This is a genomic window from Streptomyces sp. NPDC046881 (assembly GCF_040645015.1).
Lineage (GTDB): Bacteria > Actinomycetota > Actinomycetes > Streptomycetales > Streptomycetaceae > Streptomyces.
This window is the reverse complement of sequence record NZ_JBEYXJ010000054.1, coordinates 12,953-53,430: the sequence shown is the minus strand read 5'-3', so window position 1 is coordinate 53,430 and position 40,478 is coordinate 12,953. Positions and strand designations below refer to the sequence as shown.

General features: G+C 74.0%; 40 protein-coding genes. 27 read left to right on the top strand and 13 right to left on the bottom strand.

The window, feature by feature from the left end; genetic code table 11:
- Positions 1 to 416: 416 nt before the first annotated feature.
- The gene (locus ABZ923_RS24375) at positions 417 to 902 is read right to left on the bottom strand and encodes a MarR family transcriptional regulator (protein ID WP_361475360.1); all 486 of its coding nucleotides are present in this window, start codon (positions 900 to 902) and stop codon (positions 417 to 419) included.
- 148 nt (positions 903 to 1,050) lie between these two features.
- Here ABZ923_RS24375 and ABZ923_RS24370 point away from each other — a divergent pair, with 148 nt between their 5' ends.
- The 4 genes from ABZ923_RS24370 (at position 1,051) to ABZ923_RS24355 (ending at position 5,124) form a co-directional block, all read left to right on the top strand.
- A complete protein-coding gene (locus ABZ923_RS24370; protein ID WP_361475358.1) occupies positions 1,051 to 2,205 on the top strand; it encodes a PP2C family protein-serine/threonine phosphatase in 1,155 nt (384 codons plus the stop codon).
- A gap of 145 nt (positions 2,206 to 2,350) precedes the next feature.
- Positions 2,351 to 3,238: an STAS domain-containing protein gene (locus ABZ923_RS24365; protein WP_361475356.1), complete on the top strand. Its 888-nt coding sequence runs from the start codon at positions 2,351 to 2,353 to the stop codon at positions 3,236 to 3,238.
- Positions 3,239 to 3,338: 100 nt separating this feature from the next.
- Positions 3,339 to 3,827 carry an anti-sigma regulatory factor gene (locus ABZ923_RS24360; protein WP_361475354.1) on the top strand — a complete coding sequence of 163 codons (489 nt, stop codon included), beginning with the start codon at positions 3,339 to 3,341 and terminating at the stop codon, positions 3,825 to 3,827.
- A 109-nt stretch (positions 3,828 to 3,936) separates the two neighbouring features.
- Entirely contained in the window at positions 3,937 to 5,124 is a 1,188-nt protein-coding gene (locus ABZ923_RS24355) for a PP2C family protein-serine/threonine phosphatase (protein ID WP_361475352.1), read from the top strand.
- Positions 5,125 to 5,147: 23 nt separating this feature from the next.
- Here the strand turns inward: ABZ923_RS24355 and ABZ923_RS24350 are convergent, their stop codons facing one another.
- Together ABZ923_RS24350 and ABZ923_RS24345 are read right to left on the bottom strand one after the other, a co-directional pair.
- Positions 5,148 to 5,645 (bottom strand): MarR family transcriptional regulator, encoded by a 498-nt coding sequence (locus tag ABZ923_RS24350; protein WP_361475364.1) that lies wholly within the window; start codon positions 5,643 to 5,645, stop codon positions 5,148 to 5,150.
- A gap of 167 nt (positions 5,646 to 5,812) precedes the next feature.
- On the bottom strand, positions 5,813 to 6,691 hold the full coding sequence (locus ABZ923_RS24345) for a YihY/virulence factor BrkB family protein (RefSeq protein ID WP_361475350.1): 879 nt from the start codon (positions 6,689 to 6,691) through the stop codon (positions 5,813 to 5,815).
- 247 nt (positions 6,692 to 6,938) lie between these two features.
- Between ABZ923_RS24345 and ABZ923_RS24340 the strand changes: the two genes are divergently transcribed.
- The 3 genes from ABZ923_RS24340 to ABZ923_RS24330 are packed head-to-tail and all read left to right on the top strand — an operon-like array spanning position 6,939 to position 10,083.
- Positions 6,939 to 8,612 carry a PP2C family protein-serine/threonine phosphatase gene (locus ABZ923_RS24340; protein ID WP_361475348.1) on the top strand — a complete coding sequence of 558 codons (1,674 nt, stop codon included), beginning with the start codon at positions 6,939 to 6,941 and terminating at the stop codon, positions 8,610 to 8,612.
- On the top strand, positions 8,609 to 9,697 hold the full coding sequence (locus ABZ923_RS24335; protein ID WP_361475346.1) for a cobalamin-dependent protein: 1,089 nt from the start codon (positions 8,609 to 8,611) through the stop codon (positions 9,695 to 9,697). Before ABZ923_RS24340 ends, ABZ923_RS24335 begins: the two co-directional genes overlap by 4 nt.
- The gene (locus ABZ923_RS24330) at positions 9,694 to 10,083 is read left to right on the top strand and encodes an STAS domain-containing protein (protein ID WP_361475344.1); all 390 of its coding nucleotides are present in this window, start codon (positions 9,694 to 9,696) and stop codon (positions 10,081 to 10,083) included. The genes ABZ923_RS24335 and ABZ923_RS24330 overlap by 4 nt, the downstream gene beginning before the upstream one ends.
- 52 nt (positions 10,084 to 10,135) lie before the next feature.
- Here the strand turns inward: ABZ923_RS24330 and ABZ923_RS24325 are convergent, their stop codons facing one another.
- Genes ABZ923_RS24325 through ABZ923_RS24310 form a run of 4 tightly spaced genes read right to left on the bottom strand, consistent with a single transcriptional unit; the run spans position 10,136 to position 12,428 of the window.
- On the bottom strand, positions 10,136 to 10,408 hold the full coding sequence (locus ABZ923_RS24325; RefSeq protein WP_361475342.1) for a hypothetical protein: 273 nt from the start codon (positions 10,406 to 10,408) through the stop codon (positions 10,136 to 10,138).
- Positions 10,409 to 10,426: 18 nt separating this feature from the next.
- Positions 10,427 to 10,876 (bottom strand): hypothetical protein, encoded by a 450-nt coding sequence (locus ABZ923_RS24320; protein ID WP_361475340.1) that lies wholly within the window; start codon positions 10,874 to 10,876, stop codon positions 10,427 to 10,429.
- On the bottom strand, positions 10,873 to 11,871 hold the full coding sequence (locus ABZ923_RS24315; RefSeq protein ID WP_361475338.1) for a metallophosphoesterase: 999 nt from the start codon (positions 11,869 to 11,871) through the stop codon (positions 10,873 to 10,875). The genes ABZ923_RS24320 and ABZ923_RS24315 overlap by 4 nt, the downstream gene beginning before the upstream one ends.
- Positions 11,868 to 12,428 (bottom strand): cupredoxin family copper-binding protein, encoded by a 561-nt coding sequence (locus tag ABZ923_RS24310; protein ID WP_361475336.1) that lies wholly within the window; start codon positions 12,426 to 12,428, stop codon positions 11,868 to 11,870. Before ABZ923_RS24310 ends, ABZ923_RS24315 begins: the two co-directional genes overlap by 4 nt.
- Before the next feature lie 536 nt (positions 12,429 to 12,964).
- Here ABZ923_RS24310 and ABZ923_RS24305 point away from each other — a divergent pair.
- The 14 genes from ABZ923_RS24305 to ABZ923_RS24240 all read left to right on the top strand — a co-directional run bounded on the left by ABZ923_RS24305 (position 12,965) and on the right by ABZ923_RS24240 (position 27,404).
- A complete protein-coding gene (locus tag ABZ923_RS24305; protein WP_361475334.1) occupies positions 12,965 to 13,582 on the top strand; it encodes a sigma-70 family RNA polymerase sigma factor in 618 nt (205 codons plus the stop codon).
- 25 nt (positions 13,583 to 13,607) lie between these two features.
- Entirely contained in the window at positions 13,608 to 14,414 is an 807-nt protein-coding gene (locus ABZ923_RS24300; RefSeq protein ID WP_361475331.1) for an anti-sigma factor, read from the top strand.
- Positions 14,415 to 15,073: 659 nt separating this feature from the next.
- On the top strand, positions 15,074 to 15,496 hold the full coding sequence (locus ABZ923_RS24295) for an ATP-binding protein (protein WP_361475329.1): 423 nt from the start codon (positions 15,074 to 15,076) through the stop codon (positions 15,494 to 15,496).
- Positions 15,497 to 15,512: 16 nt separating this feature from the next.
- Positions 15,513 to 15,929: a hypothetical protein gene (locus ABZ923_RS24290; protein ID WP_361475327.1), complete on the top strand. Its 417-nt coding sequence runs from the start codon at positions 15,513 to 15,515 to the stop codon at positions 15,927 to 15,929.
- 88 nt (positions 15,930 to 16,017) lie between these two features.
- Positions 16,018 to 16,230, top strand: a complete 213-nt coding sequence (tatA, locus tag ABZ923_RS24285; RefSeq protein ID WP_361475325.1) for a Sec-independent protein translocase subunit TatA — start codon at positions 16,018 to 16,020, stop codon at positions 16,228 to 16,230.
- Positions 16,231 to 16,239: 9 nt separating this feature from the next.
- Complete coding sequence (tatC, locus tag ABZ923_RS24280; protein ID WP_361475323.1) at positions 16,240 to 17,058, top strand: twin-arginine translocase subunit TatC; 819 nt, start codon at positions 16,240 to 16,242, stop codon at positions 17,056 to 17,058.
- Between the two features lie 158 nt (positions 17,059 to 17,216).
- A complete protein-coding gene (locus tag ABZ923_RS24275; RefSeq protein WP_361475321.1) occupies positions 17,217 to 18,728 on the top strand; it encodes an SDR family oxidoreductase in 1,512 nt (503 codons plus the stop codon).
- Between the two features lie 5 nt (positions 18,729 to 18,733).
- Entirely contained in the window at positions 18,734 to 20,110 is a 1,377-nt protein-coding gene (locus ABZ923_RS24270; protein WP_361475319.1) for a deoxyribodipyrimidine photo-lyase, read from the top strand.
- A 717-nt stretch (positions 20,111 to 20,827) separates the two neighbouring features.
- Positions 20,828 to 21,775 carry a 2,3-diaminopropionate biosynthesis protein SbnA gene (gene sbnA / locus ABZ923_RS24265; RefSeq protein WP_361475317.1) on the top strand — a complete coding sequence of 316 codons (948 nt, stop codon included), beginning with the start codon at positions 20,828 to 20,830 and terminating at the stop codon, positions 21,773 to 21,775.
- A 62-nt stretch (positions 21,776 to 21,837) separates the two neighbouring features.
- Complete coding sequence (gene sbnB, locus ABZ923_RS24260; RefSeq protein WP_361475315.1) at positions 21,838 to 22,845, top strand: 2,3-diaminopropionate biosynthesis protein SbnB; 1,008 nt, start codon at positions 21,838 to 21,840, stop codon at positions 22,843 to 22,845.
- Positions 22,842 to 24,755: an FAD/NAD(P)-binding protein gene (locus ABZ923_RS24255; RefSeq protein ID WP_361475313.1), complete on the top strand. Its 1,914-nt coding sequence runs from the start codon at positions 22,842 to 22,844 to the stop codon at positions 24,753 to 24,755. Before sbnB ends, ABZ923_RS24255 begins: the two co-directional genes overlap by 4 nt.
- A complete protein-coding gene (locus ABZ923_RS24250) occupies positions 24,752 to 25,681 on the top strand; it encodes a homoserine O-succinyltransferase (protein ID WP_361475311.1) in 930 nt (309 codons plus the stop codon). The genes ABZ923_RS24255 and ABZ923_RS24250 overlap by 4 nt, the downstream gene beginning before the upstream one ends.
- Before the next feature lie 2 nt (positions 25,682 to 25,683).
- On the top strand, positions 25,684 to 26,319 hold the full coding sequence (locus ABZ923_RS24245) for a LysE family translocator (RefSeq protein WP_358647881.1): 636 nt from the start codon (positions 25,684 to 25,686) through the stop codon (positions 26,317 to 26,319).
- Between the two features lie 113 nt (positions 26,320 to 26,432).
- Positions 26,433 to 27,404 carry a hydroxyacid dehydrogenase gene (locus ABZ923_RS24240; RefSeq protein WP_361475309.1) on the top strand — a complete coding sequence of 324 codons (972 nt, stop codon included), beginning with the start codon at positions 26,433 to 26,435 and terminating at the stop codon, positions 27,402 to 27,404.
- Here the strand turns inward: ABZ923_RS24240 and meaB are convergent.
- From meaB to ABZ923_RS24220, 4 genes are all read right to left on the bottom strand, one after another.
- Entirely contained in the window at positions 27,379 to 28,383 is a 1,005-nt protein-coding gene (meaB, locus tag ABZ923_RS24235) for a methylmalonyl Co-A mutase-associated GTPase MeaB (protein ID WP_361475307.1), read from the bottom strand. The two genes, ABZ923_RS24240 and meaB, sit on opposite strands and share 26 nt — an antisense overlap.
- A 7-nt stretch (positions 28,384 to 28,390) precedes the next feature.
- The gene (gene scpA, locus ABZ923_RS24230) at positions 28,391 to 30,565 is read right to left on the bottom strand and encodes a methylmalonyl-CoA mutase (protein ID WP_361475305.1); all 2,175 of its coding nucleotides are present in this window, start codon (positions 30,563 to 30,565) and stop codon (positions 28,391 to 28,393) included.
- Positions 30,565 to 32,379, bottom strand: a complete 1,815-nt coding sequence (locus tag ABZ923_RS24225) for a methylmalonyl-CoA mutase family protein (RefSeq protein ID WP_361475303.1) — start codon at positions 32,377 to 32,379, stop codon at positions 30,565 to 30,567. Before ABZ923_RS24225 ends, scpA begins: the two co-directional genes overlap by 1 nt.
- 114 nt (positions 32,380 to 32,493) lie before the next feature.
- Positions 32,494 to 32,991, bottom strand: a complete 498-nt coding sequence (locus ABZ923_RS24220) for a MarR family transcriptional regulator (protein ID WP_361475301.1) — start codon at positions 32,989 to 32,991, stop codon at positions 32,494 to 32,496.
- A gap of 90 nt (positions 32,992 to 33,081) precedes the next feature.
- Here ABZ923_RS24220 and ABZ923_RS24215 point away from each other — a divergent pair, with 90 nt between their 5' ends.
- Positions 33,082 to 33,597 carry a YceI family protein gene (locus ABZ923_RS24215; protein ID WP_361475299.1) on the top strand — a complete coding sequence of 172 codons (516 nt, stop codon included), beginning with the start codon at positions 33,082 to 33,084 and terminating at the stop codon, positions 33,595 to 33,597.
- On the opposite strand, the gene ABZ923_RS24210 is transcribed toward ABZ923_RS24215, so the two are convergent.
- A complete protein-coding gene (locus tag ABZ923_RS24210) occupies positions 33,578 to 35,308 on the bottom strand; it encodes a hypothetical protein (protein ID WP_361475362.1) in 1,731 nt (576 codons plus the stop codon). The two genes, ABZ923_RS24215 and ABZ923_RS24210, sit on opposite strands and share 20 nt — an antisense overlap.
- A 267-nt stretch (positions 35,309 to 35,575) precedes the next feature.
- Between ABZ923_RS24210 and ABZ923_RS24205 the strand changes: the two genes are divergently transcribed.
- From ABZ923_RS24205 to ABZ923_RS24190, 4 genes are all read left to right on the top strand, one after another.
- On the top strand, positions 35,576 to 35,965 hold the full coding sequence (locus ABZ923_RS24205) for a cell division protein SepF (protein WP_059253147.1): 390 nt from the start codon (positions 35,576 to 35,578) through the stop codon (positions 35,963 to 35,965).
- Between the two features lie 124 nt (positions 35,966 to 36,089).
- On the top strand, positions 36,090 to 37,286 hold the full coding sequence (locus ABZ923_RS24200; RefSeq protein ID WP_361475296.1) for an ATP-binding protein: 1,197 nt from the start codon (positions 36,090 to 36,092) through the stop codon (positions 37,284 to 37,286).
- Positions 37,283 to 37,636 carry a nucleotide pyrophosphohydrolase gene (locus ABZ923_RS24195; protein WP_361475294.1) on the top strand — a complete coding sequence of 118 codons (354 nt, stop codon included), beginning with the start codon at positions 37,283 to 37,285 and terminating at the stop codon, positions 37,634 to 37,636. The genes ABZ923_RS24200 and ABZ923_RS24195 overlap by 4 nt, the downstream gene beginning before the upstream one ends.
- A gap of 167 nt (positions 37,637 to 37,803) precedes the next feature.
- Positions 37,804 to 38,289, top strand: a complete 486-nt coding sequence (locus ABZ923_RS24190) for a DUF6099 family protein (protein WP_361475292.1) — start codon at positions 37,804 to 37,806, stop codon at positions 38,287 to 38,289.
- A gap of 77 nt (positions 38,290 to 38,366) precedes the next feature.
- On the opposite strand, the gene ABZ923_RS24185 is transcribed toward ABZ923_RS24190, so the two are convergent.
- On the bottom strand, positions 38,367 to 38,531 hold the full coding sequence (locus ABZ923_RS24185) for a hypothetical protein (protein WP_361475290.1): 165 nt from the start codon (positions 38,529 to 38,531) through the stop codon (positions 38,367 to 38,369).
- Positions 38,532 to 38,768: 237 nt separating this feature from the next.
- Between ABZ923_RS24185 and ABZ923_RS24180 the strand changes: the two genes are divergently transcribed.
- The gene (locus ABZ923_RS24180; protein WP_361475288.1) at positions 38,769 to 39,692 is read left to right on the top strand and encodes an LLM class F420-dependent oxidoreductase; all 924 of its coding nucleotides are present in this window, start codon (positions 38,769 to 38,771) and stop codon (positions 39,690 to 39,692) included.
- The last annotated feature ends 786 nt before the right edge of the window (positions 39,693 to 40,478 follow it).

The following is a 40,478-nucleotide window of genomic DNA, read 5'->3' as shown; positions in this document are numbered from 1 at the left end:
AGCGGCTCGGCGTCTCCCAGATGCACGTCTCCCGGCTGATCACGCGTCTGCTGGCCCGGCTGCGCGAGGGCATGCTCAGCACCACCTGATCCGCCACACCGCCCGAGCCACGGGCCCGGCGCAGGGTGCCGGGCCCGCCGAGCCATGCCCGCGGTGAGGCGCGGCCGCATTCGGAGAACGCGCCGGACCGCCGTCGAGACGCTGCTCACAGCGGGTCCCGGGCCCGGCGGGGTATCCGAAGCGGGAGGCTTCCGGTCCAACAGTTGCCGTTTGACAACAATGGCCGTGAGGCAACAAAGTGTCGGAGTCGTGACGCCCGGGGAAGGATCCGCAATGTTCCGGTGGACGGAGGCCGCTCCGTGCGCCGGCCATCCGAGCCCTGAAGTGCAGGGGCGACCGGTGGCCCGGCCCGGGGCTCAGGCCGTCCGGTCTCCGGCGTGCGGCGCGTTGTCGTGTATCTGCAGCGCCGCCGTGGCGCAGAACGCCTCCAGCCCCTCCAGGAGCGCGGTCCGCTTGGCGGCGGGCATCAGCTCCAGCACCGCCTGCAACTCCTGCTCCCGGCGGGCCCGCAGGTCGTCCAGGAACGCGCGGCCGCGGCCGCTCAGGTGCAGCCGCACCTCGCGGCGGTCGGCCGGGCTGACCGCTCGCTCGACGAAGCCGGCGGCGACCAGGCGGTCGCAGAGCCGGCTGGTGGACGGAGGCGTGGAGGCCAGGGAGTCGGCAAGGGTGCGCAGGTTGATGCCGTCCTGGTGCTCCAGCATGAGCAGGACGCGCATCTGGGACGGAGAGGCGGGCGCGGTCGAGGCCCGCCCCCACAGGACTTCCAGCAACTCCACGGCCGTCAAGGTCACGCGTGCGACCTCGGCGGGCTCGGGGCGGGCGCGGAAGACAGTCACCGTCACACTCTCGCAGGCACTGGGACGGCCGCCAGCGTACTAGGTGCCGGGAGCGGCAAGAGATGGTTCGGACGATCGGCGTGACCGGCTCCGGGTGGCCTCGTCGCCCGGGCGCGGCCCGGGTGTCCGTCGAAAGATAGGTGTATTTACCGTCGTGAACAGATTTGTGACCGCCGAGCGCGCCCTGCGCACGGCGGCGCCGCACGAGTTGTTCGACGCTGTGCGCCGGGCGCTGACCGAGGAGTACGCCGCGCGCTCCGTCGAGTTGTACCTGGCCGACTACGGCCTCACCGTCCTGCAGCCGCTGTCGGTGCCGACGGCGGAGCCGGTGTCGGCGCACGGCAGCGCGGCCGGCCGTGCCTTCGGCTCCCAGGAGCCGTTCGTGGAGGCGGTCCACGAGGAGTGCGCACGCGTCCATCTGCCGGTCACCGTGCGCGGGGACCGGCTGGGTGTCCTGTCGGTCACCCTGCCGGACGGGGACGGCGGTTCCGGTCTGCTGGGCGAGCTCGCGGACATCGCCGAGGTGCTCGGGCACGAGATCGTGGTCGCCGAGCGGGACACGGACGTGTACCTGCGGGCGAGGCGCAAGGACCGGCTGACCCTGGCCGCCGAGATGCAGTGGCAGCTCCTGCCCGGCCGCGCCTGCGCCCGCCCCGAGTACGAACTCGGCGCGCAGCTGGAGCCGGCGTACGCCATCTACGGTGACAACTTCGACTGGTCGGCCACGGCGGACCACCTCATGCTCTACGTCACCAACGGCATGGGGGAGGGCATAGAGGCCTCCCTGTTGACCAACCTGGCCATCAACGCCCTGCGCAACGCCCGGCGGGCCGGGATCGCCATCGACGACCAGGCGGCCCTGGCCGATCAGGCGGTGTACGCGCACTACCAGGGGCGCTGCTATCTCTCCGTGCTGATGTTCGAGTTCGAGCTCGCCACGGGCCGGGCGAAGGTCGTGGACGCCGGTTCGCCGCAGCTGCTGCGGCTGCGCGACGGAGCGGTCGAGCGTGTCGCCTTCGAGGCGCAGCTCCCGCTGGGCATGTTCGAGGAGACGGACTACGTCTGCCAGGAGTTCCAGGTCGAGCCGGGCGACCGGCTGGTCTTCGTCAGCGACGGGGTGCACGCGGTGGCCTCGCCCAAGGGGGAGGCGTACGGGGACGCCGCCCTGGCCCGGGCGATCACGGCCACGCGGCTGCTGCCGGCCGCGGAGGTGCCGCGTGCCATCCTGCGCGAGCTGACCGGCCATCGCGGCCGGTCCGTCCCGGACGACGACGCCCTGGTGGTGTGCCTGGACTGGCACGGGCGCTGAGCCCGCGCCCCGCCGTCGCGTGCCCGCGCCGGATGTGTCGATGCTGTGTCGTTTCACCGCGCTCGCAGTGCTCATACTTGTCATGAGGCAATAATCGTCGCGGTTGTGTCCGTCTCGGCGCAGCGGCCTGTCGCGGAAGGAAACGATGCAGGTGTCTGAGCAGGCCGCGGAGGAGGCGGCGGCGCGGGAGCTGGAAGCCTTCCTGGAGCGCCGTCGCGAGCAGATCGCCCAGCGGTGGGCGGACGCGCCGCTCTTCCGCACGGTCTTCACCGTCTCGCGCGACGAGGCCGTGGAGGCGTGCAAGGTCGTCGTCGACGCGCTGGGTGACGTGGCGTCGAGCGGCCGGCTGGAGGACGTCGCGGCCCCCGGGTTCGACTCGGCGCGCGAGCAGCTGGGCCGCATGGCCGCCTCGCGGGCCCGCAGCGGCATCAACCCTGCCCAGGTCGCGAACGAGGCAGCCCGGCTGCGGGTGGTGACCACCGGGCTGCTGCACGGCGAGGACCTGCCCGAGCCCACGGCGCGGGACACCCTGCAGGCGCTGACCCTGCTGATGGGCACGCTACGGCTGGTGATCATGGAGACGACGGTGCTGGCCGGCGAGGACCTGATAGCCCGACAGCGGCAGCAACTGCTCGAAGTGGCCACCCCCGTGATCAACCTGTGGGAAGGCGTCGTCGCGGTGCCCCTCATCGGCACCCTGGACAGCGCCCGCAGCCAGGTGGTCATGGAGTCGCTGCTGCAGGCCGTCGTGGAGCAGCGGGCCCGTTACGCGATCCTCGACATCACCGGCGTCCCGACGGTCGACTCCCTGGTCGCGCAGCACCTGATGAAGACGGTCGCCGCGGCCCGGCTGATGGGCGCCGAGTGCATCGTCTCCGGCATCCGCCCGGCCATCGCGCAGACGATCGTGCACCTGGGCATCGACCTGAGCCCGGTCCTCACCCGCAGCTCGCTGGCCGACGCCCTGTCGTACGCCCTCGCCCGGCAGGGCATCGAGGTCTCCCGGCGCGCGGGCGGTGCGGCCCCGCGATGACCACCTCCCTCCCGGGTGGCTCGGCCCCGGTGCCGCTCCCGGCACCGGGGGACCGCCTCCCGGGCTCCCGGGGCCGCCGGTCCGCTCCGGGGGGTCCGTGATGACGGCCTCCGATCCCACCGCCCCGGCCAGCCTGCCCATCGGCTCCGACGCGGATCTCGCGTGGGTCCGTCAGCGGGTGCGGCAGTTCGCGGCCGGGCTCGGCTTCGGGCTGGTCCAGCAGACGAAACTCGTCACCGCGGCGAGCGAACTGGCCCGGAACACCCTCGTGCACGGCGGCGGGGGGCAGGTCGAGATCAGCGCGCTCGCCGACGGCCCGCGGCGGGGGATCCGACTGGTCTTCAGCGACACCGGACCCGGCATCGGCGACGTCGAACGGGCCATGACCGACGGCTACAGCAGTACGTGCGGTCTCGGTCTGGGCCTCGGCGGGGCCAGGCGGCTGGTGGACGAGTTTGCCCTGGACAGCAGGCCCGGCCGGGGCTCCGTCGTCACCGTCGTCGCCTGGGTGGCCGGCGTACCCGGCGCCCGGTCGGGGTCCGGACGACGCGCGGATGAGACGTCCCCGGGCCCGGGCGCCGGGGAGTGACGACCCGTCCGCCGCCCACCCCTCCACGGTCCCGAACGCGACGGACCGCCCGAACCCGCCCCCCGACCGCGATAGCGTGGAGGTCACAAGGGGAGAGGATGGAGACACCGTGAACGTTTCTGAACCGGTTCCGTCCGTGGAAGCCCAGCTGCGCGCGGCCCCGCCCCACGCCCTGGTGGCCACGGCCGGCCGGCTGCTGGCCCAGCGCTTCGGCGCCCAGGACGTGACGCTCCTCCTCGCCGACTACGGCCTGACGGTCCTGCAGCCCGTCACCCACCTGCCGCACACCGGCGATCCGGTCTCCGCGCAGGACGGTCCCGCGGGTACCGCCTTCACCACGCAGAAACCGGTGGTCGAGGTCACCACCGACCCGGCCACCGAGCTGGTCCACCTGCCCATCACCGTCCGCGGCGACCGTCTCGGCGTGCTCTGCGTGCGCGTCCCCGACACCGCCACCGACCCGGGCACCGTCCTGCGGCTGGGCGACTTCGCCACCGCGCTGGCCCACGAGCTGGCCACGGCCGGCCGGGACACCGACCTGTACCTCCAGGCCCGCCGCACCCGTCGCCTCACCCTCGCCGCCGAGATGCAGTGGCAGCTGCTGCCGGGCCGGGGCTGCGTACGCGACGAGTACGTCATCGGCGCCCACCTGGAGCCGGCCTACGCCATCGGCGGCGACAACTTCGACTGGTCCACCAGTGCCGACCACCTCACCCTCACCGTCACCGACGGCATGGGCCAGGGCATCGACGCCTCCCTGCTCACCAGCCTCGCCGTCGGCGCCCTGCGCAACGCCCGCCGTGCCGGCATCGGCCTCGCGGACCAGGCGTGCCTCGCCGACCAGGCCGTCTACTCCCAGTACGGAGGCAAGTCGTACGCCTCCACCCTCCTGCTGCACTTCGACCTGGCCACCGGCCGGGTGCGCGCCGTGGACGCCGGATCGCCCCAGCTCTACCGGCTGCGCGGCACCGCGATCGAACACATCGCACTCGAGGCCCAGCTGCCTCTGGGCATGTTCGAGGAGACCCTCTACGAGGAGCAGACGTTCCAGGTCGAACCGGGCGACCGCCTGGTCGCCATCAGCACCGGTGTCCACGGCACCCGCTCGGCGACCGGGGAGGTGTTCGGCGAGAGCGTGCTGCGCCAGATCCTGAGCGCGACCCGGCGGACACCCCCGCACGAGACGGCACGGTCGGTCGTCGCCGGGCTGCTCGAACACGTCGGCCACGAGGGGCTGCTCGCGGACGCCGCCGTGGTCTGCGTCGACTGGAACGGCCGCCCCGCCGGGACGTCCTGAGCGGCGCGGCCGGACCGTGGACCCTACGGCGTCTCCGGCGGCCGGTGCGGCGCCTCGCCCTGTGCCGTGAGGAAGGCCTTCATGCCGCGGACCAGCGCCGCTCGCTCCGCGGGCGCCATGCGCGCCAGCACACCGGCCAGGGCCTGGGAGCGCCGGCGCGCCACATCTCCCAGCACCCGGCGCCCCTGGCCGGTGAGCCGCAGTTGCACCTCACGGCGGTTGTGGGGGTGCAGCGCGCGCTCCAGCATCCCGGCCGCCTCCAGCCGGTCGCACAGCCGGCTGGCGGTGGGAAGCCCTATGTCCAGGCGCTCCGCCAGACCGGTCAAGTTCACCTCCGGCGCCGTCTCCAGGGTGCGCAGCGCCCGCAGCTGGTGCAGGGACAGTCGTACGGCCGCCTCCTGGGCGGCGATGGACCACAGGTTCGCAAGGACTTCCACGGCATCGGCGATCTCACGCGCGCCGGCGCTCGACTCGTCACCCGAGCCCTCAGCGCGATCGTCGGCGCCGCCGGGAAGAGTCACGAACACATCACTTTCCGTAAGATCCGGGTGCTGCGGGGACAACCCATAATCTCTCGCTGTACCCGAGGGGCCTGAGGGCAAGCAGGGTTTGCGGTGCGGGACCACCCGGCCGCGCCCACAGGTACGCCTGAGCGGCCTGCCCGGCGTGCGGGCCGCGGCCGCGGGCGCTAGGGGGCGGGTGCGGGACGATCGGCTCCTTTCCCCCGGGCGGGCTTGGCCAGCTCCGCGTTGAACTGGGCGCCGACCAGCAGCGCCAGGTTGGACAGCCACAGCCAGACCAGGAAGACCACGACCCCTGCCAGCGAACCGTACAGCCGGTGATAGGTCGTGACGTGGGAGGTGTAGACGGCGAACCCGACGGAGACGGCCAGCAGGAGCAGCACCGCCAGCGCGCCGCCCGGTGCCATCCTCCGCACCGGGCGGGAGGGCGCGGGGCCCGAGCGGTACAGGACCAGCACCAGCGCCACGGCGACCACGGCCACCAGCGGCCAGCGCAGTGCGTCCCAGGCGACCTGCGGCAAGGTGCCCAGGTTCAGCGCCCGGCCGAGCCGCCGGGCCAGGCCGCCGGTGAGGAACAGCGCGAGGGTGGTCGTCAGGAGCAGGGAGATCAGGACCAGGGCCGTGACGATGATCCGCGGAGCGGTACGCCAGACCGGCCGGTCCGCGCTGATCCGGTGCATGGCGTGCAGCGCCCGGCGGAACACGCTCAGATAGCTGGAGCCCGACCACAGAGCGCCCGACCCCGCCAAGAAGATCAGCGTCCACGCCGTGGACGGCTGTCCGGCCACCTCCACCAGGGTGCTGCGCAGCAGGGCGCGGGAGGCGACCGGGGCGGCCTGCGACATGCGGTCGATGACCTCCGGCTTGGCCGTCGGGACGGTCAGCCCCACGATCGAGAGGATCACCAGCAGGACCGGGAACAGGGCCAGGACCGCGTAGTACGTCAGCGCGGCGGCCCAGTCGGTGACGTCGTCGTCCCAGACGGCCACCGGCGTCCGGCGCAGCGCCGCCCACCAGCGGACGGCACGGCCGTCCGCGTCCTCCATGAGGCGGATGCTCTCACCCCCGACGCTCGGTCGTTCCCCGGCCACGACAGCCGGTCGCCTTCCCCGGAACACGATTGTCATGCCCCGAATCCTTCCGCAATGGTGGGGGGAGAACCGAATGTGATGGTCCGGTGCGGCTTTTCGGGACGGGTTGCGACGACGGGTACGGGTGCGGGACTGTTGCCGTAAGACATCTATTTCCCCATGGCAGGAAGGTGGTGGGGTGCGCACGTGCGTGCCTCCGCTTGTGTCTTCTTCCCCCGGTACCTCCGCCCGTCCCCCCGACGCCGGCCAGACGGTCGGCGCGACCTGGACTGAGGCCCCCTGTCCCGTTCTCATCGTCGACCGCCACGGCGGCCTCGTCGACGTCAACGGGGCCGCCCGGATACTCCTTCCCGGAGCCGCCGGCGGCGACTGGCTGCACGAGCACGTCCCGTCCTGGCTCTGCGACGCCCACCAGCGCATCAGCGACGGCCTGCGCGGACCGCGCGCCGAGCCGCTGAGCGGACCCATCAGGGAGCGCCACTTCGAGGCGCATCCCACGGCGGCCGGCGACGGCGACGTGGTGTGGTGGCTGGTCGACGACACCGACCGCCGCCTGGCCGAGGCCGCGCTGACCGACGCGCAGACGCGCACCGAGATCCTCTCGCAGGTCTCCAGCACCCTGCTGTCCACCCTGAACGTGCCGCGCTGCATGGAGGTGACCGCCTCCATGGCCGCGGAACACCTCGCCGACGCCGCGGTCCTGGTCGCCCCGCCCCAAGGGCGGCGCCACCCCCTGACCCACGCCGTCAGGGGCAGGCCCGTCACCCAGGTCACCCGGCTGGTCGACGTCACCGGCGTCCCGGGCCTGCCCGAGGCCCTGCAGGGCTTCCCGCCCGTGCCGGCCCGGTGGATAAACCCCGCCGACATCCCCGACTGGGTCACCCCGGACGGTTTCGCCGGCCCGGTCGGCTCCGTGATCGTCGCCCCGCTCCCCGGTCACGGTGTGCCCGCCGGGGCCCTGATCCTGGTGCGCTCCAGCACCGAGCAGTCCTTCACGGAGGGCGAGGAGGTCTTCGCCCGGCTCTTCGCCGCCCGCGCCGGCGCCGCCCTCTCCGCCGCCCGCCTCTACAGCGAACAGGCCACCGTCACCGCGACACTGATGCGCGAACTGCTGCCGCCGCCGCTCAGCAGCGTGCACGGGGTGGAGTACGCCGGCGGCTACCGCGCGGCCAAGGACCACGAGCGGGTCGGCGGGGACTTCTACGACGTCCACCCCGGCTCCGACCCGTCCCAGGACACCTTCGTCGTCCTCGGCGACGTCGCGGGCAAGGGCCTGGACGCGGCCGTGCTCACCGGCAAGATCCGCAACACGCTGCACGCGCTGCTGCCGCTGACCGACGACCACCAGCGGGTGCTCGACCTGCTCAACGGCGCGCTCCTCACCTCCCACCACGCCCGCTTCGCCACGCTGGTGCTCGCCTCCGTCCGCCGCCGCGGCAGCCGGGCCGAGCTCCGGCTGACCAGCGCCGGCCACCTGCCGCCGCTGATCGTCCGCGCCGACGGCACGGTGGAGGTGGTACCCGCCCACGGGTCCCTGGTCGGTGCGCTGCCCGCCGTCACGGCGCACACGGTCCGCACGGTGCTGGCGCCCGGCGAGACGTGCCTGCTCTACACCGACGGCATCACCGAGGCGCGCGGCGGCCCGCTCGGCGACGAGTTCTTCGGCGAGCGCCGTCTGCGCCGGGCCCTGGCGGAGTGCGCGGGCCTCCCGGCGGAAGCGGTCGTGGAACGGGTGCAGATGCTCGCCGCCCAGTGGCTGGGCACCGGCCGCCACGACGACATGGCCGCCGTGGCGATCAGCGTGCCCCGAACCGGCCCGCTGACCGTCCTCAACGGGCGGGCGGACGCGAAGGCGAAGAACAGGAGGAGCGCGTGAGGCACCCCACCGCGGCGGCCGGTCTGGCGGACCGGCTGTGGCAGGCCGTGGCCGACGGCGACGAGTACACGGCCGTCGACGTCCTCCACGAGGCGGCGGCCGACGGTGTGGACGAGGAGACGCTGCTCCTGGAGGTGATCGCACCCGTGCAGGAGAAGGCCGGGACCGAATGGGCCGCCGGCCGCATCACCGTGGCACAGGAACACGCCGCGACCGCCATCAACGAGCGGGTGGTCGCCACCCTCGCCCACCGCCGCGCGGCACCCGAACGCCACCCCCCTGGCCGCGGCCGGGTGACGGTCGGCTGCGTCGACGGCGAATGGCACGCCTTCCCCGCCCGGCTCGTCGCCGAGGTGCTCCGGCTGCGCGGCTGGCGGGTCGACTACCTCGGCGCCCGGACCCCCACCCCCCATCTGGTCGCCCACCTGCACCTCACCAACCCCGACGCGGTCCTGCTGTCCGCATCGCTCCCGACCCACCTGCCGACCGCCCACGCAGCCGTCACGGCCTGCCAGGCCATCGGCGTCCCCGTCATGGCGGGCGGCCGGGCCTTCGGCGCGGACGGCCGCCACGCCCGCCTTCTCGGCGCCGACCGGTGGGCGGCCGACGCCCGCGGCGCTGCCGCGGCGCTGGAGGCGGGCCTCGCCCGGCCCGGACCGGCGGCGATCCGTCAGGTGGCGGACGACCTGCCGCACCTGGCCGACCAGGAGTACACGATGGTCGTCCAGTCCCGGCCCCTGCTCGTCAAACAGACCCTGGCCGACCTCGAAACCCGGTTCCCGGCCATGCGCGGCTACGACGACGCCCAGCGCGAGCACACCGCGCAGGACATCGCCCACATCGTCGACTTCCTGGCCACCGCCCTCTACATCGACGACCCCGCGATCTTCACCGCGTTCCTGACCTGGACCGCCGACATCCTCGAAGCCCGGCACGTGCCCGCCCGTTCCCTGACGACCGGCCTGGACATCCTGGCCGAGCAGCTCCGCGAGTTCCCCCGCACCCTCGGCCTCCTGCGCGCAGGCAGTGCCGCGGTGCTCGACCGCCCCACCCGTCCTGTCCCCGGCCCCCACCTCCCCGCATGACCAACCTGCATCCCACCGAATTCACCGTCACCGTCTACCGCACGGCCGGCACGCTCACCGTGCGGGTGGCCGGCGAGCTGGACTACGACACCTGCGACGGCCTGACCGACATGGTCGCCCGGCACCTGACCGCCGACCAGGCGGGGCTGAGCGACGTACGCCTGGATTTCCGCGGCCTGACCTGGATCGACTCCTCCGGTCTGTCCGCCCTGCTGACGGTCCGCCGCCGGGCCGGTGCCCTCGGTGCCACGCTGCACCTGGACCACCGGCCCGACGTCCTGGACCGCATGCTGCGCCTGACGAACGTGCTGGACCACCTCATCGCTCCCGCGAGCGGGGAGGGGACCCCGGACTGGCGCCGAAGAACCGCGAGGGGTGACGCCTAGGTCTTGTCCGTCTTCGCGCTCGCGAGCTTCCGGGGCTGCCGGGCGGTGCCGGTCAGCGCGGCCCGTGGCCGAGCAGGGCGGCCCGCAGTTCGTGCTCGGTGATCTGCTCGGCGGGGCGGTGGAGCACCCAGCGGTGGGGTTCACCGTCCATGGGCAGCACCGAGACGACGGTCCGGAGCGGTGGGTGGCCGGCTTTGCCACGGACCAGCTGACGGATGACGACCGCCGTGTCGTCGTCCAGGCCGAGCAGGGCCCGTACGGCATGGTTCAGTTCGCGCAGGCGCGGGCTCGGCCAAGCGATCCCCGGGCGTGGTTGCAGGTGCATGGGGTGTCCTCGGGGGGTTCAGTCGGGTGGTGTGCGGGTGGTGGCCCCGGCGGCCGTCCCGGCGGGTGGCCGGGCGGCGCGGGGGCGTCCGGCCAGGGTCACCTGCCAGACGGCGAGCAGCAGCAGCGTGCCGGTTTCGGCGAGGAGGCTGAGGGCGGCTTGCGGCGCGGGTCGCAGACCGTGCTCGGTGAATCCGAACACCCCGACGGTGCGCGAAGCGGCGAAACCGCCCAGGGCGCCGAGCGCGACGCCTGCCGCCGCGATCCTCAGCAGCGGGGGCGGTGTTCCGGCCGGCAGCAGGACGGCGAGGGCGAAGGAAGCGCCGGCCTGGAGCAGGAACAGGGGGCCGATGACGGGGACGAAGCGGTAACCGTCGATGTAGAGCTGGGCGTGGAGGTAGCCGCCCGCGGCGAGGGTCGCGGCGGTCGCCGGCCGCAGGGCCGCGGCGAGGAGGCGTCGGGTGTTCATATGAGCCTCTGGTCCGTGATGGCCAGCTCGCGCTCGCCCCGGCGGTAGCCGACGGTGCGGATGCCGAGTGCCTCCTTGAGCTGCCGCGCGGGGACGACCTGCGGGGTGGGGGCGGGAGCGCGGCCCGGGTGGGGCAGGGGATAGGCGGTGGTGGTGGCGGAGTGGAAGGTGATGTTGCCCTCCGTCTTGGTGAAGAGCTGGTGGACGTGCCCGTTGAGGCAGGTGACGGAGGAGAAGCGGCGCAGGAGGGCGATCACCTTGAGGGCGTCGTCCGTGCTCCAGCCCCACCGCGGGTACATGGCGAACAGCGGGATGTGGCTGAAGACCACGACGGGGGTGTCCGACGGCAGCCCGGCGAGGTCCTTGCGGACGAAGTCGATCTGGGCGTTGCCGAGGTGGCCGAGCTTCTCCAGGCTCAGGGTGTTGACCAGGGCGATGAAGTGCACGCCGTGGGTGTCGAAGCTGTACCAGCCGTCGCCGAGCGTGCCCGTGCCGAAGGTCCGCCGGTAGGCGCGGCCCGCGTCGCCGATGGAGTCGTGCTCGCCCGGCACGGTGAAGACGCGGTCCGTCCGCAACCCGGTCATCATCTGCTTGACCTGGTCGAACTGCCCGGCCGTGGACAGGTGGGTCAGGTCACCGCTGTGCATCACGAAGTCGGGCCGGAAACCGAGCGTGTTGACCTGGTGGATCGCCTCGGAGAACGAGCCGGCCACATCCGTGTTGGCCGGCCCCTGGAACCCGATGTGGCTGTCGGAGACCTGTACGAACCGCAGCGCCCCGCTCTCGGCGGCGGCACCGGCGCTGCCGCGGGCGGTGCCTTCCCGGGAGTCGGCGACCTGGCTGATCACTCGTCCGCCGGCCACGGTGAGCACCACGGCACCACCGAACCACGCGGTGTGGCGCATGAGTTGACGCCTGGTCATGCCGTGCTCGGTACCGGGCCGGCCGGTGTCCTCGGCCGGTGCTCCGTCGTGGCTGTTCCAGGGACCGGTCATCGGGTCACCTCCACGGTGGCGGTCATGAACGGATGGATGGTGCAGAGGTAGGTGTAGGTGCCGGGCTGGGTGAACGTGTGGCGGTACGTGGCGTGGGTGGCCAGGGCGGCCGAACGCAGCGGGCCGCCCGACCCGGTGCTGGTGACGGTGTGGGCGTCGGTGTCCTGGTTGGTCCAGGTCACCGTCGTGCCCACCTTGATCTTCAGCGTGGCCGGGGAGAACGCGAAGTTCTCGATCGCCACCGCGTCGCCGGTGACCGGCGCGGTCCGGGCGCCCCTGCCCGAGGAGCTCCCGGGCATGGGCATGCTCATGCCCGGCATCGGCGGGGTGCCGGAAGCGGAGCCCGCCGCGCCGCCCGGACCCGTGGCGCCGGGCATCCCCGCCGTCCGGTGCTGACCCGGGCCGGGCGTGAGGGCAGCGGCTCCGGTCGCCGCGGAGTGCGACGACTGGCCGCATGCGCTCAGGAGCCCCAGGGCGCCGCCGGCGGCGACGATGACGACGGCCGCTCCGGCCGCAGCGCGTGACCGGCGGCCCGGCGCGCGAAGGTTCAGGTACATGGTGTGCGTTCCTCGTTGATCAGGCGGGGACGTGGACCGCGCCGGCTCGGCGCGCGCACCCGCGCGAAGGTGTGGTGGATGCCGTGTTCGTGGGCGCGTGCCCCGCACCGGCCGGCCGGCGGACGGGCCGGGGTGTCGCCCCGTGCCCGCCGCTCGCCCGGACGTACCCCGCGCCGCACGTGCGCCCCGGTGAGCCGCCGGGGTGCGGGCGGGGGCGGGGCGGACGGCGCCGGGAGCGTTCGCGGCCTGTGGCGTGTCGCGGCCGTCTCCGTCCCCTCCTTCGCCGCGTGGGGAACCGGTGGGGAATCACGCCGGAGTCGGCTCTTGTCCGGCTCCACGGGCGGCGGGGGCCCCGCGGTTCGACAGCTGCGCACTTTTTCCGGACGAATCGGTGACGCCGCAGGTCGGCCGGGGTCTCGGAGGGCGGGCACGCTGAGCGCCGGCGATGCCGTACGGACCGGCGGGAGTCCCTCGCCCACGACACGCGGCGGACGTCACCCGCCCCTTTCCGTGCGTTACAGGACAAAGCCGTGCATATGCGCGACGATCGGCTCATGCCCTGGAACCGAAAACATGGCCCGCGGACCCGGCCGGATCGCTCCGCGGACCGTGTCTCTGGTGAAGGGACGCTTTCGACCGCAGACGAGGAACTGCTGCGCACTCTGTACGCCGAGCACGCGGGACCCCTGTTCCACTACGTACTGCGACTGACCTCGGGAGACTGGCAATGGGCGGAGGACGTGGTGCAGGAGACACTGCTCCGGGCGTGGCAGCACCCCGCCGCGTTCGACCCCGCACGCGGCCCGGCCCGGGCGTGGCTGTGCACGGTCGCCCGGCACCTGGTCATCGACGCCCACCGGGCCCGGCGGGCGAGACCGGCCGAGACCGGCGGCGAGGCGCTGGAGCGGGTCGCCGAGCAGAACCCGGGCGAGGACGAGATCGATCAGGCACTGCAGAGCTGGGCCGTCGCCGACGCCGTCCGGTCGCTGTCCCCGGACCACCGCGCCGTCCTGCTGGAGACCTACTACCGGGGCCGGACCATGGTGGAGGCGGCGCGCGTGCTGGGTATCCCGCTGGGCACGGTGAAGTCGCGGACGTACTACGCCCTGCACGCCCTGCGGCTGGCGTTGCAGGAACGCGGGATCGAGCCGTGACCGGGTCGTGCGGGAGGTGGCGATCATGAGCACGGAGCACGACGATCTCCGGCTGGCGCTCGGAGCGTACGTCCTGGGCGCCCTGCCGCCGGAGGAAGCGGAGCCGGTGCGCGCCCACCTCGCGCACTGCGCCGAGTGCCAGGCGGAACACGCCCGGCTGGCCGGACTGCCCGCGCTGCTGGCCACGGTGACCCTGGCCGAGGTTTCGGGGCCCGCGGTGCCGACGGCCGACGGGAACCTGGCCGACCGGCTGGTGGCACGGGCGGGCGAAACCGTGCGCGGCCCCTCACCGGAAGAGTCCGCGGCGCCCGCGGCGCCCGCCGTGCCCGTGACACCGAGGACGCGGGAGGGAGGCGTGCTGGAGCGACTGCTCCAGCAGGCCGCGAACCGGCGCCGCAGGACCCGGCGCCTGCAACTGGCCGGCGCGGCCGCCTCGGTGGTGCTCACCGCGGCAGCGGCCGGCGGCGCCTGGCTGGCCGCCGTCGGCACCGTGGGCACCGTGGCGGAGCCGCCCGGGCCGAGCGCGACGGCGTTCACGCGCACCTTCTCGGGAAGCGATTCCGCCACCGGCGTCACCGCCTCGGTGCGGGTCTCGCCCTCCGTCTGGGGGAGTGTCCTGCAGGTCTCGGCCAGGGGGGCGCCCGCCGGGACCACCTGCCGGCTGCAAGCGGTCGGGCCCGACGGAGCCAGGGCGGACGGCGCCACCTGGTGGGCCGGCAAGTACCCTTCCGGCACCAGGATCCCCGGGACGGTCGCCATGGCCCCCGAGGCCATCCAGCACTTCGAGATCATCGCGGACAACGGCCAGAAGCTGGTCACGATGCGGGCGTGAACCGACGGCGGCTCCAGGAGGCCGGTGCTCACGGCACCGGCCTCCTCCCGCGTGCGCGTGGCCGCCGTCGCCGGCCGCTTCCACCGCGCGGCACGGCTCCGGCGGGGGAGGGGCCGTCGACCACGGCGGCTCCCGGAGCGGCGCGGCGGCCCCGGTGACCGGCACCGCTGCCTCGTCGCCGAGAGGCCGACGGGCGCCGCGCGGGCCGGTACCCGGGCACGGGCGTGCCGCACCGGGGCAGGGGGGGGCTGCCGGGCCGGGGCAGGGGCGTGCCGGACCGGGGCAGGGGCTTCCCTCGCACGGCCGTGGCGTGACGGTCCGGCAGCGGCGTCTCCGCCCGCTTCGGTGGCGCTGCGCCCCGGCATCCCTCCTGGCGCGACCACGGGCGGGGAAGCGGGCCGCCGGTGCCCGGTCGGCCCGCGTGCGGCAGCGAGTTGCGGCTGAGGGGCCCGGTGGGCCAGGCCGGGCCGCCGCCCCGGTGCGAGCCGCAAGAAGTCGTGCAAAAAGGGCAGATTGCTCGAACCGTTCAGCATGCCTCACCCGTGAAACCACATGAGCGCGCCATACAGGATCAGCCCGCCGACACCCCGAGTGGTTGCCGCCGGAGGTCCGCCCTCCCGGTCTCCGCACACTCACGGAAGAGTCAGAGAACGATGTTCGTGACCGACCTCCCCCGCACGAGTCCGCAGCCCGGCCGGCCCCGCCGCCACGAGGCGCAGCTCACCCTGCCCGCGCAGGAGGCGCACGTCGGCGCCGTCCGCCACTTCACGGCGGATGTGCTGGAGGCCTGGCAGGTACCCGCGAGCGAGCGGGACTCCGCCATCCTCATCACCGACGAACTCGCCGCCAACGCCGCCCTGTACGGCCGCGAGCGGATGACCCTGCGGCTCGTCCTCGACGACGGCACGCTGCACATCGTGGTCGCCGACTCCGGCAGGGCGGTGGAGCGCCACCGCCCCGACATCCCTCCCGACGAACACGGCCGCGGCACCGGCATCGTCCAGTACCTCGCCCAGTCGACCGAGGCCCACCAGACAGGCGGTGGCCGCGAGGTCCGCGCCCGCCTGCGGTGCTCGTCCTGACCGGGAGGAAGCGACCATGGACAGGACCCCGGACCACACCGAGGGCATCGACGTCCCGCCCCCGCACGAGGCGTACGCCGGCGCACCGGACCTGCGCCACGAGATGCACGAGGTGCTCGCACTCGAGGCCGAACGCGACGGCCGCCGGGCCGGTCCCGGCACCGGCCCCCCGGCCGACACGACGGCCGCCGAACGCGTCCGACTGCTGCGCCGGGCCGCCCTCATGGACCGGCTGGCCTGCGCCGCCCCCGGCCCCGGCCCGGTCGCGGCGGCTGCGGACACCGCCGGACAACTCGTCCTGCACGACCGCCGCCACCCCGGTCTCGTGGCCGGTCCGCGCCACCCCGACACGGTCATGCGCGCCGTGAGCCGCCGCCTCTACGTCCGCCAGGAGTACGCCGCCTGGACGGCCGCCGGGCGCCCGGGAACCTGAACCCGCCCCGACCGGAAGAAGGAAACATGACCAGCGACGACAGCGACACCCGGCAACAGGAACGGTCGCGCGGTACGGGCGCCGGCGCATGCGAAAGGACGGTGTGACGGTGTTCCGCAACGCGCTGGAGCCCTGGCACCTGCTGGTCCTGGCCGCGGTCGTGATCATGGTCTTCGGCTCGAAGAAACTGCCCGACACCGCACGGGCGCTGGGCAAGTCCCTGCGGATCCTCCGGAGCGAGACCAGGGCGATGCGGGCCGACGACGCCTCGGACGAGGCACGCCCCGGGCGCGGCACGTGAGGCCTGGGCATGCCGAAGCAGGTCCGCACCGGGAGGAAGGACCCCGAGGGGCGGATGCCGCTCGGGGAGCACCTCCGTGAACTCCGCACCCGGCTCGCCAGGGCCGTCCTCGCCGTCCTGGCCGTCACGGTCCCCGCGGCTTTCTCGTACAAAAAGATCATCAGCCTCCTGGTACGGCCGGTCCTGGCAGCGGTCGGCTGCCCGGCCCCCCTCGCCGATCCGGCCGGGCATCCCGCGCACACCGTCTGCGCGCACCTCACGATCAACGGTCTGCTCGCGCCCTTCACCCTGGCGCTGAAGGTCTCGCTGGTGGCCGGCGTCGTGCTGGCCTCTCCGGTGTGGCTGTACCAGCTGTGGGCGTTCGCCGCCCCCGGCCTGCACGAGCGCGAGCGGAAATACGCCTGCGCGTTCGCCGGTACGGGCGTCCCGCTGTTCCTCGGCGGCGCCTTCTTCGCCTACGAGGTGCTGCCCAGGACCGCGAGGGTACTGATCGGCCTCACCCCGCACGGCGTGCACAGCCTGCTGCCGCTGGACGAACTGCTCGACCTCGTCACCCGCATGGTGGTCGTCTTCGGTCTGGCCTTCGAGATGCCGCTGCTGCTGGTGATGCTGAACCTCACCGGAGTGCTGTCCGGCCGGCGGATGCTGGGCCGGTGGCGCGCCGTGGTCGTGGGCATCACGGTCTTCTCGGCCGTGGCGACGCCGAGCACGGACCCGCTGACCATGCTGGCGCTGGCCGCGCCGATCTGGGCGCTCTACTTCGCCGCCGTCGTCTTCTCCCTCCTCGGTGACCGGCGCAGGGCGCCGAGGGGGCAGCCGGTCCGGTGACCCGGCTCGCCTGCCGTGGCCGGGGGGCCGTGGTGCTCCTGTCACCCGGTTGCCCCGCGCATCCGGTGCATCCGCGCGGGCGGGCGGCACCGTAGAGGTAACCGGGGAGCGCGCGGGGGAGCGACGAGGCCCGGACGACTGAGGAGGCGGCGGTTCACGTGGAGGACGCGAGGCTCTGTCTGGTGACCGGCGCCAGCGGCTACATCGGCGGGCGGCTGGTGCCGGAACTGCTGGACGCCGGGTACCGGGTGCGCTGCCTGGTGCGCACGCCCCGGAAGCTGCGCGACCAGCCGTGGGCCGGGCGGGTGGAGGTCGCGCGCGGTGATGTCACCGACGCCGGCTCGGTGGCGGCGGCGCTGGAGGGCGTCGACGTCGCCTACTACCTGGTGCACGCGCTCGGCACCGGCCGCGACTTCGAGCGGACCGACCGGGAGGCGGCCCGCCTGTTCGGCGAGCGGGCCCGCCGGGCGGGCGTCGGCCGCCTGGTCTACCTGGGCGGGCTGACCCCGGCCGGCGTGCCCGAGCGGGAACTCTCCCCGCACCTGCGCTCCCGCGCCGAGGTGGGGCGCATCCTCCTCGGCTCGGGCGTGCCGACGGCCGTGCTGCGGGCCGCCGTCATCATCGGCTCCGGGTCCGCGAGCTTCGAGATGCTGCGCTACCTCACCGAGCGGCTGCCGGTGATGGTCACCCCGCGCTGGGTGCACACCCGCATCCAGCCCATCGCCGTGCGGGACGTGCTGCGCGTCCTGGTCGGCTGCGCCGGCCTGCCGGCCGACGTCGGCCGGGCCTTCGACATCGGCGGCCCCGAGGTGCTGACGTACGTGGAGATGATGCGGCGGTACGCCGCCGTCGCCGGGCTGCCCCGGCGGCTCATCGTGCCCGTGCCCGTGCTCACCCCCGGCCTGTCCAGTCACTGGGTCGGCCTGGTGACCCCCGTACCGGCCGCCATCGCCCGTCCGCTGACGGAGTCGCTGCGCCACGAGGTGGTGTGCCGGGAGCGGGACATCGAGCGGTACGTGCCCAGCCCGCCCGGCCACCCCATCGGCTTCGACCGCGCCGTCGCCCTCGCGCTGGAACGCGTGCGTGACGCGCAGGTCGCCACCCGCTGGTCCTCCGCCTCCGTGCCGGGCGCGCCCAGCGACCCGCTGCCCACCGACCCGGACTGGGCGGGCGGCAGCCTCTACACCGACGTACGCGAACGCCGCGCCGACGTCGCGCCCGACGCGCTGTGGGACGTGGTCGAGGGCATCGGCGGCGAGAACGGCTGGTACTCCTTCCCGCTGGCCTGGGCGGTGCGCGGCTGGCTCGACCGCCTGGCCGGCGGGGTGGGCCTGCGCCGGGGACGCCGGGACGCCCGGCGGCTCCGGGTCGGCGACTCGCTGGACTTCTGGCGGGTGGAGGAGATCCAGCGCGGGCGGCTGCTGCGGCTGCGCGCCGAGATGCGGCTGCCCGGCCTGGCCTGGCTGGAGATGCACGTCGACGCGGACGGGGCCGGCGGCGCCCGATACCGGCAGCGCGCCCTGTTCCACCCGCACGGACTGCTCGGCCAGGTGTACTGGTGGAGCGTGTCGCCCTTCCACGCGGTCGTCTTCGGGGGCATGGCCCGGAACATCGTCCGCGCCGCCGAACGCGCGCAGGCGCGCGGCCCCGCGCTCCCGGGGGAAGGCTGACACCGATGCGCGTCGCGGTCGTCCTGTTCACCTCCGACCTCCGTCTGTACGACCATCCGCCGCTGCGCGCGGCCCTGGCGGCCGCCGACGCGGTCGTGCCGCTCTTCGTGCGGGACCGGGCCGTGGCCGCGGCCGGGTTCGCCACCCCCAACCGCAGCGCGTTCCTCGCCGACTGCCTCGCCGACCTCGACGCCGGGCTGCGCGAGCGCGGCGGGCGGCTCGTGGTGCGCTCCGGCGACCTGGTGGAGGAGGTGTGCCGCGTGGTCCGCGAGGCGGACGCCGACGAGGTGCACCTGTCGGCGGCGCACAGCCGCTTCGCCACCCGGCGCGAGGAGCGGCTGCGGCGGGCGCTGGAGTCCGACGGGCGCCGCCTGTCCGTGCACGACGCGGTCACCGTGGCCGTGCCGCCCGGCGAGGTGACCCCCGCCTCGTCGGACCACTTCGCCGTCTTCACGCCGTACCTCCGGCGCTGGACGCAGGTCCGGCTGCGCCCGGCCGTCGGCGCCCCGCGCCGCGTCCCCGTGCCCGACCACGTCCGGGGCGAGCCGCTGCCCGCCCGCGGCGCCGCCCCCGGCGTCTCGCCCGGACTGCCGGCCGGCGGGGAGCGCGCGGGCCGCAGACGGATGGCCGCCTACTGGCGCAACGGACTCGACGCCTACGACGACACCCGCGACGACCTGGCCGCCGACGCCACCTCGAAGCTCTCCGCGCACCTGCACTTCGGCACCCTGTCCGCGGTGGAACTGGTCCACCGGGGACGCCGCCGCGGCGGCCCGGGCGCCGAGGCACTGGTCCGGCAGCTCGCCTGGCGTGACTTCCACCGCCAGGTCCTCGCCGCCCGCCCCGACGCGGCGCACACCGACTACCGCACCCGGCACGACCGCTGGCGCACCGAGAGCACCGCGCGGGACGACATCGAGGCGTGGCAGGAGGGCCGTACCGGCTATCCGGTGATCGACGCGGCGATGCGGCAACTGCGCCACGAGGGCTGGATGCACAACCGCGCCCGGCTGCTGACGGCCGGTTTCCTGAGCAAGACGCTCTACGTCGACTGGCGGATCGGCGCCGCGCACTTCCTGTACTGGCTGGTCGACGGGGACGTGGCCAACAACCAGCTGAACTGGCAGTGGGTGGCCGGCACCGGCACCGACACCCGCCCCAACCGGGTCCTCAACCCGGTTGCGCAGGCGAAGAAGTACGACCCCCGGGGCACCTACGTGCGCCGCTGGGTGCCCGAGCTGCGGGGCGTCGCGGCCCCGGCGGTGCACGAGCCCTGGAAACTGCCGGGTCCCGACCGGGCCGCGCTGGACTACCCCGACCCGGTGGTGGAGCTGTCGGAGGGCCTGGAGCGCTTCCGCCGGGCCCGCGCCCGCCCGCGGTGACCTCGGGCGCCGGTGTCCCGGCTGCCCGGAGGGTTTCATCTCGTTGTCATAGACGCGTCACGGAGGGCGAGTTAGAGTTACCCCAAGATCACGCAACGCCGTCACATCGGCAGTCCGTGACATACAGGCAACACCATTGCCGTCCACGGGGGAAGGGGAAAGGCGTGCATGTCACGCGTGCGCTCGTCGCACCGAGGGAAAACCACTCCAAACCGTCCCGGGCGTCGGTCCACGAGCAGACGGACGACCACTTAGCGCTCATCGACGCCCTGCCGCCCGGGCGAGCGAACTCCCGTCCCACTGACCGGAGTAGGCGGCTCCCGCACCGCGAGCAGCGGTGTCCCGACCAGCACGGCACAGTCCCCGCGACGCACCGGCGACTCGCCGCCTCCGGGGAAGGCCCTTCCGCCCGCACCCGGACCGTCCCGTGTCCGCGCGCCCGGGCGCGCCTCCCGCACTGTCGCACCGGGCGACTCATCGACGGGCCGGGCACTTCCCACGGCTGAGGCCGCGCTCTCCTGACGTCCGGCCGGACGGGGTGGGCTGCACTCCGCCGGCGCACTCCGGACCACGTCCGCGTCCTGTTCCGCGACGGCTCCTGCCCCGCGTCCTCGGCCTGCCCGCGCCCTCCCGCGCCCGGGTGGTCGTCGGCGTGCCGTCGGCACCGCACCACTCGTACCACCTCCGTCACGCTCGACCCGTTTCCGAAGGTGCTCGATGATCTTTCGCAATGCGTACGACCTGGTCCTCGACGACCTTTTCCTCGACCTGAGCGGTTTCATCCCCGGCATCGACCTCACGCTCAAGATCGAAGGCCTCAACCTCGCGGGGTCCATCAAACTGAAGGCGGCCGTGGGCCTGCTGGAGGACCTGGAGCGCCGTGGCGTGCTCAAGCCCGGCGGCCGGGTCATCGAGTCGTCCTCCGGCAACCTCGGCATCGCGCTCAGCTCGGTCTGCGCGGCCCGCGGCTACCGGTTCACCTGTGTCGCGGACCCCAACACCGCGGCCACCAGCGTCCGTCTGATGCGGGCCTACGGCGCCGAGGTCGTCATCGTCGACCGCCGCGACGCCAACGGCGGCTTCCTGCAGTCCCGTATCGACCACATCCACGCCCGGCTGCGCGAGGACCCCGGCCTGGTGTGGCCCAACCAGTACGCCAACGAGGCCAATCCGCAGGCCCATTACCGGCGTACCGCCCCCGCCCTGCTCAAGGAGCGCGAGGTCGACGTCCTCTTCGTCGGCGCGGGCACCACCGGCACGCTCATGGGCTGCGCCGAGTACTTCCGCGAGCACTCGCCCGGTACCCGCATCATCGCGGTCGACACCGCCGGCTCGGTCACCTTCGGTGCGTCCCCGGCCCGCCGGCACATCCCCGGCCTGGGCACGAGCCGGCGTCCGGAGATCTTCCGCGACGGGCTCGTGGACGAGGTCGTCATGGTGCCGGAGGCCGAGGCGGTGCGCATGTGCCGGCGGCTCGCGACCGGGCGGGGCATCCTCGCCGGCGGCTCCACCGGTTCGGTGCTCGCCGCGGTCGAGACCCGGCACCGCGACATCCCCGAGGGCGCCTCGGTGGTCGCCATCAGCCCGGACCTCGGCGAACGCTACCTCGACACGATCTACGACGACGACTGGGTCGGCGAGCGCTTCGGCGCCGTCGACGACTGACCCGGACCCGGTTGCCGTCTCCGCCCCACCGCGCATCACGCACAGAGATTGAAGGAGTCACCATGTTCGAATTCGATGTCGTCAACGGCCGTACCGTCCGGGACATCGTCCGGGACAGCCGCCGGGACATCGTCCGGGTCGTGCGCGACACCTACCTGGCCCACCACGCCGGGCGTTCCGTGAACCCGGACAGCTACTTCCTCCGCTTCCCCGAGAAGCCGGCGGACCGCATCATCGCCCTGCCCGCCTACCTCGACGGCGAGCGGGAGGTCGCCGGCATCAAGTGGATCGCGAGCTTCCCGGCCAACATCGAGCGCGGCATCCCCCGCGCCTCGGCCACGCTCGTCCTCAACGACGCCGAGACCGGCTACCCGTTCGCGCTGCTGGAGGCCTCGCAGATCAGCGCCTCCCGCACCGCCGCGTCGGCCGTCCTGGCGGCGGACGTCCTCACCGGCGGGCGCAAGGGCGGCCGGCTCGCGGTGGTGGGCGCGGGCATCATCGCCCGCAACATCCTGGAGTTCTTCCACGCCGAGCAGTGGACGTTCGAGCAGGTCGCGGTGCACGACCTGAGCCAGGAGTACGGCACCGCCCTGGCGGCCCACGCCACCGAGCGGCTGGCGTACCCGGCGTCCTACGCCCAGACCCTCCAGGAGGCCGTGTCCGGCGCCGACCTGGTCGTCTTCGCCACCACGGCCGGTGAGCCGTACGTCCTCGACCCCGACGCCTTCGCCCCCGGGCAGATCGTCCTCAACATCTCCCTGCGGGACATCGGCCCCGAGATCATCGCCGGCTCCTACAACGTCGTGGACGACGTCGACCACTGCCTGAAGGCCAACACCTCACCGCACCTGGCCGAACAGAAGTACGGCAACCGGGACTTCATCACCGGCACCCTCGCCGAGGTCATCAACGGCGAGGCCACGGTCGGCACCGACAAGCCGGTCGTCTTCTCGCCCTTCGGCCTGGGCGTCCTGGACCTCGCCGTGGGCCTCGAAGTGCACCGCGTGGCCGCCGAGTCGGGCCGCGTCACCGCCATCGCCGACTTCTTCGGGGAGACCGAGCGGTGGTGACGACGACTTCCCTCCAGCCGACCGCGGTCGCGGGCACCGTCGGCATCATCGGCCTGGGCTCCCGCGGCATCGGCGTCCTCGAACGCCTCGTCACCCGCGCCGCACGGCCGGACTGGGCGGGCCGCCGGCTCGTCGTCGAGGTCGTGGACCCGGACGGCAGCGGCGTCGGCATCCACGCCGTCGACCAGCCCGACCACCTGCTGCTCAACACCGTCGCCGCACAGGTGAGCCTCTTCCCCGACGAGGCGACGGTCGGCGCGGCCGTCGGCGACCGGGGTCCCGACCTGTACACCTGGGTGACGGCCCGGGGCCTGAAGGTGGGCGAGGACGGCTACACCCTCGGCGACGAGGGCCGGCCGGTCCGGCCGGACGACTACCTGCCCCGCAGGGTGCTCGGCGAGTACCTCGCCTGGTTCCTGCGGCGCCTGCTGGACCGGGTCCCCGAGAACGTGGAGATACGGTTCCACCGCGCCACGGCGACCGGCCTGTCCGCCGGTCCCGGCGACTCCCGGCAGATCACCCTGGACACCGGCGAGACGCTGCGGGTGGACCGGGTCTTCCTCACCACCGGCCACACCCCGCCGGCCGCGCCCGATCCCGGAGCACCGGGCGCGTCCCGTCGCATCCACGCCATCTACCCGCCCGCCGCGGCCTTCGCGGAGGTCACGGCCGGCCGGACCGTCGCCCTCGGCGGCACCGGCCTGTCGGCCATGGACGTCCTCGCCTCGCTCACCCTCGGCCGGGGCGGCCGGTACGAGGCGGCCGACGGCGGCCTGCGCTACCTGCCCAGCGGACGGGAACCGCGCGTCCTGCTGTTCTCCCGGACCGGCATCCCCTTCCGGGCCCGGCCCGCCGCCAACCGCACCGGCGGACCGTACCGGCCGGTGGTGTTCACCGCCGAGGCCCTGGACCGCCTCCGCGCCACCGGGGACGACCGCCCGCTGAGCCTGCACGGCGACCTGCTCCCGCTGATCCGCACCGAGATGCGCATCGCCTTCCACCGCCGCGGCGCCGCCCTCGCGCGGGGCGCCGACGCCGAGCACGCCCTGACGGCCAGGCTCCGCGCGGCGGCGGACGCGGGCACCCTGGACGACGAGCTGCGGGCCCTGGACCAGGAACACGCCGAGCGGTTCGGCCACTTCGACCCGCAGGAGCTGCTCTACCCCGACAGCGCCGAGTTCGACTCCAGCGACGCCTACCAGAAGTGGTACGAGGAGCGGCTGCGCTCGGACCTCGTCGAGGCACGGCTCGGCCTCGACGGCAGCCCCACCAAGGCCGGCCTGGAGGTCCTGCGCGACCTGCGCGACGTCGTCCGCCACGCCGTCGACTTCGGCGGCCTGGACGAGGACTCCCACGAGGAGTTCTACGGCTCCTTCACCGCGACCCTCAACCGCTCGGTGACCGGCCCGCAGCTCGACCGGCACGAGGAGCTGCTCGCCCTGCTGGAGGCCGGGATCGTCAGCGTCCCCTTCGGGCCCGCGCCGCGCGTCGAGTGGGACGGGACGGCGTGGCGGATCTCCTCCACCCGCCTGGGCACCGGCCACAGCGAGCCGGCGTACTGGCTGGCGTACGCCACCTCGGGCCAGCCCGACGTGGAGGCGACCGGCAGCCCGCTGCTGGCGGACCTCGTGGCCGGCGGGCGGATCCGCCGGCACCGCCCCGGCGCGCGCAGCAGCCGCGGTGTCGACATCACGGCGGACCAGCATCCCGTCGCCGCCGACGGCCGGCCCGACCGGAAGGTCCGCGTCCTCGGCCCGCTCTGCGAGGGGGCCACCTTCTACAACCACTACGTGCCCTCGCCCGGCGGCCGCAACCGCGCGCTGGCGGACGCCGACCGGTGCGTCACCGCCGTACTGGCCGAACTCGCCGCCGCCACCGAGCCCGAGACCACCAGGAGCCCTGCGCAGTGACCCTCATCGTCCCCACCCGGATCGACGCCGTCGACCAGCTCGCCGACGAAGGCATCACGGTCACCGTCGAGCCCCGCGACGCCGCCGCCGCGACCCCGGCCGTCGAACTCGCCATCCTCAACCTGATGCCGGACAAGCCGGTCACCGAGACCCAGCTGCTGCGCCTGCTGTCCGGTGCCGGGCTGCCCGTCCGCGTCACCCTGCTGCGCCCCCGGGACCACATCTCCAAGAGCACGCCCGAGGCGTACCTCAAGGAGCACTACCAGACGCACGAGGACGTCGCCGACCGCCGCTTCGACGCCCTGATCGTGACCGGCGCCGCCGTCGAGCTGCTGCCCTTCGAGCAGGTGACGTACTGGGACGAGCTGCGCGGCATCATCGACTGGGCGCGGGAGCACGTCACCTCCGCCCAGTACGTCTGCTGGGGCGCCCAGGCCGCGCTGTACCACCGGTACGGCATCCCCAAGCACGAGCTGCCCGCCAAGCTGTTCGGCAACTTCCCGAACACGCTCACCGACCCCTCCTCCCCGCTCCTGGCGGACTTCGAGCCGGTCGTGACGGTGCCCCAGTCGCGCCACACCGAGAACCTCCGCGCCGACTTCGAGAAGACCGGGGAGCTGCGGATCCTGGTGGAGTCGCCCGAGTCCGGCGTGCACATCGCCGCCAGCCGGGACGGCCGGGAGCTGTACGTCTCCGGGCACCCGGAGTACGACCCCGACACCCTGCTGCGGCAGTTCCGCCGCGACCAGGACAAGGGCGCGGACATCGCCCTCCCGGTCAACTACTTCCCTGACGACGATCCGTCGGCGGCCCCGGTGGAGAACTGGCAGGATCACGGACGGCTCTTCTACCGCAACTGGCTGCGCGGTCTCACGCGCGACGGAATCCCCCTGGCCGACATCACGGCCGAGAAGTCAGGAGTGTAAGCGTGTCGGTTCTACAGTCACTGGTCTCGTTCGCCCTGGTGTCCGCCCTGCTGGTGATCATGCCGGGCGTGGACACCGCGCTGGTCATCCGCAACACCGTGGCGCGTGGGCGGCTCCACGGGTTCATCACCGGCGTGGGCGTGGGCGTCGGCGCCGTCATCTGGGGCGGGGCGATCGCGGTGGGCATCGGCGCCCTGCTGGACGCCTCCGAGACGGCGTACACCGTGTTCCGGATCGTCGGCGCCGCCTACATGGTCTGGCTGGGCATCGGGCTGTGGCGCTCGGCCCGGGCCATCGGCGCGGGCCAGGAGAAGGACACCGAGCTGGAGCCGGAGTCCGCCTCGCTGTGGCGCTCCTTCGGCCGCGGCATGCTCAACAACCTGGCCAACCCCAAGGTGGGTGTCTTCTACGGCGCCACCATCCCGCAGTTCATACCGTCCGGCGTGTCCCCGGCGTTCATGGGCACCGCGCTGGCCGCGGTCAACGCGGTGGAGGCGGTGATCTGGTACGGCCTGATCAGCCTCGGCGCCCACGGCCTGCGCACCTGGATGAAGCGCCGCTCGGTCCGCCGCAACGTCGACGCCACCGCGGGCACGGTCATGATCGCCTTCGGCATCGTGATGGCGGTCGAGAGCTGAGCCGCGGCACCGGGGTGGCCGGGGGCGGCAAGCCCAGTCCCGTCCCCGGCCACCCCCGTGCACGGCACTGCCGCACCGCCCAGCAGCCCCCCACACCCGCTAGGGAGAATCCGATGACTTCCCGTGTTGTCCTGGTCGCCGACCCCCTGCCGGCGGCCGCCCTGGAGCGCCTCGGCCCGGGGTACGAGGTGCGCCACTGCGACGGCGCCGACCGTGCGCGGCTCCTGGCCGCGGTGGCCGACGCCGACGCCCTCCTCGTCCGCAGCGCCACCACCGTGGACGCCGAGGTCCTCGCGGCGGCCCCCCGGCTCGCCGTCGTCGGCCGGGCGGGGGTGGGGGTCGACAACATCGACGTCGCCGCCGCCACCGCGGCCGGCGTCGTGGTGGTCAACGCCCCGGCCGCCAACGTCGTCAGCGCCGCCGAACTGACGTGCGGGCTGCTGCTGGCGGCGGCCCGCGACATCCAGACCGCCGGCACGGAGGTGAAGTCCGGCGTCTGGCGGCGCAGCACCCACGTCGGCACCGAACTCGCGGGCAAGACCCTGGGGATCGTCGGGCTCGGCCGCATCGGCCTGGCCGTGGCGCGGCGCATGGCCGCCTTCGACATGACGGTCCTCGGCCACGACCCCTACGCCACGGCCCAGACGGCGGACCAGCACGGCATCAAGCTCGTTCCCCTGGAGGAGCTGCTGTCCCGCTCCGACTTCCTCACCGTGCACGTCCCGCGGACACCGCGGACCGTGGGCCTGATCGGCGAGGCCGAACTCCGCCTGGTCAAGCCCACGGCCTACCTCGCCAACGTCGCCCGCGGCGGCATCGTGGACGAGGCGGCCCTGTACACGGCCCTGCACGAGTCCCGGCTCGCGGGCGCCGCCCTGGACGTCTTCGACGACGAGCCGTGCACCGACTCGCCCCTGCTCCGGCTCGACAACGTGACGGTGACCCCGCACCTGGGCGCCAGCACCCGGGAGGCCCAGGAGCGCGCGGCGACGGACGTCGTCCGCGCGCTCCTGCAGACCCTCGCCGGCGAACCGGCCCCGGAGGCCCTCAACGCCCCCGTCAGCCCGCGGGTGAAGGCGGCGTAGCGCCCTCGAACGCCGCCAGGATGCGTTCCGCCGCCAGGGTCGCCGTCAGGCGGCCCTCCCTGACCTGGCGTTCGAGGTCGGGGGCGGTCGCGCGGACCGCGGGGTCGGAGTGCAGGCGGCCCAGGAGTTCGTCCCGGACCATCGCCCAGGTCCACCCCACCTGCTGGTCCCGGCGCTTGGCCGCCAGCCGGCCGGTGGAGTCGAGCAGCGTGCGGTGCTGTTCCAGGCGCTCCCAGACCGTGTCGAGGCCGGTCGACTCGCGGGCGCTGCAGTGCAGCACCGGCGGGGTCCAGAAGGCGTCCCTGCCGTGCATCAGACGCAGCGCGCCCGCCAGTTCCCGGGCGGCGGCCCGCGCGTCGCGCTCGTGCGGGCCGTCCGCCTTGTTGACGGCGATCACGTCGGCCAGCTCCAGGACGCCCTTCTTGATGCCCTGGAGCTGGTCGCCGGTGCGGGCCAGGGTGAGCAGCAGGAAGGAGTCGACCATCTCAGCGACCGTCGTCTCCGACTGGCCGACGCCGACGGTCTCCACGAGGATCACGTCGTAGCCGGCCGCCTCCATCACCACCATCGACTCCCGGGTGGCCTTGGCGACCCCGCCCAGCGTGCCCGCGCTGGGGGAGGGGCGGACGAAGGCGTCCGGGTCGACCGCCAGGCGCTCCATCCGGGTCTTGTCGCCCAGGATGGAGCCGCCGGTGCGGGTGGAGGAGGGGTCGACGGCGAGGACCGCCACCCGGTGGCCCAGCGAGGTCAGCATCGTGCCGAACGCGTCGATGAACGTCGACTTGCCGACCCCGGGCACCCCGCTGATGCCGATCCGCCGCGCCCGGCCGCTGTGCGGCAGCAGCTCGGTGAGCAACTGCTGCGCCAGCGCCCGGTGCTGCGGCCGGGTGGACTCCACGAGCGTGATGGCGCGGGCCACCAGGGCCCGCCTCCCGTCGAGCACGCCCTTCACATAGGTGTCGAGATCGATCGCAGCCATGCGGGGGCTACAGGTCGTGGCCGAGGTCGGCCGACAGGCGCCGCACCAGGTCGTACGCCGCGTCCGGGATCACCGTCCCCGGCAGGAACACCTCCGCGGCACCCATCTCCCGCAGCGTCGGCACGTCCTGCGGCGGGATGACACCGCCGACCACGATCATGATGTCCTCGCGGCCCTCCTCGGCGAGCTTCTCGCGCAGCGCCGGGACGAGCGTGAGGTGGCCGGCGGCCAGCGAGGACACCCCGACCACGTGCACGTCCGCCTCGACCGCCTGCCGGGCGACCTCCTCCGGCGTCTGGAACAGCGGGCCGACGTCGACGTCGAAGCCGAGGTCGGCGAAGGCGGTCGCGATCACCTTCTGGCCGCGGTCGTGGCCGTCCTGGCCCATCTTGGCGACCAGGATGCGCGGCCGGCGCCCCTCGGCCTCCTCGAACGCGTCCACCAGGGCCCGGGTGCGGTCCACGGACGGGGACTGGCCTGCTTCGTTGCGGTACACACCGGAAATCGTACGGATCTGGCTCGCGTGCCGCCCGTACACCTTCTCCAGGGCGTCGGAGATCTCCCCGACGGTCGCCTTGGCGCGGGCCGCGCGCACGGCCAGCTCCAGCAGGTTGCCGTCGCCGTCGGCGGCCCGGGTGAGCGCGTCCAGCGCGTCACGGCACGCGGTCTCGTCCCGCTCCGCCCGCAGCCGCCGCAGCTTCTCGATCTGCTGGGCCCGCACGGAGGAGTTGTCGACCTTGAGGACCTCGATCTGCTCGTCGTTCTCGACCCGGTACTTGTTCACGCCGATCACCGGCTGGCGCCCGGAGTCGATGCGGGCCTGGGTGCGGGCCGCGGCCTCCTCCACGCGCAGCTTGGGGATGCCGGCGTCGATGGCCTGCGCCATGCCGCCCGCCTGCTCGACCTCCTGGATGTGCGCCCAGGCCCTGCGGGCGAGGTCGTACGTCAGCCGCTCCACGTAGGCGCTGCCGCCCCACGGGTCGATGACCCGGGTGGTGCCCGACTCCTGCTGGATCAGCAGCTGGGTGTTGCGGGCGATGCGCGCCGAGAAGTCCGTCGGCAGCGCGAGCGCCTCGTCGAGGGCGTTGGTGTGCAGCGACTGGGTGTGGCCCTGGGTCGCCGCCATCGCCTCCACGCAGGTGCGGGTGACGTTGTTGAAGACGTCCTGCGCGGTCAGCGACCAGCCCGAGGTCTGCGAATGGGTGCGCAGCGACAGCGACTTGGTGTTCTTCGGGTCGAACTGCTTCACCAGCTTCGCCCACAGCAGCCGCGCCGCGCGCAGCTTGGCGACCTCCATGAAGAAGTTCATGCCGATCGCCCAGAAGAACGACAGGCGGGGCGCGAACGCGTCCACGTCCAGGCCCGCCTCCCGCCCGGCCCGGATGTACTCCACGCCGTCCGCGAGCGTGTACGCCAGCTCCAGGTCGGCCGTCGCGCCGGCCTCCTGGATGTGGTAGCCCGAGATGGAGATGGAGTTGTAGCGCGGCATCCGCTGCGAGGTGTACGCGAAGATGTCGGAGATGATCCGCATCGACGGCTTCGGCGGGTAGATGTAGGTGTTGCGGACCATGAACTCCTTCAGAATGTCGTTCTGAATGGTCCCGGCCAGCTTCTCGGGCGGTACGCCCTGCTCCTCCGCCGCCACGATGTACAGCGCGAGAACCGGCAGCACGGCGCCGTTCATCGTCATCGACACGGTCATCTTGTCGAGGGGGATCCCGTCGAACAGCTGCCGCATGTCGTAGATCGAGTCGATCGCCACGCCCGCCATGCCGACATCGCCGGTCACGCGCGGGTGGTCGCTGTCGTAGCCCCGGTGCGTGGGCAGGTCGAAGGCGACCGACAGGCCCTTCTGGCCGGCCGCCAGGTTGCGCCGGTAGAACGCGTTGGACTCCTCGGCGGTGGAGAAGCCCGCGTACTGGCGGATCGTCCAGGGCTGGTTGACGTACATCGTCGGGTAGGGGCCGCGCAGGTACGGCGCCATGCCCGGGTAGGTGCCCAGGAAGTCCAGGCCCTCCAGGTCACGGCCGGTGTACAGCGGCTTGACCCCGATGCCCTCCGGGGTCTCCCACACCGGCTCCGCGCCCCCGGTGGCCCGCTCCAGGGCCGCACGCCACTCGCCTTCGGTGCCGTCGGTGACCGGGGTCCCCAGCTCGATGCCGGAGAAGTCGGGGATTCCCATCAGGACACTCCCATGCGGTCGAGGGTCGCGGAGAGGACGTCGACGGCGTCGCAGCCCGCGAAGACGTAACTGTCGATGCCGGGGTGGTCGCCCCGGCCCGCCAGGAACACGTGCCGGGCGCCGGCCGCGCGCAGCGACTCGGCGGCCTGTCCGGCCTGTTCGGCGTAGAGCGCGTCGCTGGAGCACAGCACGGCCTCGGTCGCGCCGCTGTCCTCGAAGCGGCCCTCGGTGACCGGCTCGATGCCGCCGGCCTGGAAGAGGTTCGCGGCGAAGGTCGCGCGGGCGGTGTACTCGGCGGCGGAGCCGAGCGTGGCGAGGAAGATCCGGGGCCGGGCGCCGGTCGCCGCCAGGTGGGCGTCGGAGCGGGCGCGCAGCTCCTCGTACGCCTCGTCGCGGCGCACCCGCGGCAGACCGCCGGACGGCGGCTCGGGCGCGGGCTCGCGCTCCACCGGCTTCTCGGCCAGCAGCGGGAACTCGCTGACCCCGGTGATGGGCTCGCGCCGCTTGGCGAGCCGCTTGGAGCGCTCCGCCCAGGTCGTCGCGAGGTCGGTGCGCAGCCGGCCGGAGCGCAGGACGGCCGCCTGGCCGCCGTCGCGCTCGATGGACCGGAAGAACTGCCAGGCGGCCTCGGCGAGTTCGTCCGTCAGGCGCTCGACGTACCAGGAGCCGCCCGCCGGGTCGACGACCCGGGCCAGGTGGGACTCCTCGATCAGGATCGTGGAGGTGTTGCGGGCGATCCGCCGGGCGAACGCGTCGGGCAGCCCGAGCGCGTGGTCGAACGGCAGCACGGTCACGGAGTCGGCGCCGCCCACCCCCGCGGCGAGCGTCGCGACCGTCGTGCGGAGCATGTTCACCCACGGGTCGCGGCGGCTCATCATCACCGGCGAGGTCACCACGTGCTGCACCTGCGCGCCCGCCTGCGGGGCCCCGCACACCTCGGCGACCCGCGCCCACAGCCGGCGCGCGGCGCGCAGCTTGGCGATGGTCAGGAACTGGTCGGCGGTGGCCGCGTAGCGGAACTCCAGCTGGGCGGCGGCCTGTTCGACGCCGAGCCCGGCCTCGGTCAGCTCCCGCAGGTAGGCCACGCCGGTGGCCAGCGAGGCGCCCAGCTCCTGCGCGGCCGAGCCGCCCGCCTCGTGGTACGGCAGCGCGTCCACGGTCAGCGCGCGCAGGTCCGGGTACTGCCCGGCGCAGCGCGCGGCCAGGGCGGCGTACGGCGCGAAGTCCAGCGGGGTCCCGGTGCGGGCCTCGTACCCGAGCGGGTCGCCGCCCAGGTTGCCGCGTACGGCCCCGGCGGCCACGCCCTTGTCCGCGTACAGCCCGAGCAGCGCCTCGGCGGCCCGCTCGGTGTCGCGGCCCGCGTCCAGGACGACCGGCGCCAGGTCGAGGTAGACGCCGTCGAGGGCGCGGCCCAGCTCGGAGACCGGGATGCCGCCCTCGCCCAGCACCAGCCAGAGGGAGGTGCCGCCGTTCTCCAGGTCGGTGAGGACGGCGTCCGCCGTGCCGCCGGCGAGTGCCGTGTGCCGCTGCCGTACGTCCCAGCCGCCCGTGAGGCTGCCCTCCGGGCGGCTGCCCCGCACGAAGGGGGCGAAGCCCGGCAGTCCGGGGTCGGGCGCGCTGTCGCGCGCGGTGTACAGGGGCCGGGTGCGCAGCCCGTCCTCCAGCGTCGTGGACAGGGCGTCCTCAGCTGCCGCGCCGGTAAGTTCCTTGCCCGACTTGCGCAGTACGCCCTCGACCAGGCGTTGCCACTGCTCGTGTGTCGCGTCAGGGAACTCGGCGGCCAGTGAGAGCCCGTCGTCAGGCAGGACCGTCATGGCTCGGATGCTAGGGCAGGCGGCTCACGCCCAGGTGGAGCGGAGGCTGTGAGGTTTCTCTTCTTGCGGTTGTGACCTGGGCCGCTCCGGGGCCGCGCGGACCGTCCGGCGGGTTCAGCGGGCCTCGTCGTCCAGGTCCGGTACGAGGGCGCACATGGCCGCCCGCTGCTCGGGGCCCATGGAGTCGGCGAGGGCCTGGCGGACGGTGCCGGCGAGCCGGGCGGAGGCCGCGCGCAGCAGCTCGCGGGCCTTGTCGGTGAGGGCGACCTGCACGCCCCGTTTGTCGCCGCACACGGACGTGCGGGTGACGAGGCCGGCCCGCTGGAGGCAGGCGATCTGGTAGGTGAGGCGGGTCTTGGGGCGGCCGAGGAGGTCGGCGACCTGGGTCATCCGCAGTCCGGTGCGCGGCTGTTCGGCGAGCAGGCACAGGATCAGGAACTCGTCGTGGGAGACGTCGAGGGTCTCCTTCACGACCGACCGCAGCCGCTGTTCCACGGTGCCCGTCGCGGCCAGCAGGACCATCCAGGCGCGCAGCTCGTCCGGGAGCAGCCCGGCACCGCCCGCGAAGGGACAGGCGGGCTGGTCGGCGGGGTGCGGGTCGGCGGCGGACATGGGTGCGAGTCTACCTGTTGTCCAAATTTGGATGAGGGGTTAGCGTGAGCCGACACAGTCATCCAAATTTGAATCACTTGGAGTACGACCATGACCGTCGCCGTGGAAACAGGCCTCTGGCAGCTCGACCCGACCGCGACCACCGTCGGCCTGCGGCACCGGACCATGTGGGGCCTGGTCACCGTGAAGGGCACCTTCGCCGGCGTCGCCGGCTCCGGCGAGGTCCGCCCCGACGGCTCGGTCACCGGCACCGTCACCCTGGACGCGGCCTCCCTGGACACCAGGAGCGCCAAGCGGGACACCCACCTGCGGTCGGCCGACTTCTTCGACACCGACCGCCACCCGGGGATCACCTTCGCCGTGCGCGGCGCCGACCGGCTCGACGGCGACCAGGTGCGGGTCACCGGGCAGCTGACCGTCCGGGGCGTCAGCCGGCCCCTGTCCCTCACCGCCCGCCTGGCCGGCGTCGGCGCCGAGGCGCTCACCCTGGAGGCCGAGTTCGCCGTGGACCGCGACCAGTTCGGCATGGGCTGGAACCAGCTGGGCATGATGCGCGGCCTGACCACGGTGACGGCCGCGCTCCGCTTCACCCGCGCGGCGGCCTGACTCCCAGCTCCGCCCGGCTCAGGTCCCGGGTGGACAGCGTCTGCGGGCTGCCTGTGAAGGCCCGCAGGCGGAGCCGGGCGCTCTTCTTCGCCGGCACCGCGAAACCGCCCGACGGCGCCCGCAGTTCCACGGTCGCCGTGGCGTGCGCGGCGAGCGTGGCCGGGCCGCGCGCCAGCGACCAGTACCGGCTCGAGCCGTGGCTGGTGGTGAGCATGTAGTGCGGGGTGAGCGCGGTGCCGCCGGTGTTGGTGACCCGCAGCGTCAGCCCGGACAGCGTCTGTGCCGAGGTGTGCCGGGCCGCCGTGACGTCCATCCGCAGCGGTGGCGTCCCGGTCGCCGCCAGGACCGCGCTCACCAGCGCCGGCGCCAGCAGCACCGCGGCGGCCGCGGCCAGCGCGGGCCGGCGGCGCGGGCCGGTCAGCGGGCGCGGCCGCGGCTGCCAGGCGTGGGCGAACTCCGGCAGCGGCGCGGTGACGGCCGCCGCCAGCCACAGCGGGGTCATCATCAGGTAGTAGCCGTCCTGGGACCGGGTCGCCACGTAGAACGCGCACCAGGGCAGCACGGTCGCGGCCGGCCCGAGCCGCCGCACGAACAGCACGAACACCGCCAGCAGGCCGGCGGCGAGCAGCACGCTCGCGTGGCCGTACCAGTCGAGCCGGTCGCTGCCGTGGGTGAAGTACAGCGAGACGCCCACCAGGCCCTGGCCGTGCAGCACCGCGCCCTGGGTCAGCGGCAGGGCGACGCCCTCCAGCCAGCGGCCGGGCTCGCTCACCGCGAAGTAGGTGTTCACCAGCAGCCAGGTGAGCACCGCGATCCCCGCGATCCGCAGCACCACCCGCGCCGCCCCCCGGCCGCCCAGCTCACCGCGCCGCACGGCGTAGATCCCGGCCAGCAGGAACGGCGTGACGAACCACGGCAGCTGCTGGGCCGCGCACGCGGCGCCGAGACATACGGCCCGCGCGACCCCGGCCGCGCCCAGCCGGCCCCGCGCACCCAGCCGGGGCCAGCGCACCACCACCGGCACCAGCAGTGCCAGGGCGACGATCGCCGGATAGCCCTGCCGGGCGTACCCCGGCAGGAAGCCGAAGCCCAGGCAGACCATCGTCGCCGCCGAACGCCACGGCACCGGCAGCAGCCGCCACAGCACCACCGCACCCACGACCAGCGCCACCGTCGCCGCCGCCGTCGCCGGGGCGCCGCCGTGGCCCAGCCACAGCAGCGGGGCGGTGAGCAGCGGGGTCAGCGGGGGATAGCCGTACGTGAAGTCGTACCCGCCGTCCATGGTCGGCGTCACCGAGACGCCCTTGGCGTGGAACAGCCAGGGCCAGGGCTGCCCGTACACCGGGTGGCCGGCGACGAGTTCCCGCGCGGCCTGGGAGGTCAGGGCCGCCTCGTCGCCGCCGGCGTGGTTCAGCGTCCAGGCGCACAGCACGAGGGTGACCGCGGTCAGCAGGACCACCAGGTCCAGGCGGGCCAGCGAGCGGGTGCGGCGGACCGTCAGGGCGAGCACGCCGGTCACCAGGATCGAGGCGTAGCAGACCGAGATGATCCCGGCGACGACCAGCTGGTGCGTGGCCGCCTGGGTCCACACCGCACGGGTGCCGATGAACAGGCTCACGGCGGCGAGGAGCGTCAGCACGCGGTGCCACTGCGCGGGACCGTCCGGGGCCCGGGAGGCGGGACCCGGTACGGCGGGCACCGCCGACGGCATCCGTCGACCGGGTGTCACCTGCTGTGTTTCTGCCACGTGCACGGCACCGGAGGCTATCGGTACCGAGTGAACGGGTCACGGAGGCCGGTGAAGAGTCGGGTATGAGCCCGGTAAGAAGCGGACGATCAGGGAGATATGACTCCGGTTGGGGCGGAGGAAGAGTTGCCGGATCGGTCGCGCACCGTGTCGCTGTTGGGCCGAACGGGTGACTTGGCGTAAGAATTGGCTGGTGCAGGCAACGAGTGCGAGTCAGGTCAGGGGGAGCCGGTGAGCCGCTACGACGTCACCGATGAACAGTGGGAAGGGCTCGCCCAGGTCGTGCCGCTGCGGGGCCGGGACGCCTGGCCGTCCGCGGTGAACCACCGCTCGCTGCCCGACGCCGAGACCGAGACGCGGCGCCGGTTCGTCGTCCTGCGCGTCAACGTCTTCGCGGACGCCCGCGAGGTGGCCGAGACCCTGATGGCCGGCGTGCCGGTGCTGCTGGACCTGTCCGGAGCGGAGGGCGACGTCGCCAAGCGCGTCCTCGACTTCAGCACCGGCGTCGTCTTCGGCCTGGGCAGCGGGATGCACCGCGTCGACCGCAACGTCTTCCTGCTCACCCCGCCCGGCACGGAGGTGAGCGGCCTGATGGAGGGCGCGGGCCTCTCGGGCGGCTGAACGGCCGGGCCGGGGGAGCCGAGCCCGCCGCGTGTCCCGGCGGGGAAGCGGGGCGTCCCTCGATCGTGGGAACGTCCCGCCGCTGAAACGGTTCGCTGTGGGTGCGGAGTTCTACGGTCCGCCTATGGCCGTGCCCTCCGCGCCCGCTGAGCAGCCGGCGGCCGACGTGTCCGTCGCCACCGTCCCCGCCCAGGTCCGCGCGTCCCTCGATGTCCGCTCCCGGATCACCGAGTTGCGCCTGTCGGCCTTCGCCGGGCACCGGCGGGCCGGGTTTCCGCTGGGACCGGTCACCGTGTTCGCGGGGCCCAGCGGGTCCGGCAAGACGACCGCGCTCGCCGCGTACGAGGCACTGGCCCGGCTCGGCGGCGGCGCCCCGCTCACCGAGGCGTTCCCGGACCCGGTCGCCTGCGTGCCGGAGCGGGCCCGGCCCGACGCCGAGGGGCGGCGCGGCTTCCGGATCGGCTGTACGGCCGACGGCGCTCAGGGCCCGGTCCGGCTCGACGTCGCCGTCCAGGCCGAACCGTACCTGCGGATCGTGGGGGAGCGGCTGACCGCGCGCGGGGTCGTCCTGCTGGAGACCGCGCTGCGCGATCCCGGGCGCCGGACCGTCCAGGCCGCCTGGCACACCGCGGGTGCCGCCCCGGTGACCCGCGCCCCGCTCCCCGACGACCGCCTGGGTACGGCCCTGCTGCCGCTGCGGGTGGCCGGCAAGACGGACGGCCAGCGCCGTGTGCTCGCCGCGGCCGAGCAGATGGTCGTCGCCCTGCGCTCCGTCTTCCCCTGCGATCCCCGCCCGGAGCGCATGCGCGTCCCCGTCCCCACCGGCTCCGGCCGGCTGCTGCCCGGCTGCGACAACCTCGCCGACGTGCTGTGGCGCACCCGTGCGGAGTGCGGTCGGCGGCACGGCCTGCTGGTCGAGGCGCTTCGCGCGGGCTGCGCCGGCCCGGTGGCCGACCTGGTCGCCGAGCCGCTGGCCGACGGCACGGTACGGGCGCTGCTCGACCGCGGCGACGGCCTGCGCACCGAACTCGCCCGGCTCGGCGAGGGCGAACTGCGCCACCTCGCGCTGACGCTGGTGCTGGTGACCGGTCCGGGCGTGCTCGACGTGGACACCCCCGGCGAGGTGCCCGACGCCCTGCGGACCCTCACCGTCCTCGCCGACGGCTTCGACCGCGCGCTGGATCCCCGCCAGCGCCGGGAACTGCTGCGGATGGCCGCCCGGATGGGCGAGCGCGGCCACGTCCGCTGCGTGGCCGCGGTGCAGGACGCCTCCTGGGCCACCGGGACACCCGGGATCACGGTGGTACACCTGAACCCGTGACGGAACACCCCGACCTCGCCCGACTCCAGCGCCGGCTGGCCGAGTTCGCCGCCGCGCGGAACTGGCAGCCGTACCACACGCCCAAGAACCTCGTCGCCGCCCTCTCGGTGGAGGCCTCCGAACTGGTCGAGATCTTCCAGTGGCTGACGCCGGAGGAGTCGGCCCGCGTGATGGACGACCCCGGCACGGCGCACCGCGTCACCGACGAGGTCGCCGACGTCCTCGCCTACCTGCTCCAGCTCTGCGAGGTCCTCGGCATCGATCCGCTGACCGCCCTGGCCGCCAAGATCGACCGCAACGAACGCCGGTTCCCGCTGCCCGGCGCCGGGGACCACCAGCCGGACGCCTGAACTCCGTTGTCACGTACAGTAGTCAAATCGCCTGTCGAATCCGAATTGTTGTCCACAGATTTCCGCCTACCTCTGGCTTTTCGCCCCACGGACCCTCACTCTGGGTAGTGGCCACGGGAGTTCACGCGGCCGCGCGTGACGGCGCGGCGGACGGACGGGGGCATCGTATGGATGCGGTACGGCTCATCCTCACGAGCAGGCGCGCCCTGGCAGGGGGTGCCGACACGGCGGAGATGATGGCGGAGGTCTGGCAGGCCCAGGCCCTGGCGCAGGCGATCGGCAGCCGGCTCGCGGTCTCCGGCCCGCCGGAACTGCGCGGCGAGGCGTTGGGGCTGACCGAACTGGCGGGCCGGGGCTGCGGAGTCCTGGACCCGCCCGAACTCGACCCGGGGGACCTGCGCGCCGCCCAGCTCACCCGGCTGGACGACGCCCGGGAGACCCTGCTCTGCCTCGGCGGCCTGCTCGGCGAGGTCGGCATCGCCCTGGTCGGCATGGCCAGCGCCGCGGCCGACGAGACGACGTACTGGCAGTGCATGGAGGCGATCGACGCGGCCGACGAGTCCCGCGACCGTGTCCTGGAGATGCTGCGCAAGCTGGCGGCGCGCGAGGAGGTGTTACCGGAGGACGCCCAGGACAGCCCGTCGGGGGTGTGAGGGGCCGCGCGGCCGGCGGTCGGCCCGCACCGCAGCGCGGGCCCCGTGGAACTGGTGCCGGGGTGGTCAGGGCCGGTTCAGTCCGTCTCGCAGGCCGGGCCCGGCGTCGGCGCCCCCGCCTGCAGGTCCGCCAGGGCCGACAGGTCCGCGTTCAGTGCCGCCATCAGCTCCTCCATCTGCTCCAGCAACCCCTTGGGCCGACCGGCGGGACCTGGCTGCGGGGGAACGGACTCTTCGGACATGACGGCCTCCTCGGCCCCCGGCCCGGCCGGGCCGGCGCGTCGACGCGCGACGGCGTCCACCGTCCGGCGCGGGCGCCGGACCGTCCGGCTCCGACGGCCCAACGATCACCGCCGGGGCCGGTCACTGGCCCGCGGCGAGCCCGGCGCGCCGGACCGGCGATTTTCACCCGACCGGGGACGGCCGTGCCGGACCGCACCGGCGCGGTTGACGCGGACGGCGCCGTGCAGGATGGGTGTATGGACCTTCGAATCTTCACCGAGCCCCAGCAGGGGGCTGCCTACGACACCCTGCTCACCGTGGCGAAGGCCACCGAGGACCTCGGGTTCGACGCCTTCTTCCGCTCCGACCACTATCTCCGCATGGGTGCCGCGGACGGGCTGCCCGGCCCCACGGACGCCTGGATCACGCTGGCCGGGCTGGCCCGCGAGACCAAGCGCATCCGCCTCGGGACCCTCATGACCGCCGGCACCTTCCGGCTGCCCGGCGTGCTCGCCATCCAGGTCGCCCAGGTCGACCAGATGTCCGGCGGCCGGGTCGAACTCGGCCTGGGCGCGGGCTGGTTCGAGGAGGAGCACAAGGCCTACGGCATCCCGTTCCCGAAGGAGAAGTTCGCGCGGCTGGAGGAGCAGCTCGCGATCGTCACCGGGCTGTGGGCGACCGAGGTCGGCAAGACCTTCGACTTCCACGGCACGTACTACGACCTCACCGACTCGCCGGCCCTGCCCAAGCCCGCCCAGCGGAAGGTCCCGGTGCTCATCGGCGGCCACGGCGCGACCCGGACCCCGCGGCTCGCGGCCCGCTACGCCGACGAGTTCAACGTCCCTTTCGGCTCGGTCGAGGACACCGAGCGGCAGTTCGGCCGGGTGCGGGCCGCCGCGGTGGAGGCGGGCCGGGCCGCGGACGACCTGACGTACTCCAACGCGCTCGTGGTCTGCGTCGGCAAGGACGACCGGGAGGTGGCCCGGCGGGCCGCCGTGATCGGCCGTGAGGTGGACGAGCTGAAGGCCAACGGCCTGGCGGGTTCCCCGGACGAGGTCGTCGACAAGATCGGCCGGTACGCCGCGATCGGCACCCAGCGGATCTACCTCCAGGTGCTGGACCTCGACGACCTGGACCACCTGGAGCTGATCGCCGACCAGGTCCAGTCACAGCTGCGGTAACGTCCCGCGGGGGTCCCCACCGGTCTCCGCGTCACGCGCAGCCGTCGGCTGACCGCCGGTCTCCGTGTAGCGCGTCGCGCCCGGTCGTCGGCCGGTGTCTGCGTCCCGCGCTCACCGGTCGCCGGCCGGCCGCCGCGTCCCGCTCCGCCGGTCGTCCGCCGGGTCTCGTGCCGCGCGTCGCCCCCGGCCGCGCGCCGCTCCCCGCGTCCCGCGCTCACCGGCCGCCGCGTCCAGCGCCGCCGGTCGTCCGCCGGGTCTCGCACCGCGCGTGGCCGCCGGTCGTCCGTCGGGTTTCGCGTCGCGCGCAGCCGTTGGCTGACCGTCGGTCTCCGTGTCGCGCGTCGCCCCCGGCCGCGCGCCGCTCCCCGCGTCCCGCGCTCACCGGCCGCCGCGTCCAGCGCCGCCGGTCGTCCGCCGGGGTTCGCACCGCGCGTGGCTGCCGGTCGTCCGCCGGGTTTCGCGTCGCGCGCAGCCGTTGGCTGACCGCCGGTCTCCGTGTCGCGCGTCGCCCCCCAGCTGCGCGCCGGTCACCGCGTCCCGCGCTCACCGGTCGCCGGCCGGCCTCCGCGTCCAGCGCCGCCGGTCGTCCGTCGGATTTCGCACCGCGCGTGGCCGCCGGTCGTCCGCCGGGTTTCGCGTCGCGCGCAGCCGTTGGCTGACCGCCGGTCTCCGTGTCGCGCGTCGCCCCCCGGCTGCGCGCCGGTCACCGCGTCCCGCGCTCACCGGTCGCCGGCCGGCCTCCGCGTCCAGCGCCGCCGGTCGTCCGTCGGATTTCGCACCGCGCGT

Excerpts from the sequence above, each read along its gene's own strand:
- ABZ923_RS24270 (WP_361475319.1), top strand. The coding sequence starts at position 18,734 with ATGCGCGTCGCGGTCGTCCTGTTCACCTCCGACCTCCGTCTGTACGAC.
- ABZ923_RS24315 (WP_361475338.1), bottom strand. The coding sequence starts at position 11,871 with ATGACCGGTCCCTGGAACAGCCACGACGGAGCACCGGCCGAGGACACC.
- ABZ923_RS24320 (WP_361475340.1), bottom strand. The coding sequence starts at position 10,876 with ATGAACACCCGACGCCTCCTCGCCGCGGCCCTGCGGCCGGCGACCGCC.
- ABZ923_RS24300 (WP_361475331.1), top strand. The coding sequence starts at position 13,608 with ATGAGCACGGAGCACGACGATCTCCGGCTGGCGCTCGGAGCGTACGTC.
- ABZ923_RS24210 (WP_361475362.1), bottom strand. The coding sequence starts at position 35,308 with ATGCCGTCGGCGGTGCCCGCCGTACCGGGTCCCGCCTCCCGGGCCCCG.
- ABZ923_RS24215 (WP_361475299.1), top strand. The coding sequence starts at position 33,082 with ATGACCGTCGCCGTGGAAACAGGCCTCTGGCAGCTCGACCCGACCGCG.
- tatC (WP_361475323.1), top strand. The coding sequence starts at position 16,240 with ATGCCGAAGCAGGTCCGCACCGGGAGGAAGGACCCCGAGGGGCGGATG.
- meaB (WP_361475307.1), bottom strand. The coding sequence starts at position 28,383 with ATGGCTGCGATCGATCTCGACACCTATGTGAAGGGCGTGCTCGACGGG.
- ABZ923_RS24360 (WP_361475354.1), top strand. The coding sequence starts at position 3,339 with ATGACGGCCTCCGATCCCACCGCCCCGGCCAGCCTGCCCATCGGCTCC.
- ABZ923_RS24290 (WP_361475327.1), top strand. The coding sequence starts at position 15,513 with ATGGACAGGACCCCGGACCACACCGAGGGCATCGACGTCCCGCCCCCG.
- ABZ923_RS24200 (WP_361475296.1), top strand. The coding sequence starts at position 36,090 with ATGGCCGTGCCCTCCGCGCCCGCTGAGCAGCCGGCGGCCGACGTGTCC.
- ABZ923_RS24345 (WP_361475350.1), bottom strand. The coding sequence starts at position 6,691 with ATGGAGGACGCGGACGGCCGTGCCGTCCGCTGGTGGGCGGCGCTGCGC.
- ABZ923_RS24185 (WP_361475290.1), bottom strand. The coding sequence starts at position 38,531 with ATGTCCGAAGAGTCCGTTCCCCCGCAGCCAGGTCCCGCCGGTCGGCCC.
- ABZ923_RS24180 (WP_361475288.1), top strand. The coding sequence starts at position 38,769 with ATGGACCTTCGAATCTTCACCGAGCCCCAGCAGGGGGCTGCCTACGAC.
- sbnB (WP_361475315.1), top strand. The coding sequence starts at position 21,838 with ATGTTCGAATTCGATGTCGTCAACGGCCGTACCGTCCGGGACATCGTC.
- ABZ923_RS24240 (WP_361475309.1), top strand. The coding sequence starts at position 26,433 with ATGACTTCCCGTGTTGTCCTGGTCGCCGACCCCCTGCCGGCGGCCGCC.
- sbnA (WP_361475317.1), top strand. The coding sequence starts at position 20,828 with ATGATCTTTCGCAATGCGTACGACCTGGTCCTCGACGACCTTTTCCTC.
- ABZ923_RS24365 (WP_361475356.1), top strand. The coding sequence starts at position 2,351 with ATGCAGGTGTCTGAGCAGGCCGCGGAGGAGGCGGCGGCGCGGGAGCTG.
- tatA (WP_361475325.1), top strand. The coding sequence starts at position 16,018 with ATGCGAAAGGACGGTGTGACGGTGTTCCGCAACGCGCTGGAGCCCTGG.
- ABZ923_RS24190 (WP_361475292.1), top strand. The coding sequence starts at position 37,804 with ATGGATGCGGTACGGCTCATCCTCACGAGCAGGCGCGCCCTGGCAGGG.
- ABZ923_RS24220 (WP_361475301.1), bottom strand. The coding sequence starts at position 32,991 with ATGTCCGCCGCCGACCCGCACCCCGCCGACCAGCCCGCCTGTCCCTTC.
- ABZ923_RS24330 (WP_361475344.1), top strand. The coding sequence starts at position 9,694 with ATGACCAACCTGCATCCCACCGAATTCACCGTCACCGTCTACCGCACG.
- ABZ923_RS24225 (WP_361475303.1), bottom strand. The coding sequence starts at position 32,379 with ATGACGGTCCTGCCTGACGACGGGCTCTCACTGGCCGCCGAGTTCCCT.
- ABZ923_RS24305 (WP_361475334.1), top strand. The coding sequence starts at position 12,965 with ATGCGCGACGATCGGCTCATGCCCTGGAACCGAAAACATGGCCCGCGG.
- ABZ923_RS24325 (WP_361475342.1), bottom strand. The coding sequence starts at position 10,408 with ATGCACCTGCAACCACGCCCGGGGATCGCTTGGCCGAGCCCGCGCCTG.
- scpA (WP_361475305.1), bottom strand. The coding sequence starts at position 30,565 with ATGGGAATCCCCGACTTCTCCGGCATCGAGCTGGGGACCCCGGTCACC.
- ABZ923_RS24310 (WP_361475336.1), bottom strand. The coding sequence starts at position 12,428 with ATGTACCTGAACCTTCGCGCGCCGGGCCGCCGGTCACGCGCTGCGGCC.